Below are 54394 nucleotides of genomic sequence, written 5' to 3'. Positions count from 1 at the left end.
AAGACCAGCTTCTTGCCTTCCAGCGTCGGAGCCTCCATCGTCTCCATGGGCGTTTCGATCGTTGTCGTCGTCAGTTCGAGATTGCGGGTGACCTCATAGCCGAGCAGCAGCGATATCTCGCGCAGCAGCCGCCGGAATCCGGCCGTCGAGGTCTCCTTCTTGCGCATGATGGTCAGCTTGTGCTGGACAAGCGGATGGTCGACGACAGTGACGCCCTTCATGATCTTCTCCTGATGCGTGTCGCCCGAAACCGCGTGCGTGGATCCTTTCGGACGAGACGCGCTTCAGGCTGCTTGGGCGAACCCTAGCGATATTGGACCGGCCAAGGAACCGCTTGGCCCGTATCGACCACAGCTTTGTCGGAAGAAATCAGCGAGCGGCGCTGTTCAGCCGGGCAAGAAGCGCCGCCTTGGTCTTGCGGTCGACGAAAGCCGCCTCGATGGCCGTCTGGGTGACCTTGGCGAGCGCTTTCTCATTCATTGCGAAATGCTCCGCCGCAATGTCGTATTCGCGCTTCAGCGAAGTCCAGAAATAGGGCGGGTCGTCGGAGTTGAGCGTCACCTTGCAGCCGGCCGCCTGCAGGGCCGGGAACGGATGGTCGGCAAAGCTGTCGAAAACCTTCAGCGCGATGTTGGAACCGGGGCAGCACTCCAGCACGACGCCCTCGTCGGCGATGCGCCGGACAAGGTCGCGATTCTCGATGGCGCGCACGCCATGGCCGATGCGCGACGGGCGGATATGGTCGAGTGCCGCCTGGACAGTCTCCCAGCCCGTCAGTTCGCCCGCATGGACGGTGATGCCGAGCCCCGCCTCGCGCGCGATCTCGAAGGCCCTGACATAGTCTTCCATGTCGCCCATGCGCTCGTCGCCGGCCACGCCGAAGCCGGTGACCAGCGGATGGCCGCAGCGCGCCGCGAAGCGTGCCGCCCGCTCGATCGATTCCACACCGACATGGCGCACGCCGGTGACGATCATACGCCCCTCGATGCCGGTCTTGGCCTTGGCGCGCAGCATGCCTTCGCCGAGCGCATCGGTGTAGGCCTTGGGCGACAGCCCGGCTTTCGTCGCGTGGTCCGGCGAAGTGAACACCTCGGAGTAGATCGCCCCGTCGCGGGCAAGGCTGGTCAGATAGTGGTCGGCCAGCCGCGCATAATCCTCCTCGGTCCGGAACAGGTCGGCAGAAAAGTCGTAAGCCGCGAGAAAGGAGGTGAAATCGTGCCAGACGAAGGACCCGTCCTGGATATAGGGCGAGGTATCCTTGCCGTATTTCTGCGCCTGGCGGATGACGAGATCGGGCGCCGCTGCCCCTTCGATGTGGCAGTGCAGTTCCGCTTTCAAAGGCATTCAAACATCCCGTCGGTCAGTCCAGGTCTTGAAAACCCACCACCTGGAAGCGCGGCTGAACACCGCGCCTTAAACAATAGCGCCCGCATCATCGATCGGCTATGGTCCCGCCGGTTTTATGACGGATCAAAAAAATGTCAGTTGAGAGAACCACGGCCGCCGGCGGCATGGAAACCTCCTATGGTTTCAAGCGTGTAGGGGAAGGCGAGAAGCAGTCCCTGGTCAACGATGTTTTCCACAAGGTCGCCAACCGGTACGACCTGATGAACGACCTGATGTCCGCAGGCCTGCACCGGTTGTGGAAGGATGCCATGGTCGCCTGGCTCAATCCGCCCAAGCGCGCGGGCTGGCGCGTGCTCGATGTTGCCGGCGGTACCGGTGACATCGCCTTCCGCATCGTCGATGCCAGCCATGGCCATGCTCATGCCACCGTACTCGACATCAACGGCTCGATGCTCGCTGTCGGCCGCGACAGGGCCGAAAAGAAGGGATTGTCCGCCAACACCGATTTCGTCGAGGCCAACGCCGAGGAACTGCCCTTCCCTGGCGCCAGTTTCGACGCCTATACCATCGCGTTCGGCATTCGCAACGTCCCGCATATCGACGTGGCCCTGGGCGAGGCGTTCCGCGTGCTGAAGCCCGGCGGCCGCCTCCTGTGCCTGGAGTTTTCCGAGGTCGAGATGCCGCTGCTCGACAAGGTCTACGAAGCCTGGTCGTTCAATGCCATTCCCAAGATCGGCAAGTTGGTCACCGGCGACGGCGAGCCCTATTCCTATCTGGTCGAATCGATCGCGAAATTCCCCAACCAGCAAAACTTCGCGGCGATGATTTCCCGCGCCGGCTTCGACCGCGTCTCCTTCCGCAACTATTCCGGCGGCATAGCGGCCCTGCATTCGGGCTGGAAGCTTTGAAGCCGTCGCCCATCTCCTGCACGCGACGCGCCTTGCACCAGTTCGATGAACCGGTGGGGCGGACGCGGCCATGAGCACCGTCAGCGCGGGGTTCCGGCTCGTACGGGCCGGTTGGGTGCTGGTGCGCGAGGGCGTCGTCACTGCCTTGCCCGGCGAGGAACTGTCCGGCCTGCCCAAATTCGGCTGGCGGCTGGCGCGGCTGTTCACCCGTCGCCGCGCGCTCGCCTATGAGCGCAGCGACCGGTTGGCCAAGGCGGTGGTCCGGCTCGGCCCGTCCTATGTCAAGCTTGGCCAGTTCCTGGCGACGCGGCCAGATGTCGTCGGCAACGACATGGCGCTCGATCTCGCCATGCTGCAGGACAAGATGCACACCTTCCCGAAGGCCGAAGCGATCGCGGCCATCGAGGCCTCGCTCGGGCGCAAGGTGGGCGATCTCTATGCGCAGTTCGGCGATCCCGTCGCGGCTGCCTCCATCGCCCAGGTGCATACCGCCGACACCATGCATAACGGCGTGGCAACCCAAGTGGCGGTGAAGGTGATCCGGCCGGGCGTTCGCCGCCGCTTCTTCCACGATCTCGAAAGCTATTTTCTCGCCGCTCGTCTGCAGGAGAAATACATCCCTTCCTCGCGCCGGCTGCGGCCGGTCGAGGTGACCGAAACGCTGGCCCAGACCACCAAGATCGAGATGGACCTGCGCCTCGAGGCGGCGGCACTCTCCGAACTCGGCGAGAACACCAGGGATGACCCTGGCTTTCGTGTCCCAACCGTCGACTGGGAGCGCACCGGCCGCGACGTGCTGACCATGGAATGGGTCGACGGCATCAAGATGAACAACATCGCCGGCCTCGAAGCCGCCGGCCATGACCTGAAGGCGATCGCCGCCAACCTCATCCAGTCCTTCCTGCGCCATACGCTGCGCGATGGCTTCTTCCACGCCGACATGCATCCGGGCAATTTGTTCGTCGAGGCAAACGGCACCATCGTCGCCGTCGATCTCGGCATTGCCGGGCGCCTCGGCAAGAAGGAACGGCGCTTCCTCGCCGAGATCCTCTACGGCTTCATCACACGCGATTATCTGCGCGTCGCCGAGGTGCATTTCGAGGCCGGCTATGTGCCGCGCCAACACAACGTCTCAGCCTTCGCACAAGCGATCCGAGCCATCGGTGAGCCGATCCACGGCCAGCCGGCCGAAACCATTTCGATGGCCAAGCTTTTGACGCTGCTGTTCGAGGTGACCGAACTTTTCGACATGGCGACGCGGCCTGAATTGATCCTGCTGCAGAAGACCATGGTGGTGGTCGAGGGCGTGGCGCGCACGCTCGACCCCGCCTTCAACATGTGGAAGACGGCAGAACCGGTCGTCGGCGGCTGGATCGCGGGAAACCTCGGGCCGCGTGGCATGATGGTCGACGCGCGCGACGGCGCCAAGGCGTTGCTGACGCTCGCCCGCCAGGCTCCGGAGCTGGCGGCACGCACCGACCGGCTCTCGCGCGAGATCGACCTCATGGCCGAGCATGGGTTGCGCTTTGACGAGACGACCGCCCGCGCCATCGGCAAAGCCGAGGCGCGCTACAGCCGATCCGGCCGTGTGGCGCTTTGGGTGATTGCGCTGACGCTGGTCTATATCGCCTGGAAGCTGCTTTAGGCCTGCCTTCACGGCGAGGCCGGCAGCTTGCGGCAATTTGATTGCATTGCTATCATCGCTATCAGGCAAGATAGGGGAGTGCAATCATATGGCCAGCATCACGATCCGCAACCTTGACGATGAGGTCAAGGAACTGCTGCGCCGGCTGGCGGCGGAAAACGATCGCTCCATGGAAGAACAGGCGCGGGTGATGATCCGGGCCGCTGTCGACGGCCAGGTCGGTCCGGTTGGCCGTCTCGACCAGATCGAGAGAGCCCTTCACGAACTGGCCAGTTCGCGAGGCACCCCGCCCCCGGCGTCAGCCTTGGCAGGCAAGAGCTTGCCGCGAGGCACACTTTCCAACAAACGCATCCTGCTCATCATCGGCGGCGGCATCGCCGCCTACAAGGCGCTCGACCTGATCCGCCGGTTGCGCGAGCGTGGTGCGGCGGTGCGGGTGGTCATGACCTCGGCGGCGCAGGAATTCGTGACGACGCTGTCGGTCGGCGCGCTCTCCGCCGACCATGTCTTCACCGAATTGTTCGACCGCAACGATGAACACGACGTCGGCCACATCAGACTGTCGCGCGAGGCGGACCTCCTGGTGGTGGCGCCCGCCACTGCCGACCTGATGGCCAAGCTCGCCAATGGCCATGCCAACGATCTGGCTTCGACCGTGCTCATCGCCACCGACAAGCCGGTGCTGATGGCTCCGGCGATGAACCCGAAGATGTGGTCGCATCCCGCCACCCGCCGCAGCCGCGCGACATTGGGCAAGGACGGCATCACCTTCGTCGGCCCCGCCAAGGGCGAGATGGCCGAGAGCAACGAAGCGGGCGAAGGCCGCATGGCCGAACCGCTGGAGATCGTCGCCGCGATCGAGGCGCTGCTCGATGCCAAGCCCAAGCCGCTGGCGGGGCGCAAGATCATCGTCACGTCAGGCCCGACGCACGAGCCGATCGATCCCGTGCGCTATATCGCCAACCGGTCGTCCGGCAAGCAGGGCCACGCCATTGCCGCGGTATTGGCAAGGCTCGGCGCCGACGTGCGCCTCGTCACCGGCCCCGTCGCCATCGCCGATCCGGCCGGGGTGAAGACCGTCCATGTCGAACGGGCGCAGGAGATGCGCGACGCGGTGGAACAGCTTTTGCCCGCCGACGCCGCGGTGTTTGTCGCCGCCGTTGCCGACTGGCGCACCGAGAATTCAGCCGGTGAGAAGATCAAGAAGGTGGCAGGCGAAGGCCCGCCGATGCTGCGCATGGTCGAGAACCCCGACATCCTGGCTGGCATCGGCCACCACAAGCAGCGACCAGGCCTAGTCGTCGGCTTTGCCGCCGAGACGCAGGATCTCTTGCGCAACGCCGAGGCCAAGCTCGGGAAGAAAGGCGCCGATCTCATCGTCGCCAACGATGTGTCGCACGAAAGCGGCATCGGTCCTTCAGGCGTGATGGGCGGCGATCGCAACCGGGTCCGGATCGTATCGAAGGCTGGCGTCGAGGAATGGCCCGAGATGACCAAGGACGAGGTGGCGGCGCGGCTCGCCGCGCTCATCGCCGAACGGTTGAAAACGATCGTTGTCTGAGAGGTGTTGGCTGAAACCGCCAACACCTGTCGCTTGCGGCGAGCCAAGCCGTCAGTTGTTCAAAAGCTCTGCCGTGCGAGCAAGCGCCCCGCCAAAGCCATTGAGAGGAATGGAAAAGCTTACGACTTGCCCCGTATCGGCCGCGATCGCGTCGATCTTGAGGGTGGTGCCGTTCTTCAGCAGCGGCGTGACATTGGCATCGAACGCCACCGGCACCAGGCAGCCGACCACCTGGCAGGTATTGAACGGCAGGCTGCCGTTGAGCTTCTGGTCGTCTATGGTCAGCGCGACACCCTTGGCAAGCGCCAGGCCGAACGGCAGGGCAAGAGTTCCGGTCGCATCCTCGCCGGTCTTGCTCGACAGCTCGATCGCCAGCAGCCGCTGGTTGCTTTGCTTGTTGAACTGCTGATGCGACAGGCTGCAGACCTTGTTGGCGCCTGATATCTGGCAATTGACCGTCCAGTCGCCATGGGTTTCGGACAAGGCCGATGCGCCACCGGGCAGCTGCGGCGCATCAGCCGCGGCGGGCGGCGTTGCCGCCACCTTATCGCCCTTGGTTTGCGCCGCCATGGCCGGCAAGCCGGTGATACAGACAGCACCCAGCATCGCAATCAAATACGCGTATTTCCTCATCAAGATCTCTCCCGCCCGATTCCGCCTCGAGCCAGCCTAGAACCTGACCTTGAGAGACGCGCTGACTGCATTCTGTTTGACCGTTTCCCCGAAGGCGCCATTATACCTGACGGACATGCCGACGCCATTGACGCCATTCAACTCGAGGCCGGCGCCGACCCGATAGAGCGGCGAATCGATCGCTTCCGTCAAGTGCAATGCCGGGTTGCCGGGCAGATTCTCCGCCGCGGCGAAACGGCCTTCGATTTCCCACTGCTTGGTGGAAAACTCGACCCCGGCGATCAATTCCCGCCATAGCATCGGCGGACAAACACCCTATATGTCTGAGAGATGAGTTTTTTGCAGGAATAGGCGGATGTACACGCGTCGTTCATCTATGATTTTCGCATTGGCAGTGCTGGCTGGAGCGATTTCTGCTGGCTTTGCCTCGCCCGCTTCCGCGCAAGTGCTCAATCCTGGGGCCGGAAATAATGTGCTCATCCAGCAGAACGATCTGCAAGCCTTGCAGAACCGGGTGCAGCGGCAGCAATTTCAGCAGCAACAACAGCAGGATCGTGCCCAGGATCGAGTCATCGTCCAGCAGCCGCCGCCTATCGTTCCGCAGGTCAGGCCGAGCTGCCAGACGCAGATAATCGGCAACACCGCCGTCAGCACCTGCCGCTGACAAGCGCACCTGCTTTTATTTAGCCGACTTACATGATAGGGGCACTTAGGTGCCCTTGCGGTAGTTTGGATTTTGCAAAGGCGTCGCATCACGCTAAGGGGCATTGCAGCGACTGGATTATTAAGATGGCAGCCACCAAGAAAAAGGCCGTACGCCAGGCCAAGAAAGGCGAAAGGATCCGCCAGGTGGCGGCGATTCCCTTTCGGCTGAACGTTAACGGTGACATTGAGGTGATGCTGGTCACCTCGAGAACGACGAGACGCTTCATCGTACCCAAGGGGTGGCCGATGAAAGGCAAGAGCGGACGCAAGGCAGCCACCATCGAGGCACTGGAGGAAGCCGGCGTACTCGGCAAGACGCTGAAGCAGCCGGCGGGCACCTATTCCTACTGGAAACGCTTGGCCAACCGCTTCGTCCGCGTCGACGTCATCGTATTTCTGCTGGAAGTGACGGAAGAGCTTGCCAACTGGCAGGAAGCCAAACGGCGGCAGCGGGCCTGGCTGGCGCCGGCCGACGCCGCGATGCTCATCGACGAGCCCGACCTCTCGACGCTGGTGAGGACCTTGAGGCTGCCCGAGCCCGCGCCACTCGAGCAGGCATAAACCTCAATTCTCCGTACCCTCATCTTCAGGAAACGGCCGTGCCGGCGGGCCGGACGAAATTCTCGACCAGCGCATCGGCGCTGGCGACAAGGTCGAGGAAGCGCTCGCGATCTGTCCCCTTCTTGAGGTCGATCATGACGGATCGTTTGCCGGCGTTCTGCGCCAAGAACGAGACGCCCATACCGGCGCCGTTGCTGGAGCAGGCGAGCCTCGCGGCGGAGGCGCTGCCTTAGCTCCCGAAAGGCCGCTAAATCTTGAATATAAACCAATTCAACTTTAAGCAGCCGCTTGACGTTGCGTAATATTCGGCCGCCTCGGCAAGAAATGACCTCTTGGAAACAGGCCAATTTATTTGCTGTTAAGCCCGTCGTGATAACCGGACTGTTGTCGCCATCGGAGCGACATGAGGGAAAGAACATCGTCTCAACCGGCGGGTGAAGCAGCCGGACAGACGCTCTGACAGGATCATGGCAAGCCCATGAAGATTCGATGAAGCTATCATCGATGCACGCCAGCCCCCGTCTTCTCGGGCTTGTGTGGCCGTTCGTTGCTGTCGTCCTCATCCAGGCGCTGGTCGCCACCCTGAGCCTCTACACGCTTTCGGCGGTTCGCGCCTATGTCGGCGGCGAGAGCCAGTGGTCCAAGGGGCAAAAACACGCCACCTATTTTCTGAGCCTCTATGCTGACACCGGCAATGAGGAGTTCTTCAGCGAGTACCGTACGGCAATCGCCGTTCCACTGGCCGATCGCGCGGCCCGCCTGGCCCTCGAGCAATCCGAGCCCGATACCGAGGCTGCCCGTGCAGGCTTTCTGGAGGGCAGAAACCACCCGGACGACGTCGCCGGAATGATCTGGCTGTTCCAGAATTTTCGTAGCTTCAGTTACCTCGACGCCGCCGTGCGGCACTGGACCGCGGCCGACATCATGATCCTCGCCATCCAGCAGCTCGGCGACACGATGCATGACCAACTGAGCAAGGCCCCGGCATCAGCGGCCCGGACCAGTGCCTGGAAGGCGCAAATCCATCTGCTCGATCGACAGATCGGCCCGCTTTCCAAGGCCTTCTCGGATAGCCTTGGCGAAGGATCGCGCTTCATCAAGATGCTGCTCACATCAGCCAATCTCGTCACCGCCGCCCTGTTGATATTGCTTGCCGTCTGGCGCACGCGCAAGCTGCTGGCGCAGCGCCAAGCCTTCCAGCTCGCGCTCAATGCCGAGCGCGAGCGCGCCCAGGTCACCCTGGCTTCGATCGGCCAGGCCGTCATCAGCACCGGCCCTGACGGGCGGCTGGAATACATGAACGCGGTTGCCGAGAAATTGCTGGCATGCCCGTTCGGCACTGCCAGAGGCAAGCCGCTGGTGTCGCTGTTCCGCCTGGTGGACAAGGACACCAGCATTGAAGAGCCCCAATTGATTGAACGCCTCCTGGGCGGTGAGCCACGTCGTTCCAGCGCCCGTCCACAGCTGCTGCAGCGGCCGGACGGCTCCGTTGTCCCGGTCGCGCTGACCGGCGCGCCGCTGCTCGTGTCGGGTGAAATCGTCGGCGCCGTGCTCGCCTTCCACGACATGACCCGCGAAGAGGATTACATCGAGCGGCTCTCATGGCAGGCTTCGCATGATGCGCTGACCGGTCTTGCCAACCGTCGCGATTTCGAGAGCCGGCTGGAACGGACCATTGTCGAATTGCAGGACAGGTCCCGGCAGCATGCGCTGATGTATCTCGATCTCGACCAGTTCAAGCTGGTCAACGATACGTGCGGCCACGCCGCTGGCGACCAGTTGCTGCGCCAGATTTCCGCGCTGCTGGCCAACGAATTGCGGCCGGGCGATGTACTGGCCAGGTTGGGTGGCGACGAATTCGGCGTATTGCTGATCGATTGCGAGGCGGACAAAGCGGCCGACATCGCCGAACGGCTGCGCGCCGCCGTGCAGGAGCTGCATTTCGCCTGGGACGGCAGGCCTTTCAACACCAGCGTCAGTGTCGGCATGGTACAGATCGCCAATGCGCATGTGACGATCGAGGAGGCACTGCGCGCCGCTGATGTCGCCTGCTACATGGCCAAGGAGAAAGGCCGCAACCGGGTCCAGATCCATAGCGACGGCGACATGGCCTTGCGCGAGCGCTTCGGCGAGATGGCCTGGGTGCAACGCCTGCACGCCGCACTCGAAGAAGATCGCTTCAGGCTTCATGCCCAGGAAATCTGGCCGCTCAACGACGATGTCGCCGAGGCTGGAGCGCATATCGAGATCCTGTTGCGGCTGACCGACGAAGACGGCAGCTTCGTCACCCCGCAAAGCTTCATTCCCGCCGCGGAGCGCTATGGCCTGATGCCGTCGATCGACCGTTGGGTGGTGCGCAATACGTTCCGTATCCTGGCCGCGCGGCAAGCCGATCAGCGCATGCTGCCAATCGCCACATGCGCAATCAATCTTTCCGGAGCGACGTTCGGCGACGAGACATTCCTCGGCTTCCTACGCGAGCAGTTCCTCGTCCATGGTATTTCGCCGGCTATGATCTGCCTGGAAATCACCGAAACCAGCGCCATCGCCAATCTTACCAGTGCCATGCGCTTCATGGCCGACCTGCGCGGGTTGGGCTGCCGCTTCGCGCTCGACGATTTCGGCTCCGGCATGTCGTCCTTCACCTATCTGAAGCACCTGCCGGTCGACTACCTCAAGATCGACGGCGGCTTCGTCAAGGACATGCTGGACGACCGCATCGACCGCGCCATGGTCGAGATGATCCATCACATCGGCAAGGTCATGGGCAAGCGCACGATCGCCGAGTTCGTCGAAAGTGACGACATCGCCACCGCCTTGAAGACGATCGGCGTCGACTACGCCCAGGGCTATGGGATTGCCAGGCCGCAACCCTTCGATGCCTCGACGATGCTGCTCTGCCAAACCATTGCGCCTGCCGCGCGGACCGTCGCGGATCCATGGGCCGATGTGGCCAGGAAGCTGCGCCGCAAAGCCAGCTAGATTTTCAGGATAGGCGCTCCAGCAGGATTGTCGGGGCGTCGTGATAGATGGTTCGCACCACTTCCCGGTAGCCGCATTTCATTGCGACGTTCAACGAGGCAGTATTCTCGGGATCGATGATGCAGACGGTTCTGGCACGCCCGAACGTCTCTTCGCCCCATGCCAGGACGCGGCCGACGACCTCGGAGGCAAGACCCGCTCCGTGCACGGCCGGCGCCAGCGCCCATCCGGCCTCCGGAATGCCTTCGATCGACGGCTCCATGTCGCGCTTCAGATCGTGGAACCCGGCCTCGCCGATAAAATGGCCGGTGGCCTTCTCTTCTATGGCCCAGAACCCGTAGCCCAGCAGCGACCACAGGCCGGCGTGACGCAGGAAGCGCATCCAGCTTTCTTCGCGTGTGCGCGGCTTGCCGCCGATGAAACGAGTGACGACCGGATCGGCCCACATCGCCGTATAGGCATCGAAGTCGCCGAGCCGGTGTGCCCTCAGGATGGTTCGCGGCGTCTCGATGACCGGGGCGATGATCGCTTGCGTCGTGTTCATTGGATTTGCCTCGCGTTACGGCCTGCGGTTAGCAAATCGTAGGCGGGGTGCAAGAGCCAGGGAACCTAGGACCGTCATCCAGGACGAAGCCGCAACGTCCGGCAGCCTTCACGACATCCGGGCCGCGCTATGGGATTCTCGCGCGGCGGTGTTATTTTCGACGCGGGCTGATTCAGCACGTCCCAATCTTTCTGGCGCCTGCCGGTGCCGACGATCCAAGGAAACCCGCATGGACACCACCGACCTCGTGCTTGCCATCATCCACCATCTGCTGGTGTTCTCGCTGGCCGGGATCATCGGCGCCGAATTCGTGCTGATCCGTGGCGACTTGCCGGCCGCGACGCTCAAGCGGCTCGCAGGCATCGACCGCCACTACGGCATCATCGCCGCGCTCATCATCATCGTCGGCATCGGCCGTGTCGTCTGGGGCCTCAAGGGGTGGGAGTTCTACGTCCACAACTGGGTGTTCTGGGCCAAGATGGCGGCGTTCGGCATCGTCGGCTTGCTGTCGATCGTCCCGACCGTCCGTTTTGTCGCCTGGAAGAGGCAGGCGAGCGCCAATCCTTCCTTCGCCGTGCCCCCGAGCGAACTGGCCTCGGTGAAGACCTTTATCCGCGCCGAAGCGTTCGTCTTCCTGCTGATACCGGTCTTCGCGGCGGCGATGGCGCGTGGCTACGGCTACTGATCGTCAGCGCCAACCGTTTCAAGCGGAGCGATCGGCACCAGGGGAGCCGGAATGCTGGTGGTCTTCACCTCTGCCTTGCAGATATCGGCGATGACGCAAGCCGGGCAATCCGGCTTGCGCGCCTTGCAGACATAGCGGCCATGCAGGATCAGCCAGTGATGCGCGTGACGCATATATTCGGCCGGGATGATCTTCAGCAATCCCTGCTCGACCTGTTCAGGGGTCTTGCCGGGCGCCAGACCAAGCCGGTTGCCGATGCGCAGAATATGGGTGTCGACCGCCATCGTATGCTGGCCGAAGGCCATGTTGAGCACGACATTGGCGGTCTTGCGCCCGACACCGGGCAGCTTGACCAACTCGTCGCGGTCATCGGGCACCTCGCCGCCATGGTCGCGGATCAGCGCCTCCGATAGTGCGATGACGTTCTTGGCCTTGTTGCGCCAGAGCCCGATGGTCCTGATATAGTCGCCGACCTTGGCTTCACCCAGAGCCAGCATCTTTTGCGGGGTATCGGCGGCCTTGAACAAAGCCCGCGTCGCCTTGTTCACGCCCGCATCGGTCGCTTGCGCCGAAAGCACCACAGCCACCAGCAGCGTGAAGGCGTTGACATGTTCGAGCTCGCCCTTCGGCTCCGGACGCTGCACCGAAAAGCGCCGGAAGATTTCATGCACTTCGGCCGGGCTGTAGCGCGAAGTCCGCCGCGCGGGTCGTGGACGCGGCTTGGCGTTGGCGCCGTCGCGCCGTCCGGGCGGCGGCTCTTTTTCGGGCATGGAAGACTCTTGGGACTTGGGGCTGGCCATTTCCCTCCTATAATAGTCTGTCATGAGCGACACAAACGCCTCGTTTCAGGCCGACGAGCCCTTCTTTCACGCATTGCTGACCCCACACCGGTCGCTGGGCAGGACGGGCTTCCTGATCCTGATGGGCGCGCTGATGTTCGGCTGGCTGGTGACGGGTGCGTTTTTCCTGTCGCGCGGCGCCTGGCCGGTGTTCGGCTTCTTCGGTCTCGACGTGGTTGCCGTCTATATCGCCTTCCGCGTCAACTATCGGGCTGCCCGCGCCCGCGAGGAAGTGTCGGTCTCGCGCACCAGCCTCGACATCCGCAAGACGGCGCCCTCGGGAAAGTCGGAAGCGCATCGCTTCAATCCGTTCTGGGCACGGTTTTCGGTCGCCCGGCACGCCGAGATCGGCATCACCAGAATGACCGTGGAAGCACAGGGCCAGAACGTGCCGATCGGCGGCTTTCTCGACCCCGATTCCCGCGAGAGCTTTGCCACCGCCTTCTCGCGCGCGCTGGCGACCGCCAAAGCGCGCTAGAAGCAATTCCAGGAAACTGTGAAGGGTTTTCCGTCCGGAATTGCGGCAACCAATGAGACTCAGAAGCGATACCGCAACAGCCTGCCGACCTTGCGCAGCGCCGGAATGTGTTTCCAAAGGCGGACGAACAGCTTGGCGGACCAGCCCATGCGGGCAGCGTGCTCAGGTTTGTAGGCCGAGATGTCCTCGATGAACCGCAGCTTCGGAACCGCCAGTTCAAGCTCGTGCGGGTCGTCGATTGCCCAGTGGACCTCGGCGCCCGTCGCCTTGATGGTCGGACTGAGGCGAAGCAGCGTCAGGCCGAAACGGCTGTAGGCATCGAACATCAGTTCGCCGCTGGCAAGATGCGAGACAAGCCGTGAAAGCAGGCGCAGCCCTTCGTCCGCGGGCAGATATGGCGTCAATCCCTCCGCCACCACGATGGCCGGGCGGTTGCTGGGTACGTCAGCCAAACAGCCGGGTTCGGTCACCGACGAAGCGATGAGGTGGTAATGGTCGCGCGACGGGTAGAGCTTGCGCCTGAGTTCGATCACTTCGGGATAGTCGAGATCGAACCAGTCCACCTCGGGTGGGGGATCGGCCCGGAAGATGCGGGTATCCAGCCCGCAACCCAGATGCAGCACGATGGCGCCAGGATTTCTGGCCAGGAAATCCTCGACACGGACGTCCAACGTCTTGGCCCGGATCGCCAGGCCGATGCCGAGATTTTCGTCGACTTTCAGCCTGGAGAAATCATAGTCGATCTTGCGCAGCGCCGCGTCCGCGAAATGATCTCCAAGCAGCGAATCCAGCATCCGGCTCTCCAGCGCCTTGCCGTAGAGCGTCATGAGCAAGGTCTCCTTTGCCCCCGTCAGATGTACTTTTTCGCCAGCCATGAGCGGCTCCCAGGCTCGAATCCCGAGTCTATCTGGACATGCGCGGCAAGAAGGCAAGTTTCGGGTGGCGATCGGCGCCCCTAGGGGCGATATTCCAGCCCAAGGAGACAGGTCCATGAGCACACACACGGCAGTCCTCAAGAAGGACATCACGCCCGAAGGCAGCGACTACGAAATCGTGCGCCGCGCCATCGAGAAGATCAGCCTCGACTATCGCGACCAGCCATCGCTGGAGGAACTCGCCGAAGAAGTCGGCGAGACGCCGACCGGCTTGCAAAAACTCTTCACCCGCTGGGCCGGCCTGTCGCCCAAGGCCTTCCTGCAGGCGGTAACGCTGGACCATGCGCGCAAGCTGCTCGATTCCGGCATGCCGCTGCTCGAAACCTCATTCGAGCTGGGCATGTCCGGTCCTGGCCGGCTGCACGACCTGTTCGTCACCCATGAGGCGATGTCGCCGGGCGACTACAAGACGCGCGGCGCTGGCCTCACCATCCGCTACGGCTATCACCCCTCGCCGTTCGGCACCGCCCTGATCATGGCCACGGACCGCGGGCTTGCCGGCCTCGCCTTCTGCGACGCCGGCGAGGAGCGCACTGCCTTCGCCGACATGTCCGGCCGCTGGCCCAACGCCCTCTATGTCGAGGACAGGGAAGCGACAGGCCCCTATGCCGCGCGCATCTTCGAGCCGACGTTCTGGCGCGCCGACCAGCCGCTGCACGTCGTCATGATCGGCACCGACTTCCAGGTCCGCGTCTGGGAAGCCTTGCTGCAGATCCCGATGGGCAAGGCCCGCACTTATTCTTCGATCGCCGCCAGCATCGGCGCGCCGAGCGCCAGCCGTGCGGTCGGCGCCGCCAATGGCGCCAACCCGCTCTCTTTCGTGGTGCCTTGTCACCGCGCCATCGGCAAATCAGGCGATCTCACCGGCTATCACTGGGGCCTGACCCGCAAGCGTGCCATCCTGGGCTGGGAGGCGGGGCAGATTTCGTCCTAAAATGTCGATTTTCTAATTTCGGTTCCAGGAAATATATGAATATTCGCGCTCCTAAGTATTAGTACGATTTCTTTTCGAGATTTCTGGATACAACCGAGGACAACCATCGGTTTTTTCATGGCTGTTATTTCGGTAATTTATTTAAGTTTACACTAAATTAACCGTGATAAAGCGATGATGACCCATATTAATTCGGGCAATCCGATTTAATAGGAGGGTCTTGATGACGTTGTTCCGCACCGCTTTTGGTGCAGCCTTGCTGGTCGCGTGCCTGGACCACGCCGCGATGGCCACAACGCAGAACGTCATCTTCAATGGTACGGTCACCGCGACCTGCACGCTCGTTGTCGGCTCCAACGGCACGATGACGGTGAGCCCCGACCTCCAGTCGCTGAGCTCGCACAACAGCGGCGGTTCGGCTGGAACAGTCACGCTCACCACCACCGGAGGTGTTTCTCTCAGCGTCGATCCGGTGACCACCACCACCGTGCCGGCCGCCGACAGCACGGCCACCACCTGGACGCCGACCTATTCGGCCAGCGGCGCCCACGCGATCGCGGAAACGGCATCTTCCACCGCCCTGACTGTCCCCGGCGCCGACCTCGTCTCGGTCAACCTCGCCGGTACCAAGAGCGGCAGCAACCGCTTCGCGAACGGCAACTATCAGGCAACGGTGACGCTGCGCTGCGAATGACGTCGCCGCGAAGGAGGGAGTCCTTGAAACATATTCTGAACCTGGCGACGGCGCTGGCCGTTGGACTGATGCCCATTGCCGCCGGCGCCCAGTCGATGTCGCCGATGCGAGGTGAGGTCAACAGTTTCACCGACGCCTTCGCGGTCCGCGTTTTTCCGGCCAATCCCTACGACCAGAAGATCAAGGTCGAAATCCACGTCTATGATCAGGATTTTCAGCCGGTCGACGCCAAAATCTCTCCGAGCGTCTTCCAACTGGGCTCGCAGGCTTCCCGTCCTGTCCTTGTGGTCGTGCCTTTCGGCGGCGCTGCCGAGCGTAAAGTGCGTATCTGTACCGAGAGCATCCCCTTCCCCAATCAACAGACGCAGATAAGGGCACAGATATGCGGAAAGTTTTTTGGGCACCGCAAGTCCTGACGGTCGCGTTTGCGATTGCCGCGGCAAGCACGGCTCCAACCGCGGCTCAGGAACAGATTTACAATCTCAATCAGAATGAGAACGGCTTCAATCTGCCCGGCGTGACCTTGCCCCAAGGCCAGGACGAGGTGCACGCTTCCGACGGCACGACCTGCCGCTCGGCGGTCTCCGGCAGCGGCGCCTATCTCGACCTCGGCGTTATCAGGGGCAACAACCAGACGAACAATGGCGTCGCCACCTATGGCCGCGTGGTGATCCCGATCGGGCGTACGCCGAAGCGCGTCGATTGCAGCCGCCTCTACGAGCTCGAGGTCGAGCGCCTGCAACTGGAACTGAAATTGCTCAAGATGGGCGTGGGCGGTGACGGCCAGACTGCGAGCGTGACCGCCGGCGCTCCCGCTCCCGTGGCCGCATCACCGGGATGGGCCAATGAAGGCTGGAGCATCAGGACCGGAAGCAGCGATGGCAAGAAAAAGAAGAAGAAATAGCCGCGCGCTGCTTGCGATGGCCGCGCTCGCTGGCTTCTGCCTTCCGGCGCAGGGGGCGATCATCGGCACCTGCACCATCATGGTGGGGGCATCGGGAACGATGACCGCAAATCCGGCCATCGGCATACTGAGCTCCAAGCAGGCAGGCGGATCGAGCGCCAACGCGACCGTGGTGGCAAGCTCCGCGCTGTGCTCCTTGCTCAACTTGCTGGACTGCTATTCGGTATCTGCGCCAGCACCCGCTGCATTCACCTCTTCACCGAGCGGCGGCGGCACCAATGTCACCTTCGCCACGACGTATCGTCTTGACTCCGGTGTCAGCACGGCGGGAAGCACGACGCAGAAGCTCGTCAACGGCACCCATACCGTTCAGGTCGACCTCACCGCCACAAAGTCGAGCGGTATCTTTCCCGCCGGCAACTATCAGGGCATGGTCACAGTGCTATGTGAGTGAGGCGGCAAATCGCGCTGGACCATTCGCGTGGTCTGGCATCGAACGGCCCGGCAGGATAGCTTCCGTGCATTCAGCAGGAGGCATTTCTTGATTATCGTAGTCGGCTCGATCAACCTCGACCTAATCGCCAATGTCGACCGCTTGCCGAGCCCCGGTGAAACAGTGAGCGGTTCCGGTTTCTCGACGGCGCCCGGCGGCAAAGGCGCCAACCAGGCGCTCGCCGCCGCACGCGCCGGTGCCCCGGTGCGCATGGTCGGCGCCGTCGGCAAGGATAATTTCGCACCCGAAGCACTGGCGTTGCTGCGCGAGGCCAAGGTCGACCTCTCAGGCGTCGGAGAAACCTTTGCCTCGACCGGCACGGCATTGATCATGGTCGGCGACGACGGCGAGAACATCATCGCCGTGGTTGCCGGCGCCAATGCTTCCGTGGTGCCCGGCGACCTCTCCAAGGCTTTTCTGAAAAAGGGCGACGTCGTGCTGCTGCAGCATGAAATTCCTCTCGCGACGGTCGATGCGGCGCTCGACCAGGCAAGGGCGGCCGGCGCGGTCACGGTGCTCAACACGGCTCCGTTCCACGCCAAAGCGGCCGGCTTCCTCGGCAAGGCTGATTACGTCGTCGCCAACGAAACCGAGTTCGACCTCTATGGCGAGGCCCTGGCGCTCAGCGGCCGCGATCGGGCGGCGCGCATGCGCGATTTTGCGGGGAAAACCGGACGCGCCATCGTCGTCACACTTGGCGGCGAAGGTGTCATGGCGGCGACGCCGAGCGATTTCCTGACCGTTCCCGCGTTGAAGATCACGCCGGTCGACACGGTCGGCGCCGGCGACACCTTCTGCGGCTATTTCGCCGCCTGCCTGTCGTCGGGCCTCACGCTCGAACAGGCGCTGGCGCGTGCCGGTGCCGCCGGCTCACTGGCTTGCCTCAAGCCTGGCGCCCAGCCGGCAATCCCGCTGGCCCGGGATGTCGACCAGGCCTTGCAGGAAACCCGTTGAGATGATGCGCCCGCGCACGAGACATGCCGTACCCGCGGCCAGCGACATCTGCCGCCTGTCGGCCGTCGAACTCACCGACGCGATCCGCCGAAAGAAGCTCTCCGTGCGCGAGGTGGTGACGGCGTTCCTCGATCGCATCGATGCGGTCAACCCGCTGGTCAACGCCATCGTTTCGTTGCGAGACCGCGCCGACATCCTGCGCGAGGCCGACGCCGCCGATGTCAGGCGGACGGACGGAACAGGCTCCCTTTTTGGCCTTCCCATCGCCATCAAGGACCTTGCCTCGACCACCGGCCTCAGGACCTCGTTCGGCTCGCCAATCTTCGCCGATTTCGTGCCGCAAGAAGACGATTTCTTCGTCGAACGCATCCGCGACGCCGGCGCCATCATCATCGGCAAGACCAACGTTCCCGAATTCGGGCTGGGCTCCAACACCTACAACAACGTGTTCGGGCCGACGCTGAACGCTTTCGATCCGGCGCTCACCGCCGGCGGCTCGAGCGGCGGTGCGGCGGTGGCGCTGGCGCTGGACATGGTGCCCGTCGCCGACGGCAGCGATTTCGGCGGCTCGCTGCGCAACCCGGCTGCCTGGAACAATGTCTACGGCTTTCGGCCATCGCAGGGGCTCGTGCCCGGCGGTCCCGACATCGAGGTTTTCCACGCGCAGATGGGCGTCGAGGGGCCGATGGGCCGCAACGTCGCCGACATGGCGCTGCTGCTCGATGTGCAGGCCGGTTACCATCCGCAAGCGCCTCTCTCCTATGAGAAGCAAGGCTCATTCCTCGAAGGGCTCGCGACGGCGACGACCGGTGGTCGCATCGCCTGGCTCGGCGATCTCGGCGGCCATCTGCCGATCGAGCCCGGCATCCTCGATCTGTGCGAGGCCGCACTCGCCCGGTTCACGGATGTATCCTTTGTGACCGAGCCCTTGCGACCGGATTTCGATTTCGAGGCGCTATGGCAGGCCTTCGTGACGCTGCGCCAGGCCAGCAGCGGCTGCGCCCTGAAAGTGCACTATGACGACCCTTCCAAACGCGGCCTGCTGAAGCCGGAAGCCATCTGGGAAGTGGAGAACGCCACGCGGCTGACGGCGCCGCAGATTCGCGCAGCCTCGGTCGTGCGCACCTCCTGGCACCGGGCGCTGCTGTCGATCTTCGATCGCTTCGACCTCATCGCGCTGCCGACCGCGCAGGTCTTTCCCTTCGAGGTCGGCACCCATTGGCCCCACGAGGTCGCGGGACAGGCAATGGACAGCTATCATCGCTGGATGCAGGTTTCAGCCTTCGCCACACTGGGCGGTTGCCCGGCGGTCAATGTGCCGGTCGGCTTCGACGACAGGGGCCGGCCAATGGGCATGCAGCTGATCGGCCGGCCACGCGGCGATCTCGCCGTGCTGAAAGCCGCGGCCGCCTATGAGACGACGTTGCCCTGGTCGGCCGGCGCCTGAGCCAGGCCCGCCTCGCGCCGGCTTGCGTCGTCCTGACCGCCATGCATTGATTGTCGCCTGACAGGCCGCGACAGCGGCATTGCGAGGGATAATCATGTCGCTGGAACTCTACGCCGCCTATGTTCTTGCCTGCATCGTCATCATCCTGGTGCCCGGTCCGACGGTCACGCTGATCATCGCCAACAGCATCCGCCACGGAACTCGTGCCGGTCTCGCCAATGTCGCCGGCACCCAGGCCGGCCTCGCCGTCATGATCGCCATCGTCGGCATCGGTCTCAACACGCTGATCTCGGGCATGGGCCACTGGTTCGAGTGGGTCAGGTTGATCGGCGCCGCCTATCTGATCTGGATGGGCGTGCAGATGTTCCGCTCCAAGGGCACGCTGAATGCGGATGGCACCGCCAGGAAGCCGCGTGGCGGCTTCTTCCTGCAGGGCTTGCTGGTGGCGCTCAGCAATCCAAAGACGCTGATCTTCTTCGGCGCCTTCTTCCCGCAGTTCATTGCGCCGCAGGGCAATTACTCGCTGCAGATCGTCGTCATGGGCCTAACCGCCATGATCTTCGCTGCCATGTCGGATTCGACCTATGCGCTCGCCGCCGGCCGCGCCGGTCGCCTGCTGTCGGCCAGCCGCGTCAAGCTCCTCTCCAGGATCAGCGGCAGCTTCATGGTCGGCGGCGGCTTGTGGCTGGCGTTTTCGCGGTCGAAGTAACGGCAGCCGAGGCCGGCGCCGCGTTAAAGCTGCGTCGGCGGCTGATTGAAAGTCAACTTTCCAGCTACCACATGAATCGACATTGAGGGATTCATGCGTGCACCGTCGACTTATGAGGGTTTGAAGAGGAACGCGCCTAGCGTGGTCTTCTTCGCCGGTTTTTTTGCGATAATGTTCATATTGGCCCAAAGTAAATGGAAGAATGACGCAACGCCGATTCGATCAATTGACCCGATCAACGCTACGATCGAAGGCGTCTACTGGCACCGGACCAGCACGTCTCAATATGGATTGTTCCTAGAGAACAATGCTCTGGTTTTCGTTGACGACGATCGACCCCGCCTGATTGGCTCCCGTGTCAAAAAAATTGAGCGCGTTACCCGCGACAACGGCTCCGTCTTCTACCGGTTTTTCGATTGAGGAGCTGTTCGTCGTGTGCCGACACGCCATGAACTACCAGATCAGATTGCTCAATCGGCGAGAATGGGGCTCTAAAGCCGCCCCAATCTCTCCACCAGCAGCGCGAAAAACCCGTCATGGTCGATGTCGCGCATCACCATGGCGTTCTTTGCCCGCTTGGTCACGCCCCACCAGTCGATCACGGTCATGCCCATGGTCAGTTCCGAGGCGGTTTCGATGCTGACGTTGCAGTTGCGGCCCTTGAACAGCTCCGGCTTCAACAGGTAGGCGATGACGCAGGGGTCGTGCAGCGGCCCGCCATCGGTGCCGTACTTCTCCTCGTCGTAACGCTCGAAGAATTCGAGCATGTCTGCCGTGGCGATGCCGACCTTGCTGCCAAGCTTGCGGAAGGCCTCGATGCGCTTGGACGTGGTCAGCGCCTTGTGGGTGACGTCGAGCGGCATCATCACGATCGGGATGCCGGACTTGAACACCAGATCGGCGGCCTGTGGATCGACATAGATGTTGAATTCGGCGGTCGGCGTTACATTGCCGCCCTCGAAGAAGCCGCCGCCCATCAGCACGATTTCCTTGATGCGCGGTGCAATGCGCGGTTCGCGGATCAATGCCAGCGCTATGTTGGTGAGCGGCCCGAGCGGGCAAAGCGTGATGGTGCCGCTCTCTTCCTCCATCAGCGTCTCGACGATGAAATCGACGGCATACTGCTCCTGCAGCTTCATCGCCGGTTCGGGCAATTGCGGCCCGTTGAGACCGGTCTTGCCATGCACTTCCTCGGCGGTGACCAATTCGCGCGCCAACGGGCGGATGGCGCCGGCAAAGACCTTGATGTCGGGCCGGCCAGCCAGTTCGCAGATCTTGCGGGCATTCTTTTCGGTCAGTCTCAGCGGCACGTTGCCGGCAACGGCAGTAATGCCGACGATCTCCAGTTCGCTGCTGCCGAGCGCCAGCAGAATGGCGACGGCATCGTCTTGGCCGGGATCGGTATCGATGATGATCTTGCGTGGTTGGGGCATTTCAATTCCTTGTTTGGCTGGCCATCAGTTCACTGGGCCGATTCTGCGCCCGAAAGACGCCCACCGATGCAAGCTGCCGAACCGCTTGACGGGGCACGGTCCCGGCCTGCGCGCTTCTCCTTGCATCCGCGCGCCTTTTCAAGCGCCATGTCGATCATTCCTGTGAGTCCACGACCTGATCCTTTGGGCTATTCCTGTGGGTCCGCGACCTGGTCTCTTTGGGCGGGTCTTTTGGTGGCTTGAACTTGGTCGCGGGGCGGACCATATCAAGACCATCGGGAAAAATGCCATCCGGGTTTTTCCAGTTTATGTCGCTCTTGAGAGGACAGTGTAATATGAGCCGAATGACGCCTTTCTCCAGCCCGCTTCTCCTGGGTTTCGACGCCATGGAAAAGACCTTGGAGCGTCTGGCGAAGTCCGGTGACAGCTACCCTCCCTACAACATCGAGCGCCTGAGCGGTGCCGACGGCAAGGCCGAAAGGCTGCGCATTACGCTGGCCGTCGCCGGTTTCGCTGAAAGCGATCTCGATGTGACAACCGAGGAAAACCAGTTGGTCGTGCGCGGCCGTCAAAGCGACGACACCGAGCGCGAATTCCTTCATCGCGGCATTGCCGCGCGCCAGTTCCAGCGCTGCTTCGTGCTGGCCGACGGCATGCGGGTGATCGCGGCAGAGCTGAAGAACGGCCTTTTGTCGATCGACCTCGATCGGCCGGAGTCCGAACGACTGGTACGGAAAATAAATATTTCGGTGAAAGACTGATCTTTACCGATGGCTCTCATGCGGGATGGCCTTGAGCGGCGTCCTCGCGCCAAGGAGGCTTGAAATGACCAGAACTGACGAAACCATCACCATGACCAACGGCGAATTCGCCCATCTCGGCGAAGGCTCGGTCGCCTATCTGCGCAAGGTCTCGAGCGATGAACTGCTCGGCCGCTTCCCCAACATCGGCGAAATTGCGCCCGGCCTGGAGCTGTGGGCCCTGTTTGCCGCCAATGGCCAGCCGATCCTGCTTTCCGATGCGCGTGACCGCGCGCTGGCCGGTGCCATGGAAAACGACCTGACCACCGTCGCCATTCATTAAGGCGACCGGTTGGCCGAGACGAAAGGGCCGCTCACGGCGGCCCTTGGGGTGAAATCTTAAAAAGATGGCTTCAAGCCGCGTGCGAGGCCTGCGTGTCCGACAAAAGCGCGTGGATCGCCGTGGCATCCCGCGTTCCCCTGATCTTGGCCACCGTGTCGGCGTCGCGCAGCACGCGCGCGATGCGCGACAGTGCCTTGAGGTGATCGGCACCGGCCCCCTCAGGCGCCAGCAGCAGAAACACCAGATCGACCGGTTGGTCATCCAGCGATTCGAAATCGACCGGCGTTTCCAGCCGGGCGAAAACGCCGGCGATGCGCTTCACGCCAGCGAGCTTGCCGTGCGGGATGGCGATGCCGTTGCCGACGCCGGTCGAACCCAGGCGCTCGCGCTGCAGGATGGTGTCGAACACCTCCCGTTCCGGAATGCCCGAAATCGCCGCTGCCCGCTCGGACAGCAATTGCAGAAGCTGCTTCTTGGAGTTCGCCTTCAACGCCGGCAAAATCGCCGGAACGCTGATAAGATCGCTCAGATCCATGCTTGAAAATCCTTGTTCGCCTGCCGCGCCAGTCCCCACCCCTCGTGCGGCCAGCTTTTATCCCTGTGCGACTTTGGTCGTGGACGGATCGATCCAGCCGATGTTTCCGTCGGGCCGGCGATAGACGATGTTGAGATGGTCGGTTCCGGCATTGCGGAAAACAACCACCGGACTGTCCTTGGTATCGAGCTCGATGACGGCTGAGGCCACCGACATGGTCTTCAGCGTCATGGTCGATTCGGCGACGATGGCCGGTGCGAAATCCTCCGGGATTTCCTCATCGTCATCGGCAAGCGGCGCCATCACGGTATAGGCAATGTCGGTCAACTCGCCATTGCCATTGCCCGAATTGTGCGATTTCAGACGGCGCTTGTAGCGCCGAAGCCGGGTCTCCAGCCGATCGGCGGCGGCCTCGAAGGCGAGCGTCGGATCCTGGGCATCGCCGGTGGCCTGCAGCGAAGCGCCGGAATCCAGCCGGATCATGCAATCCGCCGAATAGCGCGAGCCCGATTTGATGACGGTGACGTGTCCCGCGAAGCCGCGATCGAAATATTTGCCGATGGCTTCACCGACACGATCGTTGATGCGTGTGCGGAACGCATCGCCGATATCCATGTGCTTTCCCGAAATGCGCAGATTCATCTGAAAACTGACCTTCCTTGCTCAGGCTTCAAACTGGCCCGAGTTTATACTCGTGATCCGTGCGCACAAGCTTTGCGGCGTCACTCGCGCCGATTTAAATCCGAACTTTCCGGTTGATCACAAGCCGCCTTCTTGACCGTCCCGGGTCATTGTCGTGACGGACCATCCGCTAGCGGGCATCAAGCCCATCTCATGCGGGCGGGCTTCTAGCCACTTCACCGTGGCTTGTCAATGAAGCTCGAAAGCTGTGGAAAATCGCAGAATGCCTAGCGGCCGGCGCTGGCGAGCGCCCGCTTCTCGCGCCGGCGCTGCACCGACGAGGGAATATTCATGCCTTCCCGGTACTTGGCGACCGTGCGCCGGGCGATATCGACGCCACTTTCCTTCAGCATGTCGACGATGGCATCGTCCGACAGCACATCGACGGGCTTCTCCTCGTCGATCATTTGCTTGATGCGATCACGCACCGCTTCCGAGGAATGCGCGTCGCCACCGCCCGATGCCGCGATCGAGGCGGTGAAGAAATAGCGCAGCTCGAACACGCCGCGCGGGGTGAGCATGTATTTGTTCGCGGTGACCCGGCTGACCGTCGATTCGTGCATGCCGATGGCGTCGGCCACCGTGCGCAGGTTGAGCGGTTTCAGATGACGTACGCCATGGACGAGGAAGGCGTCCTGCTGGCGCACGATTTCCGAAGCCACTTTGAGGATCGTCTTTGCCCGCTGGTCGAGGCTGCGTGTCAGCCAGTTGGCGTTCTGCAGGCACTCGGCCAGGAAGTCCTTCTCCGCCTGGTTCTTCGCGTGCGGCGACACCTGGGCAAAATAGATATGATCGACCAGCACGCGCGGCAGCGTTTCGGCATTGAGTTCGACGGTCCAGCTGCCGTCATTGGCGGCCCGCACCTCGACATCGGCGACGATCGCGTCGCTGGCGCCCCCCGAAAACGCCATGCCCGGCCGCGGGTCGAGCGCCCGGATCTCGGCCAGCATGTCGAGCAAGTCTTCCTCGTCTACGCCGCAAAGCCGCTTCAGCGTCTGGAAATCGCGCCGCGCCAGCAATTCGAGATTGGCGATCAGAGCCTTCATCGCCGGATCAAGACGGTCACGCAAGGCAAGCTGCAGCGAAAGGCATTCCGCGAGATTGCGGGCAAACAACCCGGCCGGGTCGAAGGTCTGGCATACGGCCAGCACCTTGCCCACCGCCACGCCGTCGATGCCAAGCCGCGCGGCGATCTCCGCCAGATCGGCCCTGACATAGCCAGTCTCGTCGAGCCCGTCGGCAAGTTCTCCGGCGATCAGCCGTGCCACGGGATCGGTGAAGGCAAGTGCGACCTGCTCGCCGACATGGTCGCGCAGCGTGATCGCGCTCGCCGCCATGTCACCAGCATCGAGCCCCTCGGACGAGGAGCCGCCGCCACTGCCCGAAGCCGATTTCCATTGCGCCGTCAGATCGGGGCCGAGCCGATCGCTGGTGCCGGGATCATCGGGAAACAGGTTTTCCAGGGACGTGTCGAGCTTTTCCGAGATCGCTTCGGCGCTCCATGCCGTCTCGTTCTCGAACCAGTCGCCATCGGGGGCCGCTTGCGGCTCTGCCTCGAGCTTCTGCGCCTGGTCGCTCGCGGCATCATCCTGCGGTTCGGCGCGTTCCAGGAGCGGGTTGCGCTCGATCTCCTCGTCGATGAAATGCTCGAGCTCGGCATGGGTGAACTGCAGCAGCCGAATCGACTGCATCAGCTGCGGCGTCATCACCAGCGACTGCGACTGTCGGAGCTGTAGTTTCGCCGCCAATGCCATGGTTCGGTTTCAAACGCCTCCTCTACGCGTCCGGACTTCCGGAAATGAATTTCACGGCCGGCCATAGAAACTGGCCCGGCTTTTGCTTGTCAAGGCAAAGCCTAGCAAAACCCGCTTACCGGAGCGTTATCCCGGAGCAAAATCGCGGAAAACAGGTCGCCAGCGCGCAAAAAATCGTATCAGGAAACAAATTTCACACTGAGAGCAATTCCAGGGGCCGGAAAAAATCGCTTTCCGAGCGGAATTCCGTGAAAAAGAGACAAGCGGTTAGCCGTTTCAGACAGCGAACTGCTCAGAGCGTAAAACCCTCGCCGAGATAAAGCCGCCGCACGTCGGCATTTGCCACCACCTCGTCGGCGCGGCCATGGGTCAGCACCTGGCCGGCATGGATGATATAGGCACGGTCGATCAGGCCGAGCGTCTCACGCACATTGTGGTCGGTGATGAGGACACCGATACCGCGCGCCGTCAGGTGGCGCACCAATTGCTGGATGTCGGCGACGGCGATCGGATCGATACCGGCGAAGGGTTCGTCGAGCAGCATGTAGGCCGGGCGCGTCGCCAGCGCGCGCGCGATTTCCAGGCGCCGCCTTTCGCCACCCGAGAGCGACATGGACGGCGCCTTGCGCAGATGACTGATGTGAAATTCCTCGAGCAGTTCGTCGAGGTTGCGCTCGCGGACCTTGCGGTCCTTTTCGACCACTTCGAGCACGGCTCGGATGTTTTGTTCGACATTGAGGCCACGGAAGATCGAGGCCTCCTGGGGCAGATAGCCGATGCCGAGGCGCGCGCGGCGATACATAGGCATCGAGGTGACGTCGAAGCCGTCGATCTCGATCGTACCTTCATCCACCGGTACCAGGCCGGTGACCATGTAGAAACAGGTCGTCTTGCCGGCGCCATTGGGACCGAGGAGCCCGACGGCCTCGCCGGCGCGCACGCCCAGCGTGACGCCGCTGACGACCTTGCGGCCCTTGTAACTCTTGGTCAGGCCCTTGGCGATCAAGGTTCCCTTGAACTTCGCCTTGTCCACAGTGACGGTGGCCGGAGCCGAAAGCTTGCCTGCGGCCCGCCCCGGAAGACGCGCCGTCAGAGACGACAGGCTGGCCATCAGGGGTTCGTCGCTCCCGATTTCGACGCATCCGATTTCGGCGGCGGTGTGATCGACATCTGGACACGCTGCCCAGCGCATGGATCGACCTGGGCGAGCCCGCTTTTCATCTGCACGGTGAGCTTGCAGCCGACCAGGACATTGTCGTTTTGCGACAGGACGACCTTTTTGCCCGAAAGCACCAGCACCTGCGTCTTCATGTCGAAACTGCCCTGATCGCCGGTCGCGACCTGCTGATCCGACTTGATGTAGACCTTGTCGGAGATCTCCAGGTGATCGATGTTGGCCGAGCCGGTCATGGCTGCCGCCCCGGCCGCTTCGGCACCCTTAGCGCCCGCGTTGGGATCCTTGACGTAATAGACCATCATCTTGCCGGCCTTCATCAGCGTCGGTCCCTGGACGACGGTGACGTTGCCCGTGAAGATGGCGACACTGTCGGCCTGGTGGACTTCCAGCTTGTCGCTTTCGATCTGGATCGGCTTGTCGCCGGCCAGTTTGAGACCCGACACCTGGCTGGCCGCCCCCGACTGCGCCAGCGACGGCGCCAGGCTGAGCAGGAACAGCGCCGAAGTTGCGGCCGCAAGCCGTGTCGAACTATTGACCCACATTCGCTTCTTCGCCCTTTGCCTCAGCCGCCTTCAGAACGGCGGGATCGATGTTGACACGAACTTTGTTCTCGAACACCAGGATCTTGCCATTGTCCTGGACCGACATCGAATCCGCCCTGATCTGCGACCCGCCACGGCTGACATCGACGGGATCGTCCGTCTTCATAGTGCCTTTGCCCATGTCGAGGAAGACCGATTTGAACTTGGCCTGCAAGCCGTCGGTCGTGGTGATGGTGACGTCGCTGTTCAGCTTCATCGTATTGCCGTCGCGATCGTAGGTACCGCTCGAGGCTTTTACCGCCGCGACATTGTCGGGAGCGATCGGCACCTTGGCGTCGATGCCTTCGAGTTCGATGATGCCTTGCGTGCTCACATCCTGTATCGCCCGCAGGGCCGTCATCGAATAGGGCTGCTTCAGCTTGGTGAACCCATTGAGCTTGGGATTGGCCATCACCAGCTTGCCGTTGGAGAAGGCGGTACCTTCCGCCTGCACGGCGACGGAGACGGGCGCGGCGAGATAGGAATAGACCGGGAAGGCGACGGCGATCAACGCCGCGGCCAAGGGCACGGCGAATTTGAGCACGCGCACACGGCGCGAATGACGCTGGGCGCGGTCGAAGGCCTCGCCCCGCGCCCAGCCATCCGCCGGGGGGGCCAACTCCGTCTCCGGGCTCGTCGGTTCATTCGGTCGCGCTAACATGACTGCTTTCTTCTAAAACCCCTGCCCCCGGAGCACCGCCTATAGGTGGGACGCCAGCGCCCTCACGCAAGCACAAGCCGACGAAAACCGCAAAAATGTGACAGCTGCCGTTGCACAAACGAAACCCGGGTCAGCGCAACAGCCAATGCTTCATAGCAGAAATAGACGTCCTTGCGTCTTTTTTCATCACCGAAGTTCTTCCCACTTACCTTGCGTCCTTCGCACAGGCCAGTCACAAAACAGACAACACATGGACCGTCGCGCGGATTGCCGCGCCATGTGCGGGACGGAACTGCTTCCCGATGAAGGCATCATGGTCTAAAAGCGTGTCTTCCCGCTGATTGTGAGGCTTACGATGGCATTGAGAGCCGACGACCTGATCGACCGCCGCCGCTTGCGGCGCAAGCTGACTTTCTGGCGTGTTGCGGCCTTTGGCATCGTGGCGCTCGGGGTGATTGCGCTGTCGGCCTGGTTCTACCGCGACGATCTCGGCGGCTCTGCCATCGACCACATCGCCAAGGTCAGGATCGAAGGCACCATCACCGAGGACGACGAACTGATCAAGCGGCTGGAGACCATCCGCCAGTCATCGAAGGTGAAAGGCGTCATCCTGGCGATCGATTCTCCTGGCGGCACCACCGTCGGCGGGGAATCGATCTACGAGGAGGTGCGCAAGCTCGCCGCCGACAAGCCTGTCGTGGCCGAGGTCGGCACGCTGGCCGCGTCGGCGGGCTACATGATCGCGAGTGCCGCCGACCATATTGTCGCCCGCAAGACGTCGATCGTCGGCTCGATCGGCGTGCTGATCCAGTATCCTGACGTCAGCGGTCTGATGGACAAGCTCGGCGTCAAGCTGGAGGAGGTGAAGTCCTCGCCGCTGAAAGCCTCACCCTCGCCCTTCAAGCCGACCAATGACGACGAGCGCGCCATGGTCCGCAAGCTCATCCTCGACAGCTACGACTGGTTCGTCGGCATCGTCGCGGAACGTCGCAAGATGACCCACGAACAGGCGCTGGCGCTCGCCGACGGTTCGATCTTCACCGGCCGCCAGGGTGTTGCCAACGGGCTGATCGACGCCGTTGGCGGCGAGTCCGTGGCCATCGACTGGCTGGCGACCAAGGGTGTCGATGCCAAACTCAAGGTGGTCGAGTGGAAAGACACGGAACGGCGCGGCGGCTTCCTGTTCTCGAAGGCGATGGCACGCACGATCGCCGGCGCGCTCGGCCTGCCGGATTCCGGCGCTGACGTCATCCATGAACTTGGCGCCGACCGCTTGTTTCTTGACGGTCTCGTTTCCGTCTGGCACCCTTGAGACAGCTGAAAAAGCAAATAAAATCATCCTGATAATTTTGACCGAACTGCTTTCACGGGGACACGTCTGATGATCAAGTCCGAACTTGTGCAGATTATTGCCACGCGCAATCCGCATCTTTTCCTGCGCGACGTCGAAAACATCGTCGGTGCGATCTTCGATGAGATCACCGACGCGCTTGCCGAGGGGAACCGAGTCGAATTGCGCGGTTTCGGCGCTTTTTCGGTGAAGAACCGCCCCGCCCGCACCGGCCGCAACCCGCGTACCGGCGAATCCGTCGAGGTCGAGGAGAAATGGGTGCCGTTCTTCAAGACCGGCAAGGAACTGCGTGAAAGGCTGAACGGCGGCAAGTAGCCGGACTGCCTTGTCCCGGCCAGCTTGCAACGGAATTTATCATGCTCAACCGCTTCATGCTCATCGTGGTTTTCGTGCCCCTGGCGATCATCCTGATCGCTTTGGCCGTGGCCAACCGCGAACTCGTCGCCTTCACCCTGGACCCGTTCAACCCCGGCAATCCGAAGCTGACGCTGACCTTGCCGCTGTTCATCTTCCTGTTCCTGGCGCTCGCCATCGGCATGATCGTCGGCAGCCTTGCGACCTGGGTCAAGCAGGGCCGCTACCGCAAGCTGGCGCGCCAGCGCAGCGTCGAGGCCGAAAACCTGCGCCAGGCAGTCCGCGCGCCTTCAGTGCCGCAAGCCCCGGTCCAAGGGTCAGCCCAAGGGTCGGCCCAAGGGTCAGCATTGCCGAAGCCGACCAATTGAGCCGCCGGCCGGCGCATTTCTTTCCACGGAGCTTTTCATGCTGACCATTTCGGCCGCGGAGGTCGATCGTGCGCTGACCTTTCCTGGCCTGGTCGAGACGCTGCGCGTGGCTTTTCGCGAGGGCGCGGTGCAACCAGTCAGGCATCATCACGCTGTCGAAAGGCCTGATGGTGGGGCGTCGACCCTGCTGCTGATGCCGGCCTGGACCGATTTTCATGCAACCGGCGGTTCGGCCGGCGGTCATATCGGCGTCAAGATCGTCACTGTCTCGCCCGACAACAATGCCATCGGCAAGCCGGCGGTGATGGGGCTCTACCTCCTGCTCCATGGCAGCACCGGCGAACCGGAAGCCCTGATCGACGGCCAACGGCTGACGCAGTGGCGCACGGCCTGCGCCTCGGCGCTGGCCGCGTCCTATCTTGCCCGCGATGATGCCTCGCGGCTGCTGGTGGTCGGCGCCGGCGCGCTGTCACCCTTCCTCGCCAAGGCGCACAGCGCCGTGCGGCCAATCAAGACCATCCGCATCTGGAACCGCACCCCGGCCAACGCCGAGAAAGTAGCGGCCGATCTGCGCGCCGAGGGCTTTGCGGCCTGCGCCGCGACCGATCTCGATGCCGAGCTTGGCCAGGCCGACATTGTCTCCTCGGCGACAATCACCACAACGCCGCTGATCAAGGGGGCGCTGCTGCGGCCGGGAACCCATGTCGATCTGGTTGGCGGCTTCACCCCGACGATGCGCGAAAGCGATGACGACGCGATCATGCGCGCCCGCGTCTACGTCGACACCCGCGCCGGCGCCACCAAGGAGGCCGGCGACATCGTCCAGCCACTGGCCTCCGGCGTGCTGAAGCCGGAAGCCATCGTCGCCGACCTGCACGAACTGGCGCGCGGCGAGAAACGAGGCCGCGGCAGCCCTGACGAGATCACGCTGTTCAAGTCGGTTGGCGCAGCACTCGAGGACTTGGCCGCCGGCATTGCCGTCTACACGGCGCTCAGGGGCTAGTCGAAGCGAGTTTAGCGCCCATCGCCTCTGCGATCAGGGCGAAATCGGCCGCGCTGATCGATCGGGCGTGGCTGAGCCATCCGCGATCGCAATGTGCGCGGGTTTGTTGCGCCGATGGGCATAGCTGTGGCAGAAGCGGGCCGAACCGCCGGAGAAGCTGCCTCTTGAAGTCTTTTCGCGACAAACGCCGCGACGGCCGCCCGCACCCAGCGAAGAGCGGGACCGTAAAGCCGCGCCCGGCCGAGAATCGTTCCGCGGTCAAGCCAGATGCCAGGCCGCGTGAACAGCACAATGTGAAACCGGAAAACCAGTTCGAGCCAAAATCCGCGCCGCGCATCCTCGCCCGCCGCGAAGGCGCGCTGCCCGCCGAGCAACTTCCGGTAATCCTCGAAGTAGCACCCAACCCAGATTATGCGCTGCTCGACAGCGGCGCCGGCCAAAAGCTTGAACAATACGGCCCTTACCGCATCGTGCGCCCCGAGGGCCAGGCGATCTGGCAGAAGGCTCTGCCGGCGAAGGACTGGGAGCGCGCCGACGCAATCTTCACCGGCGACACCGACGAGGAAGGCATCGGCCGCTGGCGGTTCCCCAAGACGCCGCTCGGCGAAACCTGGCCGATGAAGCATGACGGCATCGACTATCTCGGCCGTTTCACCTCCTTTCGCCATGTCGGCGTCTTTCCCGAGCAAGCCTCGCACTGGGACCATATGGCGGGGCTGATCGCGGCCGCCAGGCGGCCGGTCAAGGTGCTCAACCTGTTTGGCTATACCGGCCTTGCCTCGCTGGTGGCAGCGCGCGCGGGCGCCGAGGTCACCCATGTCGACGCCTCGAAGAAGGCGATCGGCTGGGCGCGCGAAAACCAGGAGATGGCCGGCCTTGGCGGCAAGCCGATCCGCTGGATCGTCGACGACGCGGTGAAATTCGCCGAGCGCGAGGAGCGTCGCGGCAGCCGCTACGATATCATCCTGTTCGATCCGCCGGCCTATGGCCGCGGCCCCAAGGGCGAGGTCTGGCAATTGTTCGAGGACCTGCCTGATTTGACGGACCTTTGCCGCTCGATCCTGACCCCGAAACCACTTGCCGTGGTGCTGACCGCCTATTCGATCCGTGCCTCCTTCTTCGCCATCCACGCCCTGATGCGCGACACCTTCGCCGGCATGGGCGGCAAGGTTGAATCGGGTGAGCTGATCATCCGTGAGAAATCCGCCGGCCGGGCGCTTTCGACTTCACTGTTTTCGCGCTGGGTGGCCTGACATGAACGAACGGCATGCCGGCGCACCCGGCCAGGTGAAGGAAGTCACCAGCCTTGCCAATCCGCTGATCAAGGACATCAAGGCGCTCGCCCTGAAGAAATTTCGCGACCAGCAGAACGCCTTCATGGCCGAGGGGCTGAAACTGGTCATCGATGCGCTCGACCTGGGCTGGCAGATCAGGACTCTGGTTTTCGCCAAGGCCGGACGCGGCAACGCGGCCGTGGAAAAGGTCGCGGCGCGCACGGTTGCCGCCGGCGGCACCGTGCTCGAAGTATCGGAAAAGGTGCTCGTCGCCATCACCCGCCGCGACAATCCGCAAATGGTGGTCGGCGTCTTCTCGCAGAAATTTCTGGCCCTGAAAGACATCCGTGCCGACAATGGCGATGTCTGGGTGGCACTCGACCGGGTGCGCGATCCCGGCAATCTCGGCACCGTCATCCGCACCGTCGATGCCGTCGGCGCCAAGGGCGTCATTCTGGTCGGCGACACCACCGATCCGTTTTCTGTCGAGACAGTACGCGCCACCATGGGTTCCATTTTCGCCGTCCCAGTGGCGAAGGCAACGACCGAGGCATTCCTTGCCTGGCGCGGCGGCTTTTCAGGTCTCGTCGCCGGCACGCATCTGAAAGGCGCGGTCGACTACCGATCGGTCGATTTTTCCCGTGGGCCAGTGCTTTTGATGATGGGCAATGAGCAGCAGGGCCTGCCCGAAAGCCTGGCGGCAAGCTGCGACAGGCTGCTCAGGATTCCGCAGGCGGGCCGTGCCGATTCGCTCAATCTCGCAGTCGCCACCGGCATCATGCTGTTCGAGATCAGGCGCGGCGCGCTGAAACTCGAACCAATCCCGGACCAGCAATGAGGGTCGCCCAATCGTGAAATCATGGTCTCCCTACGCGCTGCTCGTCATCGTGGCCATCGGCCTCGACCAATGGATAAAGACATTGGTCGAAGCCGGACTGCCCTTCCAGGAAAAGCTCGACCTCCTGCCCTTTCTGGCGCTGTTTCGCACCTACAACACCGGCATCGCCTTCTCGATGTTCTCCTCCTTCGGCGACACCGGCCTTGTGATCATCGCCGTGCTGGTCGTCGCTTTCGTGCTTTACCTCGCCACGCGCACGCCATCGGGCCATGTCATCGCCCGCATCGGCTTTGCCCTGATCATCGGCGGCGCGGTGGGCAATCTGATCGATCGCGCCGTCTACGGCCATGTCATCGATTACATCCTGTTCCACACGCCGGTCTGGTCCTTCGCCGTCTTCAACCTTGCGGATGCCTTCATTTCCGTGGGTGCGGCGCTGGTCGTCTTCGACGAACTCATCGGCTGGCGGCGCGAGCCCTCGCCTTCGAACGATTGACCTCACGCGGCCATCGCCGCACAGTCAGACGCCAAGCAAGTTCGCGGAGAGAAAGATGACCAAAACCTTCAAAGCCATCCTCGTTTCGCGCGATGCCGAGAAAAAACAGTCGGTCGCCGTGACCGACCTCACCGACGCCGACCTGATGGAGGGCGACGTCACCATCGCAGTCGAGGCGACGACGGTGAACTACAAGGACGGGCTGGCCATATCGGGCAAGGCGCCGGTGATCCGCCGATGGCCGCTGGTGCCGGGCATCGACCTCGCCGGCACCGTGATCTCCTCTTCCAATCCCGACTGGCACAAGGGCGACAAGGTCATCCTGAACGGCTGGGGCGTTGGCGAAACCCATTTCGGCGCCTATGCCGGGCGCGCCCGCGTGAAGGGCGACTGGCTGGTGCCTCTGCCGGAAGGCATGAGCGCGCATGATGCCATGGCGGTCGGTACCGCTGGCTATACCGCCATGCTCTGCGTCATGGCATTGGAGCGGCACGGCATCCTGCCCGATCGCGGCCCTGTCGTGGTGACGGGCGCTGCCGGCGGCGTCGGTTCGGTCGCGGTCTCGATCCTGTCCAGCCTCGGCTACCATGTCGTCGCCTCGACCGGCCGCAATGCCGAAAGCCCTTATCTGATCAACCTTGGCGCCGCCGAAGTGATATCGCGCGACGAGCTCAACCAGCCCGCCAAGCCGCTGGCCAAGGAGCGCTGGGCCGGCGGCATCGATTCGGTCGGCAGCCACACGCTGGCCAACGTCCTGTCGATGACTTCCTATGGCGGAGCGGTCGCGGCCTGCGGCCTGGCCGGCGGCATGGATCTGCCGTCGAGCGTGGCGCCCTTCATCCTGCGCGGCGTCTCCCTGCTCGGCATCGATTCGGTGATGGCGCCGAAGGCCGTACGCCTCGAGGCCTGGCGGCGCATCGGCTCCGATCTCGATGTCGACAAGCTCGCCAGCCTGTCCACGACCATCGGCTTCGACGGTATTATCGGTGCGGCGCACGACATCGTCGATGGCAAGATTCGCGGCCGCGTCGTCGTCGACATGTGACCCGGCTCAGGAGCGTAGGCGCCCGACGGAATTGCCACATCGGCTGGCGAATCCGTCGCCGCCAGGTCAAAAACGCCCGATCCGCTAAAATTCGAACGATCCCCCGCAATTTTCCATAATCTCTGTCTGGCAAAGGATTTCGCATGATCGCGGAATCCGACAGCCAACAGGCCGGCGCTGGCGACGACATCGATGCGGCACCGGCGCAAGCGCCGGCATCGGTGCGGCGGTTTATCGCCGCGCCGCCGCTGGTGCCCGATCAGCAGCCGGCCAAGCGCGAAGGCCTGCCGATCCTGACCTTCGTTGTCATGGTGCTGGCCGGCCTCTCGTACCTGACCGGAGCGCCGGTCTTCATCAGCCTAGCCTTGATGGCAACCGGCCTTGCCGGCCTGGCCATGCATCTGCACGTCAGACGCAGCGTACGCCGCACTACGGTCCTGCTGGACGAGACCACCGCCCGCAACCGTGCCGAGATCGAGACGCTGGCCGACCGCATGTGGGAGATGCAGGAAAGCGAGGAGCGCTTTCGCGGTCTCATCGACGCACTCGGCGATCTCGTCATCCATCGCGACCGCGACGGCTACATCGTCTATGCCAACAAGGTATTCGCAGACCTCGTCGAAACCGATCAGCGCGACCTTGCCGGCAAGACGCTGGCCGAGCTCGGCATCGAGGTCGGTATCGTTCCCGATGCCGCTTTCTCCGACCATGAATGCCTGAGTTCCACCGACGTTGCCATCCGCACGCCCACCGGCCCGCGCTGGTTCTCGTGGATTGAGCTGTCGGTGCGCGACAAGGACAGCGGTGCGGTCTCGCATCGCGCCATCGCCCGCGACATCACAGCACGCAAGCGCGCCGAATCGTCCATGATCACCGCGCGCGAGCGCGCCGAGTTCGCAAGCCAGGCCAAGTCGCGCTTCCTCGCCACTGTCAGCCATGAGATCCGCACGCCGATGAACGGCATCATGGGCATGGCCCGGTTGCTAGCCGACACCAGCCTTTCGCCGGAGCAGCAGACCTATGTCGGCGCCATCTCGACCTCGGCCAGCGCCTTGCTTGCCCTGATCGAGGACCTGCTCGACTATTCCAAGATCGAGGCCGGACGCTTCGATCCCGAACCGCAGCCCATGTCCGTGCGCGAGATCGCCGACAACATCATCGAATTGATGGCCGCGCGCGCCTTCGCCAAGAATATTGGCCTTGGCTGCCATGTCGAACCGGATGTGCCGCAATTGATCACCGCCGATCCGGGCCGGGTCAGGCAGGTGCTGCTCAACCTCATCGGCAACGCCATCAAGTTCACCGACAGCGGCGGCGTGCTGGTCAGCATCGCGCGCGCCCGTACCGAGACGACCGACCGCATCTGCTTCACCATCGCCGATACCGGTCCCGGCCTGCGCGACGATGACATGGAGCGCATCTTCGAGGAGTTCGAGCAGGCCGACGGCACCTCGACGCGCACGCATGGCGGAGCCGGACTGGGGCTTGCTATCTCCAAGCGCCTGGTCGCCGCCATGGGCGGCACGATTTCGGTTTCGAGCCGGCTTGGCCAGGGATCGGAATTCGTCTTCGAGATTCCCGCCATATCGGCCACCGAGCCGCCGCAGGGCCGGCTGAACGCGCTTGCCGGCCGGCGCGCCGTGATCCTGTCCAAGAACACCGTGGAGGCCGACGCCATCGCCCGCACCATCCGTGCCAATGGCGGCGCGGCCGGCATCGCCACCACCGTGTCCCAGGCCGCTTCCTTTGCCGACGGCTGCGACGTGCTTCTGGTCGACGCGGCCATGGAAGAGAGTGACGGAAGGCTGCTCAAGCGGCTTCGCCAGCATGGGTTCTCCGATTGCGAAGCCGTCACGCTGATCGCCCCCACCGACCGCGGCATGCTTGGCGAGTTTCGTGCCAGCGGCTACGCGACATTCCTTGCCCGGCCGGTGCGCGGAGGAACACTTTTGCGTGTCCTTTTGAGCAGCCACACACCGGTCCTCACCCCGCCGCAGCTGGAAAAACGCCGCGCACCGGCGCGTCGTGCCTCAGGCGAACGCCAGCAGGGCCTGTCCGTGCTGATCGCCGAGGACAACGACATCAATGCCATGCTGGCCCGCGCAACGCTGTTGAAGGCCGGGCATCGCGTCAAGGTGGTCGGCAACGGCAAGGCCGCCGTCGAAGCGGTCACCGGCGCCGGCCACAATCGCCGCTTCGACGTGGTGCTGATGGACCTGCACATGCCGGTCATGGACGGGCTGGACGCCATCGCCGCGATCCGCCGCCACGAGGAGGAAGCCTCCGTGCCGCCGGTGCCGATCATGGTGCTTTCGGCCGATAGCCAGGAAAAGACCCGCCATGCGGTGCTCGCCCACGGCGCCAGCGGCTTCGTCACCAAGCCGCTCGATCCCGACGCGCTGGTCAGTGCCGTCGAGGGCCAGGTCGCCGCTTGAGCCCCCTTTTCCCGGTGCGTGGCTGACGAAGACCACCAAAAAAAAGCAGCCCGGTTTCGGTGCCCGCGAACGCGGCGCGCCCGGGGCCTTGTGACGCAACATAGCCGGTTGACCGTTTTCGCCAGCCGACGAAGTATTGCCCGCGACGCCGTATCACGGTACTGTCACAATCCTGTTGCACCTACACCGTATCCCCGTGCCAAGAGGGATGGCTCGAAGGAGAATCACTCGTGCATACAGTTATGCCGGAATGTGACACTCGGCCAAACGCCAGCAGCGCCTTGCTCGCCGGACGTAATGTCGATTCCGTCATAAAAGGCGCAGCACTCGGCCGTATCGGCAACCTCGAAGTACGGCTCGCTCGCAACGAGGCCGAGATCGCGGCCGCGCAGGAAGTGCGCTACCGTGTATTCTATGACGAGCTTGGCGCCAGGAAGGACCTGTTCCAGGCGCAGGACCGCCGCGACGCCGACCGCTTCGACCCGCTCTGCGACCATCTGCTCGTGCTCGACACCACGCTTTCCGGCCCTGAGCATCGTCGCATCGTCGGCACCTATCGCTTGCTGCGGCAAGAAATCGCGGCAACCGCCGGAGGCTTCTATTCCGAAGGCGAGTTCGAGCTGACCAAGCTCATAGCCCGCCACCCAGGGCAGCGTTTCCTTGAGCTGGGCCGTTCCTGCGTTTTGCCGCAATACCGTTCGAAGCGCACCATCGAAGCGCTGTGGCAAGGTATCTGGGCCTATATCAATCATTACGAAATCGGCGTGATGACCGGCTGTGCTTCCTTCCACGGCACCGTGCCGGCCGCGCATGCCGAGGCGCTCACCTATCTCGCCCATCACTGCCGCACCAATTCGGCCTGGGATGTGCGCGCCGTGTCCGGGCGTTATTGCTCCATGGACCTGATGCCGATCGAGGCGGTCAACGCCAAGGCGGCGATCGCGGCGATGCCGCCTCTGGTCAAGGGCTATCTGCGGGTAGGCGCTCGCATCGGCGATGGTTGCGTCATCGACCGCGAATTCTCCACGGTCGACGTGTTCGTCGTGATGCCGGTCAAGGAGATCGGCGCCCGCTACGTCAACTATTATGGCGGGGAAGCGCAGCGCTTCGCCGCGTGACGCCAGCGAATAGCGAATAGCGAATAGCGAGAGCTGCGCTGCGACAATGCGGACTGCCAACCCCTATTCGCTATTCCCTTCTTTTCACGGAATGTCCTCAGGCCGCCGGCCGGGCCGGCTCTTGTAGGCCGGAAAGGTCCAGCCGAAACGGAGCGCACCACCCCGCACAGCGAACGCCGCGGCGAAGCCGGCCAGCTCTGAAACGATCGGCGGCAATCCCGTGACATCGCCAGCCGTGAAGATTGCAGCGCCTGCGAGAGCGGCCGTAACATAGATTTCGGGTCTCAGCAGCACCGAGGGTTCGCCGGCCAGCAGATCGCGCAGGATGCCGCCTGACGTGGCGGTGAGCACCCCGGTGATGACGGAAACGACCGGCGAACCGGTAATGGCCAGACCCTTGGCCGCACCCATCACCGAAAAAGCGGCCAACCCGATGGCGTCGAGCCAGAGCAGCCATTTCCAGCGGGATTCGACACGGTGCGCAGCAAAGAAAACGAGCACCGCAACCGCCGCGCAGATCAGCACGTAGCTGGAGTTGGCGACCCAGAAAACCGGCAGATTGAGGATGACGTCACGAAGCGTTCCGCCGCCGATGCCGGTGACGCTCGCCAGGAACAGGAAGCCGATAATGTCGAGCTGCTTGCGCGACGCCGCCAACGCCCCTGTCGCCGCGAAGACGGCAACGCCGGCATAATCGAGAAGGGCGATGGGGTTCATGGGCTGAGCGGATAGTGAGTAGCGAATAGTGAGTAGGGGAATAGCACGAAGCCGCAGATTAGTATCAGCCCCTGCTCACTGCTCGCTACTCCCTATTCGCTACTCACTATCCCTACGCATCCTTCTCGGCCTGCTCATTGACCGGCCCTGGCTCGACGGGCGCGTCGGCGGCAATTTTCGGGCCGCCCTTGGCGACGCCGACCATGGCCGGGCGCAGCACCCGCTCGCCGATCGAATAGCCCGGCTGCACGACCTGGACCACGGTGTTGGCCGGGACATCGGGATTGGGCACTTCGAACATCGCCTGGTGGAAATTGGGATCGAACTTCTCGCCTTCCGGGGCGAGTTTCTTGACCCCATGCCGTTCCAGCGCCGAAAGCATGGCGCGCTCGGTCAGGTCGACGCCTTCGATCAGCGCCTTGAAGCCGGCGTCTCCCGACGCCTTGGCCTCGGCGGGAATGGCATCCAGCGCACGGCGCAGATTGTCCGACACCGACAGCATGTCGCGGGCGAAATTCGCCACCGCATAGGTGCGCGCGTCATGCACGTCGCGCGCAGTGCGGCGGCGCAGGTTTTCCATCTCGGCCGCGACGCGCAGCGCGCGGTCCTTCAGCTCTTCATTTTCCTTCAGCAGCCGCACAAGCGCTTCATAATCGCCGTCGATGCCGCCTTCCGTGCGCTCGGCATTGGCCTCGGCCGCCTCGGCTTCACTGGGCGCGCGTTCGTCTTTTGCCTGGTCGCTCATCGCCGTTTCCCGTCTTCTTGAATGGTATGGATTTTGTGCCCGATATCGAGGTTCGCAGGCCAAAAATCAAGGGGAAAGCGACCCTAAGGAGCTTTGACCGGACCAGGAAGGCGCCAAGGCGGTTCTTCGATTTTAATTCAAATTTTACCGTACTTGTCGGCTTTGCTTGCCACAAGGTCGGGATGCGGGAACCATTCCGTTGCTGGAGGAGTTTCGGAACCGACGCAGGATTTTGGAATGATGACCCGCAACAAGCTTGAAAAAACAGAAAGGCTCGCTGCGGAGGTTCGGCGCCAGTTCGGCGCCGAGGCGATGACGCGCTTTCTGCGTACCTTGCCAGCCTTCCGCATCGAAACCGACATCCCGGACCGATTCGGGCAATTGCTCGACCACCTCGATCGGGTGGAGGATGGCGAGGTCGGCTGGCGACGCCAGTAAGCCTGTTCAGGCCTTACGACAATTACGCACAGTAACTTTACGTGATCATTGGCTTGCGGTGGCGGCACACCCTGCCTATGCTTCCTGATGAACATGATTTCCCCCGAAGCGGCCGCCAATAGCAAGCGCGCCTGGCTCAAGGTCTTGGCGCGCTACAAGAAGCCTGACAGGCGGCGCAGCGCACTCGAACTCGCCATCACCCTCATTCCTTTCGCCACGCTGTGGGCGCTGTCTTCCGCGGCCTATGCCTATGGTCATTGGTGGGGACTGATCCTCATCCTGCCCGCAGCCGGATTCCTGGTGCGGATTTTCATGATCCAGCACGATTGCGGCCATGGTTCCTTCTTTGCCAACCGCCACGCCGATGACTGGATCGGCCGAGCGCTCGGCATCTTGACGCTGACGCCTTACGACTGCTGGCGGCGTGCCCATGCCACGCATCATGCCAGCGCCGGCAATCTCGACGAGCGCGGCATGGGCGACATCAGGACGTTGACCGTCGCCGAGTACCGGCGGATGTCCTGGCGGGGTCGCCTGGCCTATCGTCTCTATCGCCACCCCCTGGTGATGTTCGGCCTGGGGCCGATCTGGCTGTTCATCTTTTCGCAAAGACTGCCCATCGGCATGATGCGCGGCGGCCTGACGCCCTGGGTGTCGTCGATGACCACCAATCTTGGCATTGCGCTTGCCGCGGCCATCCTCATCTGGGTCATAGGTCCCGGCGCGTTCCTCGTTGTCCATCTGCCGATCGTCATTCTCGCCGGTTCGGCCGGCATCTGGCTGTTCTATGTCCAGCACCAGTTCGAGGAGACCGAGTGGGCGAAGGACGAGGAATGGGAATTCCAGCACGCCGCCCTGCACGGCTCGTCCTACTACGACCTGCCGCCGCTGCTTAACTGGTTTACCGGCAATATCGGCGTCCACCACGTCCACCACCTCTCCGCCAAGGTGCCCGGCTACCGGTTGCAGGAAGTGCTACGGGACTATCCCGAACTGCGCGGCATCGGCCGCGTCACGTTGATCGAGAGCCTGCGCTGCGTCAAACTGGCCTTATGGGACGAAAGCCGCAGCAAGCTGATATCGTTCCGCGAGGCACACGCGGCGCTGTAGCGTTTCTCCCGTCAACGTGGAGTGAAGCATGGTTCGCGCAACGGACGAAAAGCCAATTGCTTGGCTTTTCGAACAATGCCCAACGGACCGAGAGGGGCTGCGCTAAACTTTCCAACCTGAGTTGCAAGCGTAGACCCTCAGGCAGTTCTCAAAGTCTCAGGCCGCTTGCCTCTCGTCACGCATCAGGATCTCGCCATGGCGGATCTCCGTGCCCAGCACCTTCAGGCATTCGCGGATGAAATTGGACAGGCCGGGCCAGCCCTTTGCCGAAACGAGATTGCCGTCGACATGGGCACCATTCGGCGCGACGTCGATATAGGTGCCACCGGCCAGCGTGACTTCCGGCTCGCAATAGTGAAGCGCCGCCACCTCTCTGCCCCGCACCACGCCGTCGACCGCGATCAGGATCTGCACGCCATGGCAGATGGTGAAGATCGGCTTGCCGGTCTCATGGAAATGCCGCACCAGCGCCTGCACGCGCTTGTCGATGCGGATGTATTCGGGGCCGCGCCCTCCCGCTGCGTAGACGGCATCGTATTGGGCCGGATCCACCTCGGAAAACGTCTTGTTGAGGATGTAATCGTGGCCGAGCTTTTCGGTGTAGGTCTGGTGGCCTTCGAAATCGTGCAGCGATGTCTTCAGCACATCGCCCGCCTTCTTGTCCGGGCAGACGACATGCACGGTGTGTCCGACGGCGTGCATGGCCTGCTCAAAGACGAAAATCTCGTATTCCTCGCTGAACTCGCCAACGAGCATCAATATCTTCTTGCCAGCCATTCCCAGTTCCTCCCTTGTGGCTTAATTTATTTCGGAACACGAAATAATAGACGTATCCTAAGGGCAGGATAGCGAAAGGGAAAGTGCAAAACGCACGATTGGTACGACCAGTTTGCTCCATCCTCGATCGAGAAGGCTTCAAGGCTCCTTCACAGAAAGCGAAAATAACTCCACTGGTTCGACCAGAGTTGCGATCAGGCGGCTGCCTTGATCATGTCCGCCGCCTTCTCGGCGATCATGATGGTCGGCGCGTTGGTATTGCCACCGATCAGCGTCGGCATCACCGAGGCGTCGACGACCCGCAAGGCCCGCATACCGCGAACACGAAGTTCAGGGTCGACCACCGCCATGTCGTCGACGCCCATCCTGCAGGTGCCGGCCGGGTGATAGATCGTGTCGGCACGGGCCCGAATATGCGCCATCAGATCCGCATCGCTCGAAACGCCAGCCGTATAGATTTCCTTGTTGCGGTACTTGGCCAGCGCCGGCGCCTCCAATATGCCGCGCATCATCCTCGCGCCCTTGAGCAGAAGATCGCTGTCGCGTTCGTCGGACAGAAAGCGTGGGTCGATGCGTGGCGGCGCCAACGGATCGGGGCTCGACAGCCCGACCTCGCCCCGCGAATACGGTCGCAGCACGCAGACGTGGCAGGAAAAACCATAGCCGATATGCAGCTTGCGGCCATGATCGTCGACGATCGCGATGCAGAAGTGCAGTTGCAGGTCGGGCCGGTCTATCGCCGGGTCGGATTTGAGGAAGGCGCCGCCCTCCGCGTAAGGCGTAGCGATCATGCCGCCGCCGTCCTTGCGCCAGCGCAGCATGTGCCGTAGCAGGCCAGGCATGCCGCGCAGGCCAATGCCCATCATGTCGGCATCCTTCGATGTCCAGCCCATGATGAAATCGAGATGGTCCTGCAGGTTCTTGCCGACGCCGGGCAGTTCATGCGCGACGGTAATGCCATGTGCGGCAAGCTCGACCGCCGGACCGATACCAGACAGCAACAGGAGTTGCGGCGAACCGAAGGCGCCGCCGCAGATAATGACTTCGCGCCCAGCTTTCGCCACGGCCTCAGCGCTACCCTTGCGATAGCGCAGGCCGGTGGCCCGCCCGCCGTCAAGGATGATGCCGGTGGCATGCGCTCCGGTGACAACGGTAAGGTTCGGCCTGTTCATGGCCGGATGAAGATAGGCGGCAGCGGCCGAGCAGCGCTCGCCATTGCGGCCTTCGCCCCAGAACTGCGTGACCTGATAGAGCCCCGCCCCTTCCTGCTCCGGTCCATTGAAATCGTCGTTGCGGCGTATCTGGTTTTCGCCGCAGGCCTCGACGAAGGCCCTTGAGAGCGCACGCGGCTCCTGCTGTTCGCCCACCCGCAGGGGTCCTTCGCCGCCATGAAAGGCGTCTGCACCGCGCTGGTTGCCTTCGGCACGCCGGAAGTAGGGCAGCACCTCGTCCCATGACCAACCATTGCAACCGAGGTCGGCCCATTCGTCGTAGTCGCTGCGGTGACCGCGCGTATAGAGCATGGCATTGATGGCGCTGGAGCCACCGAGCGCCCTGCCGCGCGGCTGATAGCCCTTGCGGCCGCCGAGTCCTTGCTGCGGCACCGTCTGGAAGGCCCAGTTGTTGATCTTCGGCCGGCCTGGCAGCAGCGCAATGATGCCCGCCGGAGCGCGGATGAGGAGGTCCTTGCCCTCCCCGCCTGCTTCGATGAGGCAGACCGTTTTCGACGGATCTTCGGATAGCCGTGCGGCAAGCGTGCAGCCGGCGGACCCGCCGCCGGCGATGACATAGTCGAAATCCATGATCTCCTCCCGGTTGGAGCGCCGCGCGTCCAAAGGGCGCGCAAAGGACGCTCCAAGACTCTTGATGCACCGGCGGATGTTTCCGTCCGGACAGCCCAAGAGAAGGCCTGATCAGAGCTGTTGTAAAGCGGTGCGCAATTACCGCTGCGTCAGCTGCTGCGAACCCGGCGCCAGGAATATTTCGGAGCCTTGGGCTCCGCTATGGCGGCCGGCTGGTAGTAAAGCCCCAACCCGCCGGTACGGCCCTCTTCCAGGCGCTTCAAGAGCACCGGATTCGAGATCTCGAATTCATCGAAGCCAAGCCTCAGCATATGCGGCAACGGGTCGACCAGGACCTGCCCGGTGGCACGCAGCGCGCCTGTGAAGTGATAGCGGCTGCGCAGCAGTTCGCCCTTGGAGAACGAGCGGCCGTCGCCGAAAGCCGGAAAGGCAAGCGCCACCAGCGACAGCTGGTCGAGCAGGTCGGCGATCTTCTCGAGTTGATCGCCGGGCTGCAGCACGACGCCGAGCCGCTCCTTCGCCGAGCGGCGCACCTCCGGGTCGAGATCGAGGAACGCCTGCAGCGGCAGGATGAAGCGGCCATTGCCGGAAAGCGCATCGGCGCTCTCGGCATGGGTCCACTCGTCCTCGCGAAAACCCTCCGGGGTCCAGAGCCGGGTCTCCGGTGTCGTCGGTTCAGTCATCAAAATTCCCAAAATTCGAAGAGCTTGAGGGTGTGTTGAAATTCAGGTCAGGCCGCGTCGAAAACGGCTGCTTCCGAGAACCGGAGCGTACTTGAAGTACGTGAGCCCGGGAAGCGCAGGAAACTGCCGTTTGCAGACCGGCCTCACCTGAATGGCAACATACCCTATAGTGATGCGTCGGTCAGCGACACTTCCAGTCCCGACAGGTGAATGCCGCACTCGGTCTTGGCATGGCCCGCCCAGCGGCCGCTGCGCGCGTCCTCTCCCGGCTGCACCGGCTGCGTGCAGGGAAAGCAGCCGATCGACAGATAGCCATAGGCGACCAGTGGGTTTTCGCGCAGCGCATGCGCGCGCATGTAGTCAGCCTGGTCCGACGTCGTCCAGTGTGCCAGCGGATTGATGCGGATGCGCGGACCGACCGCCTCGAACACCGGAAGTGCGGCCCGTGTCGAGGCCTGAAAGCGCTTGCGGCCTGTGAACCATGCGCGGAAGGGCGCGACGCCACGTGCCAGCGGCTCGACCTTGCGCACATCGCAGCAGGCGTCGGTGTTGTTCTGGTGCAGATTGCCGGTCGGGTCGATCCGTTCGAGCGCCGCTTCGTCGGGCTTGATCACCCGGATGTTGGTCAGCCCGAAATCGGCGACCAGCGCGTCGCGATAGCCGAGCGTCTCCTCGAAATGCTTGCCGGTATCGAGGAAGATGACCGGCAGCGTGCGGTCGATCTTCGCGATCATGTGCAGCAGCACCGCCGAATCCGCGCCGAAAGACGACACGGCGGCGATCTCGTCGTGAAATAGCTCGCCGGCCGATCGTTCGATGATCTCGATCGGTCTGAGATGACCATAGAGCGCGTCAAACCCCGCCGCTTTGGCGGCGATGCCGTCATCGACGTCGGCTATATTGTCAAGCGGCCTTGGCTTCGCCAGCATAGAGCGCCTCCTTGAACGGCGCGGGACCGACACGGCGGTAGGCGTCGATGAATTTTTCCTGCGGGTTGAGCCGAAGGCCGAGATAGGTGTCGACGATCTGCTCGATGGCGTCGGTGATTTCTTCCGAAGAGAAGCCACGGCCGATGATCTCGCCGACCGAAGTGTTCTCGTCGGCCGAACCGCCGAGCGTCACCTGGTAGAGCTCGGAGCCCTTCTTCTCGACACCGAGGATACCGATATGGCCGACATGGTGGTGGCCGCAGGCATTGATGCAGCCGGAAATCTTCAGCTTCAGCTCGCCGATCTCGCGCTGCCGCTCCAGCGAGGCGAAGCGGCGCGAGATTTCCTGTGCGATCGGGATCGAGCGCGCCGTCGCCAGCGCGCAATAATCGAGGCCCGGGCACGAGATGATGTCCGAGATCAGGTTGGAATTGGCCGTCGCCAGACCGATGTCGACCAGCGCGTCATAGACCGCCTTGAGGTCGGCGCGCGCCACATGCGGCAGGATCAGGTTCTGCTCGTGGCTGACGCGAAGCTCGTCGAAGGCATATTTCTCGGCAATGTCGGCGACCGCTTCCATCTGGCTGTCGGTCGCATCGCCCGGTACCTCGCCGATACCCTTGAGCGAGATCGTCACTGCCGCGTAGTCGGGGTGGCGATGCGTCACCACGTTCTGGTCGAGCCAGTCGGAGAAGCCCTTGGAATCCAGCCGCGCCACCTTGACGGCCGCGTCGCCGTCCGGCCGCCCGGCCAGCGCCGGCGGTGCGAAATAGGCCTCGATGGCGCGGATATCCGCCTCCGGCAGCTTCAGCTCCGCGTCCTTCAACTCCTGCCATTCGGCTTCGACCTGGCGGGTGATTTCCTCGACACCAGTCTCGTGGACCAGGATCTTGATACGCGCCTTGTACTTGTTGTCGCGGCGGCCATAGAGGTTGTAAACGCGCAGGATCGCCGTGCAGTAGGACAGAAGGTCGGCTTCCGGCAGGAAATCGCGGATCTTCCTCGCCACCATCGGCGTGCGGCCCTGGCCGCCACCGACATAGACGGCGAAACCGAGCTCGCCTGCGGCGTTCTTCTTCAGGTGCAGGCCAATGTCATGCGTCTGGATGGCGGCTCGGTCGCGCTCGGCTCCCGTCACCGCGATCTTGAACTTGCGCGGCAGGAACGAGAATTCCGGATGCACCGACGACCACTGCCGCAGGATTTCCGCATAGGGACGCGGATCGGCGACCTCGTCGGCGGCCGCGCCTGCAAAATGGTCGGCAGTGACATTGCGGATGCAATTGCCGCTTGTCTGGATGGCATGCATCTCCACGCTGGCTAGGTCCGCCAGGATCGCCGGAATATCCGACAGCGCCGGCCAGTTGAACTGGATGTTCTGGCGCGTGGTGAAGTGGCCGTAGCCCTTGTCGTATTTGCGGGCGATGTGGCCGAGCATGCGCAGCTGCTTGCCGTTCAGCGTGCCGTAGGGCACGGCGATGCGCAGCATATAGGCGTGCAGCTGCAGATAGACGCCGTTCATCAGCCTGAGCGGCCGGAACTGGTCCTCGGTGATCTCGCCGGACAGCCGGCGCTGGACCTGGTCGCCGAACTCGGCGACGCGGCCCTGGACAAAATCGTGGTCGAACTCATCGTAACGGTACATGCTTCGTCTTTCAGGGCGCGTCCGCCCGTTTTCACTGCTCTGTTGGCTATGCCGCCTTAGAGGCCTGCTTGCCGAGATCGTTGCGGATGGTAGGTCCGGCGGCGCGGATTTTCTCGCGCAGCCGCACCGGCTCGACAATGCCGTCGACGACTTCCGCGTCGATCAGATTGACGTCGACCACTTCATTATTGGCGTGGGCTTTCGCGCCGATCGCCTCCAGCCGATCTTCTGCCGCCTTGTCATGGGCAAGGTCCGCATGCTCCACCGTTTCGGCCCAGCCGCCATCGGCGTACCAGACCGCAATGCCGTCGCTGAGGCGATTGGCGGTGAGTATCTTCATGGCTGAACTCCCTCGGCGGCCACTACCGGGGCACTCTCATGCCTGCGTGCCGCGAGCGGCTCGGACCGCTCGAAATTGGCGCCGGCGACAGCGTCGCCGATGATGGTCATGACCGGGCCCGACAGATCGGTGCGCGCTTCCAGCGACGGCAGGTCGGCAAGTGTGCCGTGGAAGCGTCGGCGATTGGTCAGGCTGGCATTCTCGACTACGGCGACCGCCGTATCCGGCGACAGGCCGGCCTCGATCAGCCGGCCGGCAACTTCGGCCGCGACCGAGCGGCCCATGTAGACGGCGACCGTAGCGCCGGAAATGGCGAGCTTGGCCCAGTCGGGCAATGAATTGCCCTTGAGATCGTGGCCGGTGGTGAACACCATCGAGGAGGAAACACCGCGCAGCGTCAACGGCAGTTCGAAATCGGCGGCAGCGGCAAAGGCCGCGGTGACGCCCGGAACTACCTCATAGTCGATGCCTGCGTCGCGAAGCGCCGCCATCTCCTCGCCGGCGCGGCCGAACACCAGCGGGTCGCCCGATTTCAGCCGCACGACGCGCTTGCCCTCGCGGCCAAGCTCCACCAGCAACGCATTGATCTCGGCCTGGCTCTTGGTATGGCAGCCTTTGCGCTTCCCAACCGGCAAGCGTTCGGCATCGCGGCGCCCCATGGCGACGACCGCCTCCGGCACCAGTGCATCATGGACGATGACATCGGCCTCCATCAGCAGGCGATGCGCCCGCAGCGTCAGGAGGTCCTCGGCGCCGGGACCTGCGCCGACCAGGGCGATGTGGCCGCGAACCGCCGCGTCGGACAACAGCAGATCGGCGGCGGCTTCGCGCGCCTGCGAAAACGCGCCGGCCTCGACGGCGCGCGCAGGCGCTCCGCCGAAGAAGTCACTCCAGAAACGGCGCCGCACATTGCCCCTGGGCAATCTCTCGGCGGCATTGCGGAACGACGCGGCAAGCGCCGCCAGCGCGCCAAGCGATGGCGACAGCATGCGGTCGATGCGGCCGCGCAACATCTGCGCCAGAACCGGACCTGCACCTTCGGTGCCGATGGCGATGGCGACCGGCGCGCGGTTGACCAGCGCCGGGGTGAAGAAATCACAGAGGTCCGGCCGGTCGACGGCATTGACGGGAATGCCCAGCCGGTGCGCGTCGGCGGCCACGCGACGATCGAGCTCCTCGTCGCCGCTGGCGGCAAACACCATCACGGCGCCTTCGATCTGCGAGGCGTCATACGCGCGGGCCACATGGTTCGCGCCGGCTTCGGCGATGAAGTCCAATAGCTCAGGTTCGGCATTTTTAGCGATGATGTGTAGAACGGCGCTCGACTGAGCGATCAGCCGCGCCTTGGCCAGAGCCTCCTCGCCGCCGCCGACAATGGCCACGGCTTCGCCCTCGACCCGCATGAAGACGGGAAAGGCGTTGAGCTTGGTGGTGGCTTGCGGCATCAGAAAGCAATCCCGGAACAGTTTCGCAGTTTTACGCCCAGGCGTAAAAAAGCAGAAGCAAAGCCCTCGCGCATCCGGTGATGGCAGGCAATCGCTTTTTCGCAACCGCGAAAGGCAGGAGAAAAATATTCCAAACCACTGCCCTGGGCACACCCGGGCGGCGAAAACGGGCCTTGATTTCAGGCGCTTTTAGCTGCCGGCGACCTATCCAGCAAAACAGTTTTTTCTAATTTCTACTAATTTAGTAGATTAAAGTCGTACAGTAGCGATTTCATGTTCGGCGCCCGTCCGCGCGGCCGTTCGGTCCACCGCATTGGTTGGAACGTTGACGGGCTGAAATGCGTTCCCGGGATAGCCACCACCCAACAAGGAGCGTTTTCATGAACACGATCAAATTGAAGCATGGCATTTGGGTTCTGGTGGCCGACGGTGAAAAAGCGCTCCTGCTCAAGAACGCCGGCGATACCAAGTTTCCAAACCTTGAAGTCGTGCAGGTGATGGAACAGGAAAACCCGCCCACACGCGAACAGGGAAGCGACAGCCCCGGCCGATACAATGACGGCCCATCCGTGCACCGCAGCGCGGTCGAGGATACCGACTGGCATCGCATCGGCAAGGAACGCTTCGCCGAGGAGATCGCCGCCCGGCTCTACAAGCTTGCCCATGCCGGCGAGTTCGACAGCCTTGTGCTTGTGGCCCCACCGGTGGTGCTCGGCGCCATGCGCAAGAAGCTGCATAAGGAGGTTGGTGACAAGGTGACGGCCGAAATCCCGAAGACCATGACCAACCACGGCATCTCCGAGATCGAGGCTTTGTTGCAGGCAGCCTGATCGCCGGCAACGGCTCGGTCGTCAGGGCGAATACTATCGCGGTTCAAACAGATCGGCGGCATCCCGGTCGCCGGTCCAGCATTTTGTCGTCGCGCCGTCGATTTTCGCACCCTTGCGGGTTGCGTCACCGTTACCCCTTCCACCATATTGCAAAACAGGCGGCGGCTTCGGGCGGCGCATATCCGACATCGCTGGCTTGAAAGGCGCTTCATAGACAATGCCGCACGACACGCCCCTTATCGCCACCATTGTCGCCGGTCTGGGGCTGGCTTTCGTCTTCGGCGCTCTCGCCAATCGCTTCCGCATTCCCCCGCTGGTCGGCTATCTCGTAGCCGGCGTGCTGGTCGGGCCGAACACACCCGGTTTCGTCGCCGATGCCGGCCTCGCCAACGAACTGGCCGAGATCGGCGTCATCCTCCTGATGTTCGGCGTCGGGCTGCATTTTTCGCTCAAGGACCTTCTGTCGGTCCGTGCCATTGCCGTGCCTGGCGCCATCGTCCAGATCGGCTTTGCCACCGCACTCGGCGCAGGGCTGTCCTGGATGCTCGGCTGGTCGATAGGCGCCGGCTTGGTGTTCGGCCTGGCGCTGTCGGTCGCCTCGACCGTGGTGCTGCTGCGCGCACTTCAGGAACGCCGCCTGATCGAGACCGAGCGCGGCCGCATCGCCGTCGGCTGGCTGATCGTCGAAGACCTGGCCATGGTGCTGGCGCTGGTGCTGCTGCCGGCGCTTGCCGGCGTGCTCGGCGGCCAGGAACAGGCCGATGCCCATTCGAGCGGCCTGCTGTCGCTGCCGGCCAGTTATGGCATCTGGGGCGTCGTCGGCATCACGCTGGCCAAGGTCGCCGCCTTCGTCGTCGTCATGCTGGTGGTCGGTCGCCGGGTCATTCCCTGGATCCTGCACTATGTCGCCCATACCGGGTCGCGCGAACTGTTCCGCCTCTCGGTGCTCGCCATTGCGCTGGGCGTCGCCTTCGGCGCGGCAAAGCTGTTCGGCGTCTCGCTGGCGCTCGGCGCCTTCTTCGCCGGCATGATCATGAGCGAATCCGAGCTCAGCCACCGCGCGGCCGAAGAATCGCTGCCGCTGCGCGATGCCTTCTCGGTACTGTTCTTCGTCTCGGTCGGCATGCTTTTCGACCCGTTCAGCCTGATCAGCAACGGCCTGCCGATCCTGGCGACGCTGGCCATCATCGTCATCGGCAAGTCGCTGGCGGCGTTCGTCATCGTCGTCGCTTTCGGCTATCCCCTGGCCACGGCCTTGATGATTTCGGCCAGTCTTGCCCAGATCGGCGAATTCTCCTTCATCCTGGCCGAGCTCGGCGTCGGGTTGAAACTCCTGCCCGAGCAAGGCCGCGACCTGATCCTGGCCGGCGCCATCCTGTCGATCGTGCTGAACCCGCTGATGTTCCTGGTCATAGACCGGATGAAGCCGTGGCTCGAAGCCCGCGCCGCCAGGACGGCACCGCCGGCGGACGCCAAGCCGGTCGGCCCGGCGACGGAACCGGGCCAGGTGGCCTCGGTCGCCACAACGTCCAGCAAGGAAGATGGCCCTCCGCCGCGGACGGCACTCACCGGTCATGCCATCCTGATCGGCTATGGCCGGGTCGGTGGGCTCGTGGGTGCCGCGCTGAAGGAAGCAGCATTGCCTTTCCTCGTCATCGAGGACGCCGACAAGACGCTGGCGAAGCTGAAAGCAGACGGCATCGAAACCATCGTCGGTAATGCCGCCAATGCCGAAGTGTTCGCCGCCGCGAATCCTGAAGGCGCCAAGCGGCTGATCCTTGCCATCCCCAATGCCTTCGAGGCCGGCCAGATCGTGCTGCGGGCACGCACCGCCAATCCCAATATCAACGTCGTCGCCCGCGCCCATTCCGATGCCGAGGTCGAGCATTTGAAAGGGCTCGGCGCCGATACGGTGATCATGGGCGAACGCGAGATCGCGCGCGGCATTGTCGAAGAGGTGCTTGGCCACAAGCCGCGGGTCGCTGAACCGTCCGCTGCCTGAGCCCACGCAGCCCACAGGCGTCGATCAAGCCACGAATGCCGAGCCGCCGTTTTGCGCGACACTGCCGAGGTATTTGGCCGGGGGCTTGCCAAGCGCCTTCTTGAACATGGTGATGAAGGCGGTGACCGAGCTATAGCCGAGATCACCCGAGACCTGCTGGACACTCGCACCGGAGGCCAGCTCCCGAATGGCGACGATCAGGTGCAATTGCTGGCGCCAGCGCCCGAAGCTAAGCCCTGTCTCCTTGATGACAAGACGCGCCAGGCTGCTTTCGCTCAGCGCAACGCGGTTGGCCCATTGTGCCAACGTACTGCGATCGGCAGGGTCCTGCGCCAACGCCTCGGCGATCCGCCTCAATCGCGGCTCGGGTGAAATCGGCAGATGCAGTTGCTGGACAGGCATGCGCGGCAGTTCGGCAAGCAGGGTCCTGGTCAAGAGTTCATCCCTTGCCTGATCGTCCTGCACGCTGTCGGACAACTCGACGATCAGTTCGCGCAGCAGCGGCGAAATCGAAAGCGTGCAGCACCGGTCAGGCAATTCTGCAGCTCCCGGCTCGATATAGACGAAGAAGATCCGGGCATTGGCCGTCGCGATGTTGCTGTGCTCCATGGCGCCAGGGATCCATACCCCGCAATGCGGCGGCACCATCCACAGGCCGCTCGGAACGCGGCAGGTGACGCCGCCTCCAAGCGCAAAGACGAGCTGGCCTTTGCGGTGCCAATGAGCTGGGACCTCCGCTCTGGTCTCGGTGACGTCGACACGAACGGCAATGGCCGAAGCCAGCACGTCATCGACATCGAAATTGAGCCATGGGTAGCGAAGAGGCTGTCTCATGATTGACCGCTTTTAGCGATTAAATGCCATGATAGCTAAATTCTTCAAGCGGCGAAGCAGATAAGTTTCGGCCTCCCAGCAAGAAGGTACGTACCCATGCTCGCTCTAGTCATATCTTCCTACAGCGCCACGCGGCTGAGGCTCGCCGAGGTCGAAGAACCTCGCCCCATCGCGGACGAGGCGCTCGTCTCGGTCCACGCAACCTCTTTGAACCGGGGTGAATTGCGCCTGCTTACCATCCGTTCAAACGGCTGGATACCGGGCCAGGACATCGTTGGAATTGTCGAACGCGCGGCCGCCGATGGCTCCGGGCCGGCCGCGGGCACCCGGGTTGCGGCTTTGGTCGACCAGGGGGGCTGGGCCGAGCGGGTCGCCGTTTCAACAGACCGTCTCGCGATCCTGCCGGATGAGGTCAGCTTCGTCTCGGCAGCTACGCTTCCGGTGGCGGGCACGACGGCGCTCAGGACTTTGCGCCATGGCGGTGACTTGGCGGGCCTAAAGATCTTGATCACCGGTGCAAGCGGTGCTGTCGGTCGCTTCCAGACCCAGATCGCCCGCGAGCAGGGTGCGTCGGTGACCGCCATCGCCGCGGCCCGGCACCACGAGGATCTGCGCGGGCTGGGAGCCGATCAGATCGTCGAGTCGATCGAGCAGGCCAAGGGACCGTTTTCGCTGATCACCGAGTCGGTCGGCGGCAAAAGCCTCGCACACGCGATCGAACGCGTCGCCCCTGGCGGGACAATCGTCATGTTCGGTTCGAGCAGTGGCGAACCCACGCCGGTCGGGTTCCGTCAGTTCGTTCCGGGTCACGAAGGGGCGAGGCTTCAGACGTTCGCCTACTACACGTCCGGTTCCGCCATCGGCGCGGATATCGCCGCGCTGCTCGCTCTGGTAGCCGCCGGCCGGCTGGAAACCCGCATTGCCTTGAGCGTACCGTGGACGGACATCGGACAAGCCCTGGACGCACTGCGCCAGCGCAGCTTCAGCGGCAAGGCTGTTGTCACCTTAGGCGGGTGAGTCGGCCAGCCCTGGAGTCGACCAGTTCACACGTGCTGGCCGCCATTGATGTGGATTTCCGAGCCGGTTACGTAGGAGGCCTGACCTGAGCACAGGAAAAAGATGATGTCGGCGACCTCCGCCGTGGTGCCCAGGCGCCGTAGTGGAATGGTCTCGACGATTTTTTCGGTACCCGGCGACAGGATCGCGGTGTCGATCTCGCCCGGCGCGATGGCGTTGACGCGGATGCCGTGCGGGCCGAAATCATGCGCCATTTCGCGCGTCAGCGAGCCGAGAGCCGCCTTGGACGTCGCGTAGGCGGTGCCGGCGAAGGGGTGCACGCGGGTGCCGGCGATCGAGGTGACGTTGACGATCGAGCCTTTCGCCGTCGCCAATTCCTTGAACAGCCCCCGCGCCAGCATGATCGGCGCGAAGAAATTGACCTGGAACACATCCCGCCAGACATGCATCGGGGTGTCGATCGAGTCCATGCGGCTGTTGCCGTCCTTGAGCTTGGGCGAAATGCCGGCGTTGTTGACCAGCGCATTGAGCTGGCCGCCATGCGCCTCCAGCCGGTGGCGAATTTCGGACACCGCGACGCCGACATCCTCCTGGTCGGCGAGGTCGACCTTTATGTGGTCCTCTGGACCGGCCGGCCATGGGCAATCCTCGGCAAAGGCCTGGCGCGAGCAGGTGATGACGCGCCAGCCCTCGCGCGAAAAGCGCTTGACCGTGGCATGGCCGATACCGCGGCTTGCGCCGGTCAGCACGATGGTCTTTCTGGTGTCGGTTTCGGTCATGTCGCGGTCTCCGGGCTGGACATGTAGCCGAACGCAGCCGGGGTGGCGAGAGGCGGATTGACGCCGCTAATGCATGTCGCCCGAAAGTGTCCTCGGTTCCGGGCAACGACATGCATAAACCAGAAGCTTACAGCAGGTCGGGCGAATCCTATTCGC

Annotated in this window: 59 protein-coding genes and 1 pseudogene (1 of these 60 cut by a window edge); 34 read left to right on the top strand and 26 right to left on the bottom strand. The window is 63.2% G+C overall.

Annotated elements, in window-relative coordinates:
- Positions 1 to 221, bottom strand: partial view of a uracil phosphoribosyltransferase gene (gene upp / locus C7I87_RS30970; protein ID WP_149907767.1) — the start only. 409 nt of this gene lie to the left of the window's left edge; 221 of the gene's 630 nt are visible here — the first part of the coding sequence; the start codon lies at positions 219 to 221; its stop codon lies beyond the left edge, outside the window.
- 148 nt (positions 222 to 369) lie between these two features.
- Positions 370 to 1344 carry an adenosine deaminase gene (locus C7I87_RS30965; protein WP_149907766.1) on the bottom strand — a complete coding sequence of 325 codons (975 nt, stop codon included), beginning with the start codon at positions 1342 to 1344 and terminating at the stop codon, positions 370 to 372.
- 134 nt (positions 1345 to 1478) lie between these two features.
- Here C7I87_RS30965 and ubiE point away from each other — a divergent pair, with 134 nt between their 5' ends.
- From ubiE to coaBC, 3 genes are all read left to right on the top strand, one after another.
- Positions 1479 to 2255 (top strand): bifunctional demethylmenaquinone methyltransferase/2-methoxy-6-polyprenyl-1,4-benzoquinol methylase UbiE, encoded by a 777-nt coding sequence (gene ubiE / locus C7I87_RS30960; RefSeq protein ID WP_149907765.1) that lies wholly within the window; start codon positions 1479 to 1481, stop codon positions 2253 to 2255.
- A 70-nt stretch (positions 2256 to 2325) separates the two neighbouring features.
- Positions 2326 to 3900: a 2-polyprenylphenol 6-hydroxylase gene (ubiB, locus tag C7I87_RS30955; protein ID WP_149907764.1), complete on the top strand. Its 1575-nt coding sequence runs from the start codon at positions 2326 to 2328 to the stop codon at positions 3898 to 3900.
- 88 nt (positions 3901 to 3988) lie between these two features.
- Positions 3989 to 5461: a bifunctional phosphopantothenoylcysteine decarboxylase/phosphopantothenate--cysteine ligase CoaBC gene (coaBC, locus tag C7I87_RS30950; RefSeq protein ID WP_210250672.1), complete on the top strand. Its 1473-nt coding sequence runs from the start codon at positions 3989 to 3991 to the stop codon at positions 5459 to 5461.
- 51 nt (positions 5462 to 5512) lie between these two features.
- Here the strand turns inward: coaBC and C7I87_RS30945 are convergent, their stop codons facing one another.
- Together C7I87_RS30945 and C7I87_RS30940 are read right to left on the bottom strand one after the other, a co-directional pair.
- Positions 5513 to 6094 carry an invasion associated locus B family protein gene (locus C7I87_RS30945; RefSeq protein WP_149907763.1) on the bottom strand — a complete coding sequence of 194 codons (582 nt, stop codon included), beginning with the start codon at positions 6092 to 6094 and terminating at the stop codon, positions 5513 to 5515.
- Between the two features lie 36 nt (positions 6095 to 6130).
- A complete protein-coding gene (locus tag C7I87_RS30940) occupies positions 6131 to 6394 on the bottom strand; it encodes a hypothetical protein (RefSeq protein WP_149907762.1) in 264 nt (87 codons plus the stop codon).
- 55 nt (positions 6395 to 6449) lie between these two features.
- On the opposite strand from C7I87_RS30940, the gene C7I87_RS30935 reads away from it, so the two are divergent.
- Entirely contained in the window at positions 6450 to 6758 is a 309-nt protein-coding gene (locus tag C7I87_RS30935) for a hypothetical protein (RefSeq protein WP_149907761.1), read from the top strand.
- 125 nt (positions 6759 to 6883) lie between these two features.
- The gene (locus C7I87_RS30930) at positions 6884 to 7360 is read left to right on the top strand and encodes an NUDIX hydrolase (RefSeq protein ID WP_149907760.1); all 477 of its coding nucleotides are present in this window, start codon (positions 6884 to 6886) and stop codon (positions 7358 to 7360) included.
- A 55-nt stretch (positions 7361 to 7415) separates the two neighbouring features.
- Here the strand turns inward: C7I87_RS30930 and C7I87_RS30925 are convergent.
- A pseudogene (locus C7I87_RS30925) lies at positions 7416 to 7553 on the bottom strand (CoA transferase); the annotation flags it as partial.
- A 296-nt stretch (positions 7554 to 7849) separates the two neighbouring features.
- On the opposite strand from C7I87_RS30925, the gene C7I87_RS30920 reads away from it, so the two are divergent.
- Positions 7850 to 10342 carry an EAL domain-containing protein gene (locus C7I87_RS30920; protein WP_149907759.1) on the top strand — a complete coding sequence of 831 codons (2493 nt, stop codon included), beginning with the start codon at positions 7850 to 7852 and terminating at the stop codon, positions 10340 to 10342.
- 4 nt (positions 10343 to 10346) lie between these two features.
- Here C7I87_RS30920 and C7I87_RS30915 read toward each other — a convergent pair whose 3' ends face one another.
- Positions 10347 to 10886, bottom strand: a complete 540-nt coding sequence (locus C7I87_RS30915) for a GNAT family N-acetyltransferase (protein WP_149907758.1) — start codon at positions 10884 to 10886, stop codon at positions 10347 to 10349.
- Positions 10887 to 11115: 229 nt separating this feature from the next.
- Between C7I87_RS30915 and C7I87_RS30910 the strand changes: the two genes are divergently transcribed.
- Positions 11116 to 11571 (top strand): DUF2214 family protein, encoded by a 456-nt coding sequence (locus tag C7I87_RS30910; protein WP_149907757.1) that lies wholly within the window; start codon positions 11116 to 11118, stop codon positions 11569 to 11571.
- Here the strand turns inward: C7I87_RS30910 and nth are convergent.
- Positions 11565 to 12371: an endonuclease III gene (nth, locus tag C7I87_RS30905; protein ID WP_149907756.1), complete on the bottom strand. Its 807-nt coding sequence runs from the start codon at positions 12369 to 12371 to the stop codon at positions 11565 to 11567. The two genes, C7I87_RS30910 and nth, sit on opposite strands and share 7 nt — an antisense overlap.
- 22 nt (positions 12372 to 12393) lie before the next feature.
- Between nth and C7I87_RS30900 the strand changes: the two genes are divergently transcribed.
- On the top strand, positions 12394 to 12888 hold the full coding sequence (locus C7I87_RS30900) for a DUF2244 domain-containing protein (protein WP_149907755.1): 495 nt from the start codon (positions 12394 to 12396) through the stop codon (positions 12886 to 12888).
- 59 nt (positions 12889 to 12947) lie between these two features.
- Here C7I87_RS30900 and C7I87_RS30895 read toward each other — a convergent pair whose 3' ends face one another.
- Positions 12948 to 13763 (bottom strand): class I SAM-dependent methyltransferase, encoded by an 816-nt coding sequence (locus C7I87_RS30895; RefSeq protein ID WP_149907754.1) that lies wholly within the window; start codon positions 13761 to 13763, stop codon positions 12948 to 12950.
- 115 nt (positions 13764 to 13878) lie between these two features.
- On the opposite strand from C7I87_RS30895, the gene C7I87_RS30890 reads away from it, so the two are divergent.
- From C7I87_RS30890 to C7I87_RS30850, 9 genes are all read left to right on the top strand, one after another.
- Positions 13879 to 14757 carry a methylated-DNA--[protein]-cysteine S-methyltransferase gene (locus C7I87_RS30890; protein WP_149907753.1) on the top strand — a complete coding sequence of 293 codons (879 nt, stop codon included), beginning with the start codon at positions 13879 to 13881 and terminating at the stop codon, positions 14755 to 14757.
- A gap of 223 nt (positions 14758 to 14980) precedes the next feature.
- Positions 14981 to 15451: a hypothetical protein gene (locus C7I87_RS30885; protein WP_149907752.1), complete on the top strand. Its 471-nt coding sequence runs from the start codon at positions 14981 to 14983 to the stop codon at positions 15449 to 15451.
- Complete coding sequence (locus tag C7I87_RS30880) at positions 15448 to 15867, top strand: hypothetical protein (RefSeq protein WP_246696462.1); 420 nt, start codon at positions 15448 to 15450, stop codon at positions 15865 to 15867. The genes C7I87_RS30885 and C7I87_RS30880 overlap by 4 nt, the downstream gene beginning before the upstream one ends.
- Positions 15834 to 16355, top strand: coding sequence for a hypothetical protein (locus C7I87_RS30875; protein ID WP_149907751.1), 522 nt, complete (start codon positions 15834 to 15836; stop codon positions 16353 to 16355). Before C7I87_RS30880 ends, C7I87_RS30875 begins: the two co-directional genes overlap by 34 nt.
- The gene (locus tag C7I87_RS30870) at positions 16330 to 16809 is read left to right on the top strand and encodes a hypothetical protein (protein WP_188394059.1); all 480 of its coding nucleotides are present in this window, start codon (positions 16330 to 16332) and stop codon (positions 16807 to 16809) included. The genes C7I87_RS30875 and C7I87_RS30870 overlap by 26 nt, the downstream gene beginning before the upstream one ends.
- Before the next feature lie 87 nt (positions 16810 to 16896).
- Complete coding sequence (locus C7I87_RS30865) at positions 16897 to 17802, top strand: ribokinase (RefSeq protein WP_149907749.1); 906 nt, start codon at positions 16897 to 16899, stop codon at positions 17800 to 17802.
- A 1-nt stretch (position 17803) separates the two neighbouring features.
- Complete coding sequence (locus C7I87_RS30860) at positions 17804 to 19249, top strand: amidase (protein WP_149907748.1); 1446 nt, start codon at positions 17804 to 17806, stop codon at positions 19247 to 19249.
- Positions 19250 to 19343: 94 nt separating this feature from the next.
- Complete coding sequence (locus tag C7I87_RS30855) at positions 19344 to 19958, top strand: LysE family translocator (RefSeq protein ID WP_149907747.1); 615 nt, start codon at positions 19344 to 19346, stop codon at positions 19956 to 19958.
- A gap of 141 nt (positions 19959 to 20099) precedes the next feature.
- A complete protein-coding gene (locus C7I87_RS30850; RefSeq protein ID WP_246696461.1) occupies positions 20100 to 20378 on the top strand; it encodes a hypothetical protein in 279 nt (92 codons plus the stop codon).
- Between the two features lie 71 nt (positions 20379 to 20449).
- Here C7I87_RS30850 and C7I87_RS30845 read toward each other — a convergent pair whose 3' ends face one another.
- Positions 20450 to 21391, bottom strand: coding sequence for a nucleoside hydrolase (locus C7I87_RS30845; RefSeq protein WP_149907745.1), 942 nt, complete (start codon positions 21389 to 21391; stop codon positions 20450 to 20452).
- Between the two features lie 335 nt (positions 21392 to 21726).
- Between C7I87_RS30845 and C7I87_RS30840 the strand changes: the two genes are divergently transcribed.
- Both C7I87_RS30840 and C7I87_RS30835 read left to right on the top strand, forming a co-directional pair.
- On the top strand, positions 21727 to 22152 hold the full coding sequence (locus tag C7I87_RS30840; protein ID WP_149907744.1) for an Hsp20 family protein: 426 nt from the start codon (positions 21727 to 21729) through the stop codon (positions 22150 to 22152).
- Positions 22153 to 22216: 64 nt separating this feature from the next.
- Positions 22217 to 22474 carry a BQ00720 family protein gene (locus C7I87_RS30835; protein WP_149907743.1) on the top strand — a complete coding sequence of 86 codons (258 nt, stop codon included), beginning with the start codon at positions 22217 to 22219 and terminating at the stop codon, positions 22472 to 22474.
- 70 nt (positions 22475 to 22544) lie between these two features.
- Here the strand turns inward: C7I87_RS30835 and ptsN are convergent, their stop codons facing one another.
- The 6 genes from ptsN to lptC form a co-directional block, all read right to left on the bottom strand.
- Entirely contained in the window at positions 22545 to 23009 is a 465-nt protein-coding gene (ptsN, locus tag C7I87_RS30830; RefSeq protein WP_010911486.1) for a PTS IIA-like nitrogen regulatory protein PtsN, read from the bottom strand.
- A gap of 57 nt (positions 23010 to 23066) precedes the next feature.
- Positions 23067 to 23651 (bottom strand): ribosome hibernation-promoting factor, HPF/YfiA family, encoded by a 585-nt coding sequence (gene hpf, locus C7I87_RS30825; protein WP_127279801.1) that lies wholly within the window; start codon positions 23649 to 23651, stop codon positions 23067 to 23069.
- Between the two features lie 266 nt (positions 23652 to 23917).
- A complete protein-coding gene (gene rpoN, locus C7I87_RS30820; protein ID WP_149907742.1) occupies positions 23918 to 25444 on the bottom strand; it encodes an RNA polymerase factor sigma-54 in 1527 nt (508 codons plus the stop codon).
- Between the two features lie 292 nt (positions 25445 to 25736).
- Entirely contained in the window at positions 25737 to 26555 is an 819-nt protein-coding gene (gene lptB / locus C7I87_RS30815; protein ID WP_149907741.1) for an LPS export ABC transporter ATP-binding protein, read from the bottom strand.
- A complete protein-coding gene (locus C7I87_RS30810; protein ID WP_149907740.1) occupies positions 26555 to 27163 on the bottom strand; it encodes an LptA/OstA family protein in 609 nt (202 codons plus the stop codon). Before C7I87_RS30810 ends, lptB begins: the two co-directional genes overlap by 1 nt.
- Complete coding sequence (lptC, locus tag C7I87_RS30805; protein WP_149907739.1) at positions 27150 to 27863, bottom strand: LPS export ABC transporter periplasmic protein LptC; 714 nt, start codon at positions 27861 to 27863, stop codon at positions 27150 to 27152. The genes C7I87_RS30810 and lptC overlap by 14 nt, the downstream gene beginning before the upstream one ends.
- 355 nt (positions 27864 to 28218) lie before the next feature.
- Between lptC and sppA the strand changes: the two genes are divergently transcribed.
- The 10 genes from sppA to C7I87_RS30750 all read left to right on the top strand — a co-directional run bounded on the left by sppA (position 28219) and on the right by C7I87_RS30750 (position 38145).
- Positions 28219 to 29175 carry a signal peptide peptidase SppA gene (gene sppA / locus C7I87_RS30800; protein WP_149907738.1) on the top strand — a complete coding sequence of 319 codons (957 nt, stop codon included), beginning with the start codon at positions 28219 to 28221 and terminating at the stop codon, positions 29173 to 29175.
- A 69-nt stretch (positions 29176 to 29244) separates the two neighbouring features.
- Positions 29245 to 29529 carry an integration host factor subunit beta gene (locus C7I87_RS30795; protein WP_006200394.1) on the top strand — a complete coding sequence of 95 codons (285 nt, stop codon included), beginning with the start codon at positions 29245 to 29247 and terminating at the stop codon, positions 29527 to 29529.
- A gap of 41 nt (positions 29530 to 29570) precedes the next feature.
- A complete protein-coding gene (locus tag C7I87_RS30790) occupies positions 29571 to 29936 on the top strand; it encodes a lipopolysaccharide assembly protein LapA domain-containing protein (RefSeq protein WP_149907737.1) in 366 nt (121 codons plus the stop codon).
- Positions 29937 to 29973: 37 nt separating this feature from the next.
- A complete protein-coding gene (locus tag C7I87_RS30785; RefSeq protein WP_149907736.1) occupies positions 29974 to 30939 on the top strand; it encodes a bifunctional Delta(1)-pyrroline-2-carboxylate/Delta(1)-piperideine-2-carboxylate reductase in 966 nt (321 codons plus the stop codon).
- A gap of 164 nt (positions 30940 to 31103) precedes the next feature.
- The gene (locus tag C7I87_RS30775) at positions 31104 to 32192 is read left to right on the top strand and encodes an RsmD family RNA methyltransferase (protein WP_149907735.1); all 1089 of its coding nucleotides are present in this window, start codon (positions 31104 to 31106) and stop codon (positions 32190 to 32192) included.
- A gap of 1 nt (position 32193) precedes the next feature.
- The gene (locus tag C7I87_RS30770) at positions 32194 to 33051 is read left to right on the top strand and encodes a TrmH family RNA methyltransferase (RefSeq protein WP_149907734.1); all 858 of its coding nucleotides are present in this window, start codon (positions 32194 to 32196) and stop codon (positions 33049 to 33051) included.
- Positions 33052 to 33064: 13 nt separating this feature from the next.
- Positions 33065 to 33547: a signal peptidase II gene (gene lspA / locus C7I87_RS30765; protein WP_149907733.1), complete on the top strand. Its 483-nt coding sequence runs from the start codon at positions 33065 to 33067 to the stop codon at positions 33545 to 33547.
- A 55-nt stretch (positions 33548 to 33602) separates the two neighbouring features.
- Positions 33603 to 34592, top strand: coding sequence for an acrylyl-CoA reductase (NADPH) (locus C7I87_RS30760; protein WP_149907732.1), 990 nt, complete (start codon positions 33603 to 33605; stop codon positions 34590 to 34592).
- 143 nt (positions 34593 to 34735) lie between these two features.
- Positions 34736 to 37027: a PAS domain-containing hybrid sensor histidine kinase/response regulator gene (locus tag C7I87_RS30755; RefSeq protein ID WP_149907731.1), complete on the top strand. Its 2292-nt coding sequence runs from the start codon at positions 34736 to 34738 to the stop codon at positions 37025 to 37027.
- A gap of 242 nt (positions 37028 to 37269) precedes the next feature.
- The gene (locus C7I87_RS30750) at positions 37270 to 38145 is read left to right on the top strand and encodes a l-ornithine N(alpha)-acyltransferase (RefSeq protein ID WP_244735525.1); all 876 of its coding nucleotides are present in this window, start codon (positions 37270 to 37272) and stop codon (positions 38143 to 38145) included.
- Between the two features lie 84 nt (positions 38146 to 38229).
- On the opposite strand, the gene C7I87_RS30745 is transcribed toward C7I87_RS30750, so the two are convergent.
- Together C7I87_RS30745 and grpE are read right to left on the bottom strand one after the other, a co-directional pair.
- Positions 38230 to 38862, bottom strand: coding sequence for a trimeric intracellular cation channel family protein (locus C7I87_RS30745; protein WP_149907729.1), 633 nt, complete (start codon positions 38860 to 38862; stop codon positions 38230 to 38232).
- 112 nt (positions 38863 to 38974) lie between these two features.
- Entirely contained in the window at positions 38975 to 39607 is a 633-nt protein-coding gene (gene grpE, locus C7I87_RS30740; RefSeq protein ID WP_149907728.1) for a nucleotide exchange factor GrpE, read from the bottom strand.
- Positions 39608 to 39844: 237 nt separating this feature from the next.
- On the opposite strand from grpE, the gene C7I87_RS30735 reads away from it, so the two are divergent.
- Positions 39845 to 40045 (top strand): hypothetical protein, encoded by a 201-nt coding sequence (locus tag C7I87_RS30735; RefSeq protein WP_149907727.1) that lies wholly within the window; start codon positions 39845 to 39847, stop codon positions 40043 to 40045.
- An 87-nt stretch (positions 40046 to 40132) separates the two neighbouring features.
- On the top strand, positions 40133 to 41155 hold the full coding sequence (locus tag C7I87_RS30730; RefSeq protein ID WP_149907726.1) for a fatty acid desaturase: 1023 nt from the start codon (positions 40133 to 40135) through the stop codon (positions 41153 to 41155).
- 156 nt (positions 41156 to 41311) lie between these two features.
- On the opposite strand, the gene C7I87_RS30725 is transcribed toward C7I87_RS30730, so the two are convergent.
- From C7I87_RS30725 to cysG, 7 genes are all read right to left on the bottom strand, one after another.
- Positions 41312 to 41932, bottom strand: coding sequence for a DJ-1/PfpI family protein (locus C7I87_RS30725; RefSeq protein ID WP_149907725.1), 621 nt, complete (start codon positions 41930 to 41932; stop codon positions 41312 to 41314).
- Positions 41933 to 42126: 194 nt separating this feature from the next.
- Positions 42127 to 43734 carry a GMC family oxidoreductase gene (locus C7I87_RS30720; RefSeq protein WP_149907724.1) on the bottom strand — a complete coding sequence of 536 codons (1608 nt, stop codon included), beginning with the start codon at positions 43732 to 43734 and terminating at the stop codon, positions 42127 to 42129.
- Between the two features lie 149 nt (positions 43735 to 43883).
- Positions 43884 to 44417 (bottom strand): DUF934 domain-containing protein, encoded by a 534-nt coding sequence (locus C7I87_RS30715; RefSeq protein WP_149907723.1) that lies wholly within the window; start codon positions 44415 to 44417, stop codon positions 43884 to 43886.
- 164 nt (positions 44418 to 44581) lie between these two features.
- Complete coding sequence (locus C7I87_RS30710) at positions 44582 to 45346, bottom strand: phosphoadenylyl-sulfate reductase (RefSeq protein ID WP_149907722.1); 765 nt, start codon at positions 45344 to 45346, stop codon at positions 44582 to 44584.
- Positions 45321 to 46991: a nitrite/sulfite reductase gene (locus C7I87_RS30705; protein ID WP_149907721.1), complete on the bottom strand. Its 1671-nt coding sequence runs from the start codon at positions 46989 to 46991 to the stop codon at positions 45321 to 45323. The genes C7I87_RS30710 and C7I87_RS30705 overlap by 26 nt, the downstream gene beginning before the upstream one ends.
- A gap of 46 nt (positions 46992 to 47037) precedes the next feature.
- On the bottom strand, positions 47038 to 47331 hold the full coding sequence (locus C7I87_RS30700) for a DUF2849 domain-containing protein (protein WP_149907720.1): 294 nt from the start codon (positions 47329 to 47331) through the stop codon (positions 47038 to 47040).
- Entirely contained in the window at positions 47328 to 48776 is a 1449-nt protein-coding gene (gene cysG / locus C7I87_RS30695; RefSeq protein ID WP_149907719.1) for a siroheme synthase CysG, read from the bottom strand. The genes C7I87_RS30700 and cysG overlap by 4 nt, the downstream gene beginning before the upstream one ends.
- A gap of 380 nt (positions 48777 to 49156) precedes the next feature.
- Here cysG and C7I87_RS30690 point away from each other — a divergent pair, with 380 nt between their 5' ends.
- The gene (locus tag C7I87_RS30690; RefSeq protein WP_149907718.1) at positions 49157 to 49606 is read left to right on the top strand and encodes a baeRF12 domain-containing protein; all 450 of its coding nucleotides are present in this window, start codon (positions 49157 to 49159) and stop codon (positions 49604 to 49606) included.
- Between the two features lie 217 nt (positions 49607 to 49823).
- Positions 49824 to 51608, top strand: coding sequence for a cation:proton antiporter domain-containing protein (locus tag C7I87_RS30685; RefSeq protein WP_149907717.1), 1785 nt, complete (start codon positions 49824 to 49826; stop codon positions 51606 to 51608).
- 24 nt (positions 51609 to 51632) lie between these two features.
- Here C7I87_RS30685 and C7I87_RS30680 read toward each other — a convergent pair whose 3' ends face one another.
- Complete coding sequence (locus C7I87_RS30680) at positions 51633 to 52442, bottom strand: AraC family transcriptional regulator (RefSeq protein ID WP_149907716.1); 810 nt, start codon at positions 52440 to 52442, stop codon at positions 51633 to 51635.
- Positions 52443 to 52538: 96 nt separating this feature from the next.
- Between C7I87_RS30680 and C7I87_RS30675 the strand changes: the two genes are divergently transcribed.
- Positions 52539 to 53459, top strand: a complete 921-nt coding sequence (locus C7I87_RS30675; RefSeq protein WP_149907715.1) for a zinc-binding dehydrogenase — start codon at positions 52539 to 52541, stop codon at positions 53457 to 53459.
- Positions 53460 to 53485: 26 nt separating this feature from the next.
- Here C7I87_RS30675 and C7I87_RS30670 read toward each other — a convergent pair whose 3' ends face one another.
- Positions 53486 to 54238, bottom strand: a complete 753-nt coding sequence (locus C7I87_RS30670; protein WP_149907714.1) for an SDR family NAD(P)-dependent oxidoreductase — start codon at positions 54236 to 54238, stop codon at positions 53486 to 53488.
- Positions 54239 to 54394 lie beyond the last annotated feature (156 nt).

The sequence above is a fragment of the Mesorhizobium sp. SARCC-RB16n genome, assembly GCF_008520305.1.
Lineage (GTDB): Bacteria > Pseudomonadota > Alphaproteobacteria > Rhizobiales > Rhizobiaceae > Mesorhizobium.
This window is presented reverse-complemented; position numbering and strand designations above follow the sequence as displayed.

What these genes read in the sequence shown, in the direction of transcription:
- C7I87_RS30965 (WP_149907766.1), bottom strand. Translation starts at nt 1,344, where the DNA reads ATGCCTTTGAAAGCGGAACTGCACTGCCACATCGAAGGGGCAGCGGCG.
- ubiE (WP_149907765.1), top strand. Translation starts at nt 1,479, where the DNA reads ATGTCAGTTGAGAGAACCACGGCCGCCGGCGGCATGGAAACCTCCTAT.
- ubiB (WP_149907764.1), top strand. Translation starts at nt 2,326, where the DNA reads ATGAGCACCGTCAGCGCGGGGTTCCGGCTCGTACGGGCCGGTTGGGTG.
- coaBC (WP_210250672.1), top strand. Translation starts at nt 3,989, where the DNA reads ATGGCCAGCATCACGATCCGCAACCTTGACGATGAGGTCAAGGAACTG.
- C7I87_RS30945 (WP_149907763.1), bottom strand. Translation starts at nt 6,094, where the DNA reads ATGAGGAAATACGCGTATTTGATTGCGATGCTGGGTGCTGTCTGTATC.
- C7I87_RS30940 (WP_149907762.1), bottom strand. Translation starts at nt 6,394, where the DNA reads ATGCTATGGCGGGAATTGATCGCCGGGGTCGAGTTTTCCACCAAGCAG.
- C7I87_RS30935 (WP_149907761.1), top strand. Translation starts at nt 6,450, where the DNA reads ATGTACACGCGTCGTTCATCTATGATTTTCGCATTGGCAGTGCTGGCT.
- C7I87_RS30930 (WP_149907760.1), top strand. Translation starts at nt 6,884, where the DNA reads ATGGCAGCCACCAAGAAAAAGGCCGTACGCCAGGCCAAGAAAGGCGAA.
- C7I87_RS30920 (WP_149907759.1), top strand. Translation starts at nt 7,850, where the DNA reads ATGAAGCTATCATCGATGCACGCCAGCCCCCGTCTTCTCGGGCTTGTG.
- C7I87_RS30915 (WP_149907758.1), bottom strand. Translation starts at nt 10,886, where the DNA reads ATGAACACGACGCAAGCGATCATCGCCCCGGTCATCGAGACGCCGCGA.
- C7I87_RS30910 (WP_149907757.1), top strand. Translation starts at nt 11,116, where the DNA reads ATGGACACCACCGACCTCGTGCTTGCCATCATCCACCATCTGCTGGTG.
- nth (WP_149907756.1), bottom strand. Translation starts at nt 12,371, where the DNA reads ATGGCCAGCCCCAAGTCCCAAGAGTCTTCCATGCCCGAAAAAGAGCCG.
- C7I87_RS30900 (WP_149907755.1), top strand. Translation starts at nt 12,394, where the DNA reads ATGAGCGACACAAACGCCTCGTTTCAGGCCGACGAGCCCTTCTTTCAC.
- C7I87_RS30895 (WP_149907754.1), bottom strand. Translation starts at nt 13,763, where the DNA reads ATGGCTGGCGAAAAAGTACATCTGACGGGGGCAAAGGAGACCTTGCTC.
- C7I87_RS30890 (WP_149907753.1), top strand. Translation starts at nt 13,879, where the DNA reads ATGAGCACACACACGGCAGTCCTCAAGAAGGACATCACGCCCGAAGGC.
- C7I87_RS30885 (WP_149907752.1), top strand. Translation starts at nt 14,981, where the DNA reads ATGACGTTGTTCCGCACCGCTTTTGGTGCAGCCTTGCTGGTCGCGTGC.
- C7I87_RS30880 (WP_246696462.1), top strand. Translation starts at nt 15,448, where the DNA reads ATGACGTCGCCGCGAAGGAGGGAGTCCTTGAAACATATTCTGAACCTG.
- C7I87_RS30875 (WP_149907751.1), top strand. Translation starts at nt 15,834, where the DNA reads ATGCGGAAAGTTTTTTGGGCACCGCAAGTCCTGACGGTCGCGTTTGCG.
- C7I87_RS30870 (WP_188394059.1), top strand. Translation starts at nt 16,330, where the DNA reads ATGGCAAGAAAAAGAAGAAGAAATAGCCGCGCGCTGCTTGCGATGGCC.
- C7I87_RS30860 (WP_149907748.1), top strand. Translation starts at nt 17,804, where the DNA reads ATGATGCGCCCGCGCACGAGACATGCCGTACCCGCGGCCAGCGACATC.
- C7I87_RS30855 (WP_149907747.1), top strand. Translation starts at nt 19,344, where the DNA reads ATGTCGCTGGAACTCTACGCCGCCTATGTTCTTGCCTGCATCGTCATC.
- C7I87_RS30845 (WP_149907745.1), bottom strand. Translation starts at nt 21,391, where the DNA reads ATGCCCCAACCACGCAAGATCATCATCGATACCGATCCCGGCCAAGAC.
- C7I87_RS30840 (WP_149907744.1), top strand. Translation starts at nt 21,727, where the DNA reads ATGAGCCGAATGACGCCTTTCTCCAGCCCGCTTCTCCTGGGTTTCGAC.
- C7I87_RS30835 (WP_149907743.1), top strand. Translation starts at nt 22,217, where the DNA reads ATGACCAGAACTGACGAAACCATCACCATGACCAACGGCGAATTCGCC.
- ptsN (WP_010911486.1), bottom strand. Translation starts at nt 23,009, where the DNA reads ATGGATCTGAGCGATCTTATCAGCGTTCCGGCGATTTTGCCGGCGTTG.
- hpf (WP_127279801.1), bottom strand. Translation starts at nt 23,651, where the DNA reads ATGAATCTGCGCATTTCGGGAAAGCACATGGATATCGGCGATGCGTTC.
- rpoN (WP_149907742.1), bottom strand. Translation starts at nt 25,444, where the DNA reads ATGGCATTGGCGGCGAAACTACAGCTCCGACAGTCGCAGTCGCTGGTG.
- lptB (WP_149907741.1), bottom strand. Translation starts at nt 26,555, where the DNA reads ATGGCCAGCCTGTCGTCTCTGACGGCGCGTCTTCCGGGGCGGGCCGCA.
- C7I87_RS30810 (WP_149907740.1), bottom strand. Translation starts at nt 27,163, where the DNA reads ATGTGGGTCAATAGTTCGACACGGCTTGCGGCCGCAACTTCGGCGCTG.
- lptC (WP_149907739.1), bottom strand. Translation starts at nt 27,863, where the DNA reads ATGTTAGCGCGACCGAATGAACCGACGAGCCCGGAGACGGAGTTGGCC.
- sppA (WP_149907738.1), top strand. Translation starts at nt 28,219, where the DNA reads ATGGCATTGAGAGCCGACGACCTGATCGACCGCCGCCGCTTGCGGCGC.
- C7I87_RS30795 (WP_006200394.1), top strand. Translation starts at nt 29,245, where the DNA reads ATGATCAAGTCCGAACTTGTGCAGATTATTGCCACGCGCAATCCGCAT.
- C7I87_RS30790 (WP_149907737.1), top strand. Translation starts at nt 29,571, where the DNA reads ATGCTCAACCGCTTCATGCTCATCGTGGTTTTCGTGCCCCTGGCGATC.
- C7I87_RS30785 (WP_149907736.1), top strand. Translation starts at nt 29,974, where the DNA reads ATGCTGACCATTTCGGCCGCGGAGGTCGATCGTGCGCTGACCTTTCCT.
- C7I87_RS30770 (WP_149907734.1), top strand. Translation starts at nt 32,194, where the DNA reads ATGAACGAACGGCATGCCGGCGCACCCGGCCAGGTGAAGGAAGTCACC.
- C7I87_RS30760 (WP_149907732.1), top strand. Translation starts at nt 33,603, where the DNA reads ATGACCAAAACCTTCAAAGCCATCCTCGTTTCGCGCGATGCCGAGAAA.
- C7I87_RS30755 (WP_149907731.1), top strand. Translation starts at nt 34,736, where the DNA reads ATGATCGCGGAATCCGACAGCCAACAGGCCGGCGCTGGCGACGACATC.
- C7I87_RS30750 (WP_244735525.1), top strand. Translation starts at nt 37,270, where the DNA reads ATGCCGGAATGTGACACTCGGCCAAACGCCAGCAGCGCCTTGCTCGCC.
- C7I87_RS30745 (WP_149907729.1), bottom strand. Translation starts at nt 38,862, where the DNA reads ATGAACCCCATCGCCCTTCTCGATTATGCCGGCGTTGCCGTCTTCGCG.
- grpE (WP_149907728.1), bottom strand. Translation starts at nt 39,607, where the DNA reads ATGAGCGACCAGGCAAAAGACGAACGCGCGCCCAGTGAAGCCGAGGCG.
- C7I87_RS30735 (WP_149907727.1), top strand. Translation starts at nt 39,845, where the DNA reads ATGATGACCCGCAACAAGCTTGAAAAAACAGAAAGGCTCGCTGCGGAG.
- C7I87_RS30730 (WP_149907726.1), top strand. Translation starts at nt 40,133, where the DNA reads ATGAACATGATTTCCCCCGAAGCGGCCGCCAATAGCAAGCGCGCCTGG.
- C7I87_RS30725 (WP_149907725.1), bottom strand. Translation starts at nt 41,932, where the DNA reads ATGGCTGGCAAGAAGATATTGATGCTCGTTGGCGAGTTCAGCGAGGAA.
- C7I87_RS30720 (WP_149907724.1), bottom strand. Translation starts at nt 43,734, where the DNA reads ATGGATTTCGACTATGTCATCGCCGGCGGCGGGTCCGCCGGCTGCACG.
- C7I87_RS30715 (WP_149907723.1), bottom strand. Translation starts at nt 44,417, where the DNA reads ATGACTGAACCGACGACACCGGAGACCCGGCTCTGGACCCCGGAGGGT.
- C7I87_RS30710 (WP_149907722.1), bottom strand. Translation starts at nt 45,346, where the DNA reads ATGCTGGCGAAGCCAAGGCCGCTTGACAATATAGCCGACGTCGATGAC.
- C7I87_RS30705 (WP_149907721.1), bottom strand. Translation starts at nt 46,991, where the DNA reads ATGTACCGTTACGATGAGTTCGACCACGATTTTGTCCAGGGCCGCGTC.
- C7I87_RS30700 (WP_149907720.1), bottom strand. Translation starts at nt 47,331, where the DNA reads ATGAAGATACTCACCGCCAATCGCCTCAGCGACGGCATTGCGGTCTGG.
- cysG (WP_149907719.1), bottom strand. Translation starts at nt 48,776, where the DNA reads ATGCCGCAAGCCACCACCAAGCTCAACGCCTTTCCCGTCTTCATGCGG.
- C7I87_RS30690 (WP_149907718.1), top strand. Translation starts at nt 49,157, where the DNA reads ATGAACACGATCAAATTGAAGCATGGCATTTGGGTTCTGGTGGCCGAC.
- C7I87_RS30685 (WP_149907717.1), top strand. Translation starts at nt 49,824, where the DNA reads ATGCCGCACGACACGCCCCTTATCGCCACCATTGTCGCCGGTCTGGGG.
- C7I87_RS30680 (WP_149907716.1), bottom strand. Translation starts at nt 52,442, where the DNA reads ATGAGACAGCCTCTTCGCTACCCATGGCTCAATTTCGATGTCGATGAC.
- C7I87_RS30675 (WP_149907715.1), top strand. Translation starts at nt 52,539, where the DNA reads ATGCTCGCTCTAGTCATATCTTCCTACAGCGCCACGCGGCTGAGGCTC.
- C7I87_RS30670 (WP_149907714.1), bottom strand. Translation starts at nt 54,238, where the DNA reads ATGACCGAAACCGACACCAGAAAGACCATCGTGCTGACCGGCGCAAGC.